Origin of the sequence: Lysinibacillus macroides (assembly GCF_001281525.1) — a bacterium.
In the GTDB taxonomy this organism is placed as follows: Bacteria; Bacillota; Bacilli; order Bacillales_A; family Planococcaceae; genus Lysinibacillus; species Lysinibacillus macroides.
The window spans coordinates 98,062-155,732 of sequence record NZ_LGCI01000003.1; the positions used below are offsets into that span (position 1 = coordinate 98,062).

The following is a 57,671-nucleotide window of genomic DNA, read 5'->3' on the forward strand; positions in this document are numbered from 1 at the left end:
TTGATGTGGGGGCTCCTACACAAGGGTATCAAAGTCGCTTAACACGAGCGGAAATCTTTAGACAGGGCATTCAGAAATTAGAGGATGAAGCTCAAAAACGTTATCAAAAAAGCTTTAATGATTTAGAGGGCTCACAAATGGATGAAATTCTCACCGCCTTTCAAAAGGGGGAGGTAGAAATGGTTGGTGTAACATCCGCATTCTTCTTTACTTTGTTACGTGCAGCCACACTAGAGGGAGCCTATTCCGACCCGATGTATGGGGGCAATCGCAATATGGATGGCTGGCGTATGAAGAATTTCCCTGGTCATCAAATGGCTTATATTGCTCAAATTGAGGACCCAAAGTTTCAAAAAATTGAGCCTAATTCATTAGGCAATCACTAAGGGGGTTAGAAGATGGCTAAAACATTGCCAAGTGTAGATGTGGTAACAGTTGGTGTAGGTTGGACAGGCGGGATTGTCGCTGCTGAATGTGCCAAAGCAGGCTTAAAGGTTGTTGGTTTAGAGCGTGGGCAAAAACGTGGTACTGAAGATTACTTAAATGTGCATGATGAATACCGTTATGCCATTCGCTATGATTTAATGCAAAATCTATCCAAGGAAACGGTCAGCTTTCGTAATGATCGCAATATGAAAGCTTTGCCAATGCGTCAGCTAGGCTCATTTTTACTTGGTGAAGGGCTAGGAGGCTCAGGAACCCACTGGAATGGGATGACCTATCGTTTTTTACCCTATGACTTTCAAATAAAAACCTTAACAGATAAACGTTATGGGCCTAATAAGCTTGGTCCTGATTATCTCCTTCAGGATTGGGCTTTAACATACGATCAGCTTGAGCCTTATTTCGATAAATTTGAAAAAACGGCTGGTATTTCAGGAGATGATAAAAATTCATTTGCTGGAAAACGGTCGAATCCCTATCCAACACCACCAATGAAAAAAACGCCGATGCTTGCACAATTTGAAACAGCTGCAAAAAACTTAAAGCTAACACCTTACATGGTGCCCTCAGCCAATGTTTCAGAGGTTTACAAAAATCCTGATGGCGAAACGATAAATGCTTGTCAATATTGCGGCTTCTGTGAGCGCTTTGGCTGTGAATATGGAGCAAAATCTTCTGCAGAAATTACGGTTGTGCCAACTGCATTAAAGACAGGTAATTTTGATTTACGTTATAATTCCAATGTTGTTGAAATTTTGAAGCAAGGCAATAAAGTCATTGGTGTTCGATATATTGATACAGTATCAGGAGAGGAATTTATTCAACCTGCGAATGCTGTTGTTCTGACGAGCTATGTCTTTAATAATGCGAAGCTGTTAATGGTCTCAGATATCGGTGAAAGATATGACCCTACTACTGGCAAAGGCACACTTGGCAGAAATTATTGCTATCAAATCTTACCTGGTGCCGCTGGATTTTTCGATGAACAATACAATACATTTATGGGCGCAGGTTCATTAGGGATGTGTATAGACGACTACAATGGTGATAATTTTGACCATAGCGATTTAGATTTTATTCATGGTGGAAATATTGCCCTGACACAAACCGGTACACGACCAATCGGCTCGAACCCAACACCTCCAGATACACCGACTTGGGGTCCCGAATTTAAAAAGCAGTCAATTTATTACTATACACGCTCATTCGGGATTGGTGCGCAAGGTGCATGTATGCCTCATAAGGAAAACTATTTGTCACTGGACCCTGTTTACAAAGACGCTTACGGGCTACCATTGATGCAGCTAACATACAATTTTACGGATCAGGATCGTGCACTTCATAAATATATTTCTGCACGAGCAGCGGAGATTATGAAGGAAATGGGTGCAAAAACAATTGTGCCAAACGCTGAAATCACGGATTACAATATTGTGCCCTATCAAACAACTCATAATACAGGAGGCACTGTGATGAGCTTAACGCCTGAGGAAGGCGTTGTAAATAATTACCTACAGCATTGGGATGTGGATAATCTTTTTGCGGTGAGTGCTGGGAATTTTCCACATAATAGCGGCTACAATCCAACAGGTACGTTAGGAGCGCTTGCTTATCGCTGTGCAGAGGGCATTATTAAATATAGTCAGTCAGGTGGTTCTTTAGTATAAAAATTGATAAGGAGGTAAGGTAAATGGGCGGTCTTGGAGCAATTGGTGTACCTGGATTAATCATAATTTTAGTAATTGTTTTAATTGTATTTGGACCAAAAAAATTACCAGAAATCGGTGGCGCAGTTGGCAAAACCTTTGCAGAATTTAAGAAGTCTACGAAAGGGCTTATCGATGATGAGGATGATGATTCAGTGAAAAAGACTAACAAAAAATCGGATGTTTCGTAGGAGGGTTTCCTATGGATCCATATGAAGATGGAAAAAGAAAATATATAAGCCCTCTCGATAAGCCTTTCACATCTATGGAAGCTTCAACAACCATTACACAGGAGGTAGAGGAGCCTCTTACCCCTGTTACCTCTTTGCTAGAACATCTTTCAGAGCTACGAAAGCAAATTATAAAAGGGCTAGCCGTTTTTATTGTATTTTTTATTGTGGTCTTTTCAACGATTAATATTTGGTTTCCGTTTATTACACGAGGCCATTCACTTATTATTTTAGGTCCGCTTGAGGTTGTGAAATTTTATATGACTATTTCAACGACCTTAGCATTTGGTTTTTCAATGCCTTTTCTCGTTCATTTTTTATGGAGCTTTGTAAAACCGGGCTTAAAGGAAGACGAGAGTCGCTTTTTAGGTCTCTATGCACCGATGATGCTAGTACTCTTTTTAGTAGGGGTCATTTTCGGCTATTTCGTTGTCAATCCACTTAGCTATTCATTTTTAGTGAGCATAGGAGCTACCAATTTTGATGTTATGGTATCAGCTAGTGAATATATGCACTTTTTAATTATGACTACTGTGCCGCTTGGTTTATTGTTCGAACTTCCAATTATCGCCTTATTTTTATCAGCAATCGGTGTACTCACTGCTGAATCCATGAAAAAAATACGAGGCTGGTCTTATATCACAATGGGTGTAGGGTCTGCCCTGATCACACCACCCGATTTTATAAGTCAACTACTTGTCTTAATACCGATGATTATTTTATATGAAATCAGTATTTATCTTGTGAAACGAACAGAACGCAAACAAATGGAAAGCACCGCGTAAAAGCTACGCAGTGCTTACTTTTTCTTTAAATCCATCACAATAATCTCTGGTAAATTAAACATGCGATAAGGCACTGAGCTATTCCCTAGCCCTCGACTAACCACCATCTTTGTTGTGTTTTCTTCATAGACACCAGCCGTATATTTTGGAAATAGCCCCTGTCCTGGCGCAATAAGCCCACCAAGACCTGGAATACGAATCTGCCCACCATGTGCATGTCCAGAAAACACTAAATCTATGCCATCCTTTACATACGTACGAAACATTTCAGGTCGATGTGCTAGCAATAGCTTGAACATATCATCTGGTAAATTGGCTGTAGCTATATCCAGCATATCCTCTGTTGATGTTCCCATTAACGGATCTTCAATGCCAACAATCGCCAAGCGCTCCCCGTCGCGCTTTAATACGGTCGATTCATTGGCCAGTATATGTACCCCTAACGATGACAGCGCCTCATAAATTTCACTCACCTTATTCGTCGCTACTTCATGGTTGCCAAGTACATAATACACATCCGTGATATCCACTAGCCCCCTCACCGCCTGTAAACTTTGCTGTAAATCATAGCGATTGCTATCTATCACATCACCTGTGATAAAAATATAATCAGGATTTGTGGCCTGGACCTTAGCAATCAGTTTCTGCTGATCGTCACCAAAGCGAGCATCATGTAGATCCGATACTTGTACAATGCGTAGCCCATCGAAGCTAGCTGGCACTTTTTCTGATTCGAATACATGCTTACTTACGACTAGCCAGTGATTGTTTACGTACAAAAAAATGACGATAAAAACAACAAAGAAAACTACATATAATAATTTTTTCAATCACAATCGCTCACTTTGTGGCTACTATTTCAGAAAAAATCTGACTCCCTTATTATAAGCATAAAAGAGAGTGATTGTAAGTATATGCACTTTAAATCCCTTAAATGCATAAAAAGACTATCTTCAAAAATGATACTCTATTGATTTCGTATTATGACCTCAGGCCCCTCTTTATTTGATATTCATACCATCTACATTATTTTTTTCATAGATAATTATACAATTTCACCTATTTATTACTTAACTTTTCACATGATATACTGGGAACATATTGGTCTTTTTAATCAGAATCGCTGTTGTATTAATAGGTATAAACGCTCAATATCTCTAAAATATAATTGAATTGAGAGAAAAAGAATGAGAAAGTTATTACTATTATTTATCGTCATTATTAGTATTTTTATTATTGGAGGAGGCTCTCGCTTACTCAAACAGCCGAGCACTGATGCCCCTAAAGCTGTCGGAGGGGTTATCGATCTTCGACAACACGATTTTCACCATAATAATCCAGTTAAATTGGATGGAGAATGGGATTTTGTACCTGATAAATTAGTGAATTATTCGGAATTCCATAGCAATGATACCTATTTAGTAAATGTTCCTTCGTTGTGGGCAAATTACGATCTTAATGGTGAAAGATACTCTGCATTTGGCAGCGGTACATATCGACTAAAAATTTTAATTAATAGTACAGAAGAGATATTAGGTATAAAAACAGGGAATATTCGTATGTCAAATGCAATTTATATAAATGAAAAACGCATTGGACACAGTGGTAAGCCTGCTGAAGATTCAACATATGTACAAGAAAATGTACCGTATGTTGCCTATTTTTTACCTGAATCACAAGAGATTGAGCTCATCATCCATGTAGCCAATTTTGATTATGCATCAGGTGGGGGAATTATTGGCTCTATTTTCATTGGCGATCAAGAAAGTATTGGAAAACTAAGGGAAAACTCTTTATTCTATGATTTAATAACTATTGCTGCATTTTTTACAATGTTTATCTATTTTGCTAGCTCTTATTTTTATGCAAAGCTTGAAATTGAACAGCTCTATTTTTCCTTATTCTGTTTCATGATTTTTTTATACAGTGTCTCTCACGGTGAGAAGCTTTTAATGTCGTTTCTTCCTATCAGCTACGAGCTGCTTATAAGAATTCAAATTATCTCAAGTATCTCCACAGGCATCTTTATGCTGTTATATTTTTATCATGCCTTACAGCAATTTGCTTCTAAAAAAATTGTGCTGGGACTTTGTATGATCGGTTTTATATTATTAGCTACGGTTCCTCTCCCAATATCCGTTAGCTCTTATTTACAGGTTGTACATTCTATTTATGTTTTTACCAATATCTTATATATCTTTTACATTCAAGTCATTGCTATATATAAACGCTCAGTAGGGACACGCTATTTATGGCTTAGCTCTATGGCTATTCTTATTTATATGATTGTAGCTACTTTAAATCTCAATATAAATTTAGAGCTCTATTCTTTACCACCCTTGTTGCCATTTATTTGTTTAACGACGATCTCTCTTTATATTTCCCATCGTTTTACAGATTCTTATTTAAAAAAGGGAAGATTAACAAATGCACTACTAAAAGTGGATAAATTGAAAGATGAGCTTCTCGCAAAAACTTCGCATGAATTTCGTACACCGTTACATGGTGTTATGGCTATTTCTCAGTCCATGTTAGAGCCAAATGAAAGTTCATCATTGACGGTAGCGCAAAAGGAAAAAATATCACTTATCTTTAACATCACAGAAAAGTTATCGCACCTTGTCCACGATATATTGGATTTTTCAAAATTAAAGGAGGGTGAACTAAAGCTTCGTATTACCAATGTTGACTTATATTCTGTCACACATGTCATCGTGGAAATTTTATCGTACATTGGAAATAAGGATGTGAAAATTTATAATTACATTGAACGGGGAAAGTTCGTTTTAGCTGATGAGGATAGACTCCGCCAAATTCTTTATAATTTAATCGAAAACGCTGTTAAATATACACCGCAGGGAAAAGTGGAAATATCGTGCCACGAAGAACAGGAATTTCTGGTTATAAAGGTAAGTGACACTGGACGAGGTATTGCTCCAGAACATTTAGAGATGATTTTTGAGCCATTTCACCAATTAGAGAAGATGAGTAGAGGTGCAGGGCTAGGTCTAAATGTTACAAAGGAGCTCGTCAAACTTCATGGGGGTGACATCACTGTTTATTCAGTTGTTGGGCGAGGAACGACCTTTCTTGTCAAATTACCTTTAAAACAATTAAAAAAGGAACAACTGGATAAACACAAGAAGAAAAATGCTATACGAGCAAAGGAATATTCACCCGTAACATTTCCCTATTTTACGGAAGAAAAAGCGGACAAAACAATTTTGATTGCAGATGATGACCATATTAATCTCAGCGTATTAATCGATATTCTAAAAAAAGAAAATTACTCTATCATTGCAGTTGACGATGGTCATCACGTTTTTGAACAATTGACATTACACCCAGATGTAGATTTATTAATTTTAGATATCATGATGCCTAACCTTTCTGGCTATGAGGTTTGTCAAAAAATTAGGAAAAACTATTCTTCTACAGAGCTACCAATCCTAATGCTTACAGCAGCTATTCGTCCGGAAGATTTGATTGCAGCCTTCCAATCAGGAGCTAATGATTTTCTGCATAAGCCATTAGATACAGCAGAGCTGAAGACAAGAGTTCGAAACCTTATTTTATTAAAGGACTCTGCAGAAACAGCTATTAAAATGGAAACTGCTTTTTTACAAGCACAAATTAAACCACACTTTATTTATAATGTTCTAAATTCTATTTTATCTCTTAGTTATTTAGACTTAGATAAAGCACGTAGCATGATAACCGATTTTGCAACTTTTTTAAGAAATAGCTTTTCATTTGAGAATACGAATAGCCTCATTCCCTTAGAAAAGGAGCTTACTCTTATACAAACATATGTAAATATTCATCAGATGAGGTATCCTGAACAGCTTGAATGGGATGTTCATATTGAGGAGCATCTGAATATTCTCATTCCACCCCTACTGCTTCAGCCTATAGTTGAAAATGCACTTTTCCATGGATTAAAAACGAAGCGAGTAAACGGTCAAGTGAAAATGATTATAAAAAAAGAACTGCAAATGATTGATATTGAGATTAAAGATAACGGCGTTGGCATGACTCAGGAATTGTTAGAGACACTTTTAATGGAAGAATCAGCTGTTGATCAAGGTGTTGGAATTCGTAATATCTCGAAACGTTTAAAAAAATATAATAATGCCACTTTCCATATCAGCAGTGTTGTAGATGAAGGAACAACTGTAAAAATAAAATTTCCACTTATTTTAGATGAAAGGAGGTAAAAAATGTTAAAGGCCATTATTGTAGACGATGAAATTTTGGCAATCGATTTATTAGAGGCTATGTTACAGGGCAATAGTGCTGTTAGTGTAGTAGGGAAATTTCTAAATCCACTAGAAGCTTTTACAAACATTCCTACACTCAAACCAGATATTCTTTTTTTAGATATCGAAATGACTGAAATGGATGGTATTGAGTTTGCCAGTAAAGTAAGAAAGCTTTCTTATTTAATAGACATTGTTTTTGTAACTGCCTATGAACAGTATGCAATAGAGGCTTTTACTGTTCAGGCTGTTGACTATATTTTAAAACCTTTTGACAGAGAACGTTTAACAAAAACAATCGAAAGAATCTCTTTGCGTAGAAAGCAATTTCAATCGAAAACTACTGTAAACTTAATAGAGGAAGATGCTTGTATTAGTATAGAGAATTTTCACTTTCATGTTCACTCAAGAAGAGTTTATATTGACCATACAGCATTTGTGTTATCTACAAAGGAATTCCAAATTTTTTTCTTTCTAGCACAACGACCAGGGCAAATTTTTCATCCCACGGACCTGTATAAGCACATTTGGGCGGAGGAAAGTATCGGACATACACAGGCATTAAAGGCCCATATTAGTAATTTACGAAAAAAGCTTGAATCTGCCCCTGGCCATAGAGCTAAAATTGTAACCGTGAGAGGTTCTGGCTATCAACTCCTCTTTGAGTCATGACAAAAAACACGACGATTCCCTAACAAATCGTCGTGTTTTTGTGCTTATTATTTTGCTGCTTCTTGAATCTCATAAAATGCCCAATGCTGTCTTGGCACATCTGGAAATAATGGTGTTTGGACTTCTGTTAGAACTTGACGTTCAAACAGTCGATTTAATATCTTCACCGCCTGTGCACGTGTTAAGAAGCCCTCTGGATTAAATGTATCTGCCTTAATCCCTGTCATAATCCCTACTGTATTGACAGTATCAATCGCTTTCCTTGCCCAATGATTGTCGCTCACATCTTTAAATTCCACACTTTGTGAGGTTGGTTGACAGAAATCTGCATCAGGACGATCTTCACATTGCTGTTCTATCCAGCGAGCAGCCACTGTTGCCATCTGGGCACGCGTAATCGAGCCGTTTGGCTGAAAACTTGTTGCAGTAATTCCCTTAAATAGCTCTGTTTCTGTTACAAATTCTATAGCATCTTTAGCATCATGCTTCACAGTATCTGTAAATGTTGCACTTGCCTCAGGGATGTCATTGTTCGTTATATGACGGGCAAACATACTTGCCATTTGTGCGCGTGTAACAGGCGCTTCTGGACGGAAGGTACCATCTGGATAGCCTTGAATATAAGGTAGATGTGTAACAGCGTCAGTAGTTGGCTCCTTCACCTCATCCTTTTCTGGTAAGTAGAGAATCGAGAAAGTGGAGAACTTATTTACCTCAAACTGTAAACCTGCTATTCCCTTTTGAAACTCTACAACTGTTCCACGTACAACCTCTTTTGTGCCATCACTATGCTCAATATAGATAGCCAAATGATCAAGTTGCTCCTGTGTAATATCTGTAGGCAATGGAAGAGTTAATGTTACAGGACGGCTTTGCATATTCGTTTCAATTGTCATTGGGCGACCAAGTAACTCCACAACTGCGCTTCCTGCTAACTGCTGCACAATGCTTTCCTTGTTCGCTTGCTCTTTAATCTCTAGTTGTTCATCCTGCCCCTTTATAGGAACCAATCGGAAATAGAGATCATCATGAAACATTTCCAATGAAGTTTTAGGCACTTCAATTCTGACGTTATCTGTGACAATTTCAAGATGGACTGCACCATTTTGTAGAAGTGTCACCACATTTTTTGGTACAGACACTTGGACTTGATTTACTTGATCCTGCTGGTCTGGAATAATGATCCGTGCTTTATCATTCCCTTGTTCCTTTAATTTCCTAATTGTCTCTGTTGCGCTTGCTGCTGTTAATGTCACTTCATCCTTCATCGTGTTATCTACATTTTTCGTTCGTTTTATCGTTGTTTTAGAAACTAAGTCACCATCACCAGACTCTACATCCACCACAATTTCCTCTACATTGGCTGAAGGTGTGGTTGAACCTGATTCAGGGTTCGAGGACGAATTAGTATTGCCCCCACCTGTATTACTATTACTGCTAATCCATTTTGCATAAATCATGGTGTTCGCTGTAATTGCATTATCAAAATTATAAGGCATTGTGTAGGCATTACTTGTATACCAGCCACCAAATGTATAACCCGCTTTTGCTGGGGCTGGCGTTGGCTGACTTGCCTTTTCCCCATGTGCTACAGTTTGGTTCGATACTGCACTCCCTCCAGCGACATCAAACGTCACTGTATATGTCACAGTTACAGGATTCCACTTTGCATATAATATGACATTTCCACTTCCCATTGGAAAAGTTGAACCTGATGCATAATCTATTCCACTACCATCTGCTTGCGTGTTCCAGCCCGCAAACATGTAACCTGCTTTCANCGGACTTGCGGCTCCTTGGTTCACAGTCGCTCCCGTTGGCTGCGTTCCGATTACTGGCGTCTCGGCATCCACCAATGCATTCACGCTTACCCCTACTACATTACTTGTAGCTGGCGCGGTTTGATTGCCACTTACTCCACTATTTGTGTTTGTCACTACTACATAGTAATACACCGTGCCTACTGTAGAGGTAGGAGCTTCATAGGTCGCATTTGTGGCTCCACTAATTGCAGTTCCTCCACTTGGGCTATTCGTCGTATTGCTGTACCATTGGTAGCTTAATATGCCTCCGTCACCTACACTTGCTCCTACACTTAATGTTGGACTGGTAGCTCCTTGGTTCACAGTCGCTCCTACTGGCTGCGTACCGATTGCTGGCGTCTCCGCATCTACTGTTCCAGCAACTGGATACCCCCATAATTCAAATTCATAAATCATAGCCGTTAAGATTTCTCCTGGCATACTCGAAAAAGTTTCTGTAACTTTCACTCGAAAATATTGATATGTTACTGAAGAAGAAAATGTTTTATCAATTGTTGTTGTATATCCACTAGAATCAATTTCTATATTATTATCAGAAAAATCGATTTGGGTAAAATTCACACCATCATTACTACCTTCTAACTTAATATTTTTTACGGTATACGATTCCATTGCTATGTCCTTGAATGCTGCACCCACCACAACCCAACGGTTTATCGTATGTGGTGTACCAAGATTCACCATCAGCCAAGCGGGATTACTCTCAGTAATTTCTCCCTCACCTGGATTAGACCCCCAATAAGTAAGTTCATCTTCATCAAAAGCCATATCGGCTGTTGCCAAATCTCCCTCTACACTTGAAGCCAAATATTGCTTCCCTAACGCAACATTCGTATCCGAACTTGCACTTACTTCTATATCTGCAAATCCACCAAAAGAAATTAAATTAAAAAGCAATAACCCAACTACAAATACGGAAATAATTTTCAACCACTTTTTATTTTCCATCCAATCCTCTCCTCAAAATAAGTTTAGTTCCTTGATTGTAAGGATTGTTTATACAAATCAAGATATAAACACTTGGAAAATTCGTATTCTCACTATATAAGAACTTTACTGTTAAAGACTCCTCTACGGATATCCAAAATGTTCTAAATATCTACCTCAAATCATTAGATACACTACACATTTCTATGAAAATATAAAATTATTAAATAATTAGCTTTATAAAACGTTTAATTTGTTTACTAATTATGGTCTATCTGGAAAAATACCCTGATAACATATAATATAATTTAAAATTAGATAAGGTTGCATATTCGCAACAGGAGTGCCAGAGCCTGTTACGCCAGTATTTACTGTTCCTGTAACCGTTCCATTTACGGTTCCTGTTACTGTTCCTGCTACCGTTCCTGTGGCCTGCACCGAATTAGGCTGAAGTGTCGTATCAGGTGTATTTGTGCTGTATATGTTTATAGGTTGATTAGCAGTCGTTCTTGCTACACCTAAACATGTATTTGAACTTGGCACAGATGTCGCGTTCCCTGCTACCGTGGTTGCATTATTTGGTAAATTCACAGTAACTTCACATGTTCCGTTACTAATACTTCCACCACTAATTCCTGCACTAAATGTATTATTTAATGTAACTGAATGATTATGTGGGGGTATCTGACTAGTTAGCAAGGTCACTTCTTCACTGCCCCCCTTTTGTCCAATTGGCCTATTCGTTAATCCTTCACCTTGCCCCATTCCTACTAGTACTCTACCTCGCAAATCAGGTAATTTAAACGTAGTTGAACCATTCCCTCCGTATTTTAATCCAACTATTGCATAAAGTGCAGCATGCTCTCTTATTTGTAATTCTTGCCCTTGGCATAAAAACCATCCTCTAGGAGCCCAATCTGTAGACCAAGGTAAAATAGTTCCTATAAAAGCATCCATTAATACCATTCTCCTCTCACTCTTATAAATTATTTTTTAAAATTATATACTATCAATTGATCTTACTAAATTCAAAAATTCTTATTCACGAATACACCCTCTTATCTATCAACCTCCCATATCATTAATAAATACGGGGGCGTTTCATCCGTAACAACAAACCCCAATCTCTCATACAACCTCTGTGCAGGATTCCCCATCAACACATTCAATTCTAAAGGCAATCTCAATTCAGCAGCTATTTGTTGCAATTCTTTCAATAGCGTTGTACAGATTCCTCTTCCTCTATATTCAGGAAGTATGAAAATATCAATCAGACGTATTGCTTTCTGTTGTACTTCGGCTATTAATCTACCAATTCCAACATCTTCATACATAATGATTTCATATTTGGCGTTAGGAAATTGTTGCTGATAAGACACCTTTTGAGCATCGTATTGCATGCGCAACAATCCTTCTATTTGTTGCTCATCCCATTCCAATATGGCAAATTCACTTTTTCTTGTAGATACATATAATGAGTAAAGAATCTCTTCCTCTTCAGGTAATGCTACTCGCAATTTCACCTTATCTTTCATCTAGCTAAGTTACTCACCTCCCAAATAAAAATGCATCATCTGTTGTTAAAAGAGCCGTGTTTCTTTACATTTATACAACTATTGTACTTAATTAGAAAATATACTAATTCTCAACTCCAAACAGAGAGCTTCCATTTCCGTAGTTTACTATCCTTACTTTCATCAAAAAGTTGAACATAAGAGCGACTTTCTGTACCGGCTGCCGTTAAAAATTTGCCACTATGCTGGTTGCGAAGTAGCAAAACACCATCTTCTTCAAACCATAAGTACCATTTTTGTGCACTATTCTGTACATTACGTACAATTTGTACTGTTGTTCCATTATCTTTACCATAGTTTAGCGCATCTAGTACCTTATCTGTTCCGTCAAGATAGATGGTATAGGTTCCATCTAAGTTCTCTCGTAACTGCCAGCACTGTGCAATCTTTTGGGTTCCGTCTTGACTAGATGACTGAAGGCAAGTACGGGTATTCTCGTCCGTTTTTCCGCCTTCTACAGCCAATACTAACTGCTCATCACGTTTTCCCTGGTTGATCAAACGATATTGTGTCCTAGGAATAAATACGGCTTGATTATCCCTTGCTCTAATAAGTCTCCATCTTTGAAGCTTTTCATCCTCACCAGATAATTTAGGGGACAACTTAACAGCCTTTCTATGGTACGTTGTAACATTATTATTCTCAACGAGCAAAGATGAAAACGCAATCATCATTCCTGTCCCTTTCAGACCTATACCACCTCGATTCACCTCTCCTCGTGAGAAAGTCTCCCTATTTTTGAATTCCCATAATTGGTTATCCATTCCTTCTTCCTTTACCCGCATAACAAGTTCATTATTAGCCAATGTAAGAACCATTTCTTTTTCATTCTCACCATACAACTTACTCACTATATAGCCGTCCTTAGTAAATCTCCAAAGCTGATAATCCACGTCACTATTTAGCATAGTAACAACCAGTTCATCATTATTGACTAGACGCGAAAAATTCCAACTCGACTTATTAATAGATAATACATGACCACCCTCACCTGCAATGACAAAGAATTCTTCTTCATTAACAGGAAATGGATCGATTTGTCCTACCAACTCATTACTGCTTTCTTCTATATTCTCCATGGATTTTAATTGTTGTGAGGCACAATCCTGTCCTGCATCCACTAACGACCATAATTGATCCTTCGCTACAGTAGTATTTTGCTGATCCAATCTAACATCCCTATCTCTTAATGTTAGCACCTGTTTAAAATCTAAACTTGTATTAATAATATGACCAGATCCTGTCATTTCCCATGTTTGATTCGGATATCGCCCCTTTTCCCCCAGAACTACCTTAGATCCCATTGCGGTCAGTACAAATTCTTTCCCATTATTAAGTGCACCACACACGATATAACCTTCTGCTGTCATATACCACACTTGACGTTTTTGAGAGTTAGCATCATATTCATAGGGTTCCGCCTTTAACTCAGCCCCATCTGTAGGAATCGATGCTGTGCATGTTAATAACTTCACCTCCCCTACTTGACAGTCCAAGCTACGAATATGACAGTAATCTTTTCGAACATACTGACTAATAATGTCATTATATTGTCCGTAAAATAGGAAATGAGAACCTTCAAGAATAAGTTCCTGCACTGTTTTTTTCTGTACATAGTTTCGCATCATTGTAATACATTCGTGATATAACGCTTCTGGAAGCATACTAATAGTAAGAATCAATTCATCGGACTTCACCATTGTCCAACCCTTATAGCTATTAAGGGATTGTGCCCATTGACCTGCATCGCGTAAAAATGATCCCTCTCCTCCCATAGCTGTAAATTGAATCGCTTGCTCTTCTGAAACTTGCTTGTCTTTATCTTGTTCACGCTTACCAAGCTGTCCCTTAATGTTTGCTTCCGCAGAAACACCTAATGTATTAATTGCCGCCTTTACTTCAGCTGCATGTCGGCTTGATTCCTCATTTGCTGCCTGCAAGCTGCTTATCTCTTTGTTTTGTGTTGAAATTAATTTACCACCTAATGTCACACTTGTTGGTATAAAATGACCATATGCTTCCAGTACCTTTACTAGCTGACGATAACTCCTTACTCCTTTATCATTATCAAGTGCTAGCGCATGATGTACTGCATTCACAAACTCATCACTAGCACACGGAATAAGACTATCAAAGGATAACTCAATCTTCGGCAAATAATAATTGCTTGTCATATACATCATTTTTTTACCTGTGCTTTACTCTCTTCTGTTTGACGATTATAACCATAACCTGCACCAACACCCGAACCAAAAAGAGTCGTTACTGCGGCTGATACACTTAAATTTTGAATACCGTTTACCTGAAGCTGATGCTCAATTTCGGAGAAGGTATATGAACTATCTAACATTCCTGTGTATTGAGATTTTCGGTACAAAACAGTAGCAGCATAAGTCTCATCGGAATTCGTACCTACCCTAGTCTCATCTTTATTGTTGTTAGCTCGTATTTTATTTAACACTTCGATACTTTCAGGAGAACGTTTCAATACATTATAGAAGCTTTGTCTTACAGTATCCTTTATAGTGCTATGGATTACTAATCCACGATAAATTCCTATACGATCATATAAATCTTCCCGTTCCGTATAATTTAAGCTATAGAAATCATCTCCTATCTTTGCATCCTTATTTATTTTCGGGAGATTTAAGAAAGCTTTTTCCTCCTCTGTAAATTCGAGCGCTGCCAACGGATTTTCTCCCATCTTAGTACCAATATTCTCCTTTAAATCTGGCAACGGTACTTGAAATTTTGCGAGAAGCTGGGCGCGATTCTGCAATTTCTTTCTTATTTCATCTACCTCAAGCTCTTCCTTCATATTTTTTTCGTTCAATCGTTCAAATTGTGCTTGTAACTTCTTTTGTTTTTCAAGTTGCCCTAACTGTTGTTCTTTTAGCTTGTTCTCATATTCAAGCTTTTTTATAGTTTTATTAAGCGCTTCAAAAATATCTTTTTCTTTTTCGTCTAAAAAGGAGTCCTTTTCCTCCTTTACTGCTTCCTTATTTTCGTTTCCTTCCTGTTTGCTATCTGCTTCCTTGCTCTCGTTTTTTTCCTGCTTGTTATCTGCTTCCTTGCTCTCTTTTTCTTCCTGCTTATTAGCTGTTTCCTCACTAGCATTAGCTTGCACTTGATTTTCCTCATCTTTTTTACACATACGTATCCTCCTTCAATAACTGATCATTCTCTCTCCCATACTATAGATAGTAACTAAAGTGAAACTTCAATCAGTGGTTTTTTCATCCCTCACTAATTGTTAGTTGAACCAGTCGGACACAATACTTGCCAGTTGAGCTCCCACTTATGCTGCTTTGTTCCTTGCATCCTTGAAACAGGAGTCTTACTGCCATTAAGACTGGGATGTTCAATTATTTGTGAAATTCCCCATAGAGGAAAAGGATTATTTGAACATGCCAAGTTAATCCTTCTTTTTGCCTTTATTCCATTAATACTCCTTTTCCATCAACGTCTACTGTAAATGTATGTTCTCTTGCAGCTTCTTCTATTTCATAGATCCACCCGTGCTACCGTTACCATCGTATACAACAGTGCGTCTGCCTGATTCCTCTTAGCTTTCACAGTATGCTCGTTAATGTAACTGCCTCCGCTCCCACCTGTACTTGCTAATGGATATTGAGAACTTTTATGAATCGGTAACCTTCCACGTAAATCCGGTAAAGCAAAATTTTTTTACCGTCTCCTCCGCATTTTATATCCATTAATAAGAAAACTAACCATTATACCCAATAGACAATAATTGCCTATTGCATAACTCCCATCCTTTAGGAGCATATTTACCGCTAAACATGCGAATTTCGCCTATATATTGATCTGACATTATGCACACTCTCCCTCAATGAATGCCAAAAAAACACATTAGGCAACGCTTGCTAACACCTCCTTATTTGCTTCTTCTATAAACTCCACTTCTTGGATTTCCATATCTAAAGCTTCTGCAATCTCTATCGGTGCATGTTTATTAAACAATAGATACATAGCCTTGACTTTTTTAGCCTGTTCTACGGATATCTTCAGCATATTAGCTACTTCTGTTAAAGTCGCTTCGTTTTCCATTAAATATGATCCTAATAAAATAGTTGTGATCTTTTGTAATTCGTTGTGATCAGCAGGATTTTTGCATAATACTTCAGCCGCAATGCTAGCCGCAGTAGCCAACTCCATTCCTCTTTCACTCATTCGTTTCATAGCATTAAATTGATCAGACCACCTACGTAATACATTGCTCTGCTCTTTCACTAAGAAAACGAGCTCTCGATGATTTGTATAAATAACCTGCAAAAGTCCTGTTGCCTGAAATGCCTTTGTAACATCTTTAAAGAAAGCATTCACTTGATTTTGTACAACATCAATTTGCTGCTTCGTCTCAGCTAAATCCTTCTTTGCTTGATTTGTTTCTGCTTGAATATTTTCAAAATATGTTTTCCGCATTTCCCCTTGAATAATTCCAGCAATAAGATAAAGTACAGCGGCTAAAGCGGCAAGCGCACTAAGTTTCCTAATTAAACTATTCAGTACTTTTATTTTTCCAAAGCATTGATTTGCAACGAATAAAATAAACGCGATACCTTTATCTATATGGACGGTTTTATAAGAAGGCATAACGATCGATAAAGAAATCAGCGGCAATGTATTTTTAAAGTACTTTCGCCAATCTTGAAACTCCATTAAAAGACTATTTAATTCATCTTGAATATCGTGCTTTAAAATATTTAAGTCAATGGTTGTTCTACTTAACTCATTTTTCAGCTCTTTTAATAGTTTAATGGCCACTGCTTTTCGCTCTGGATTATCTGTGCGAAATATCTGATCTCCTATCCAAGCCCTAATCTCTAAATCCTCGTCTATTAACTTGGCAATAATGCTATCAATTCCCTCTTTACATTTAGTCATCTTGTCTTCTAGCTCATAAATATTTTTTAGGCAAGGCTGCAACTCTTCTACATAGATTCCTAATGTTGCTTCTGTAATCGCCACATCTATCCATCCTCTCTAATTATTTTTTAACTAACCATCGCTATTAAGTCATGATTTGTCTCTTGAATTGTAGCAACATCACTGACATATATTTCCAATATTCTTATAATTTCGTTGGGGGTACGCATTTTAAATAGCATATACGTTGCTTTAATCTTTTTAATTCTTTCTAAGTACATACTGAGCCTTTCGGAAAGTACACTATTGGATTCCTCCATGGTATTTGTTCAGCAGACCATCCCTATGAGTCTAGTTCTTTCTTTCGGGTAGAAGAGTAGACTTTGTAGAGAAATAGCTTATCATCTTAAGCTCTACTCTCATCTTATCGCTCCAATCTCTCCTAAAATGCTTAGGAGAATGGCCTTTTTTCAGTAGATCTTCCCGGCTAACAATATGAAATAGATATTCAGCTCTATTTTTACTTTTTTTGTGAGACATCTAATGTTAGCTAGATTATGCTGTAGAATTTTCCCTCCAATAATGCCTCACGAAGAGCAATAGTATTTATAGCCATTTAGTCTGTAAGCCGACCTAGCCTCTACTCCTTATTATTTCACTCAATTTGGATATATTAGATTATTCTCCCTTGCCAATCAGTATTCTAATATCTCTTATGAAAAATATGGTATCACTAGCTCTAAATAATACTCTAATCAATTTTTTATCTAGTTTTAAAATTCAGAAAACTGATATCCTGTTTATGAGTTATATGTTCTTAATACCTACTAGAAAATTCAAAGGTTTCGTTTTTTTGGAGACTTTTAACTTTTTTTAATTATATTATAGGTCTATAGATTCCACCATGAAATCATTCCATTTTTTAGGTTAATTTTTCTTAACCTTTTGTTATGAAATGGAGCTAGATTAAAAAAATAGTGCTCCCTGCACTGTCATGTAATCAAAATGACTGTTAACAAATAATAAGAATCTGCTATATTTCTCGCAGATTCCTTTAACTGTTCATATTATTAATCTAATTGGAACCGCGAAAAGATCTTCCATACTAGCTCATTGCGATTCGAAACATTTACTTTTTGAAAAATCATCTTTAAATGATCCTGTACTGTATAGGTTGAAATATGAAGATTATAGGCAATCTCTTTTGTAGGAATCCCTTTAATAATTTCAAACACCACTTCCTTTTCTCTAGGCGTAAGGTTATAGGCTGTTATTAAAAAATTTAACATTTCTTTCGGTGATGCTTCATTTATAAATAGAGCAATTTGCTGTTCAAGTTGGCTTGTCAGCATAAGTGATGTATGAATAGTAATATAGCCTGTATCCTTGATAGGGACTATTAAAGAAGAACTGCTTTTGTACTTGTCAGCAAGTAGCTTTGCGCATATCGCTTGAATAGGTTTAGGCACTTGTATATCAGATAAGCTTTCATGCTTTCTTAGAATGAATAGCAATTCACTAGCCTTGGTATTACTTGAAAGAATTCTTAACTCTTTATCAAAAATAATAATACCTTGTTCACCTTCTATAGCTGGAATTCGCTCCTCAATAATATAATGATGGAACTCCTTTAACGCCTCTCCCATGACTGGCATCAGTATTTTTATCAGTGCTAGATCTTTATCTTGAAATAAGGGCTGCTCATTTTCAGCCTTTTTGAATAGGGTTAAAAAGCCATAGCATTGCCCTTGATATGTTAATGCAGCTCGTATTTCATCGCTAAAACCATGGGGGGCTAACACTTCTCTATAACGCAAACTTTGGCTTGTCGAATCACTTAGCCTTCCTAAATACTGACCACTGCATACTAAAAATTCATATTTATTTATATCCTCTGTAGCATATTCCAGTTCCATAATCTTATGATGAATAGCCTCTATAGAATGCTCCGTTACAGCACCTACTGAAAAAAGTGTATGAGCATCCGTTAATGTGCAGCAATAAGCAGCAAAATTTATTTGCTTTCGTAGAGCTTCTATCATCAATTGGCGATATTCAAACGAATTTTTGCTGTGCTTTAAGCATTGTTCAGATTTTCTTCGCCAGTATTGTGTTTCCTTCATCAAAACCTACCTCCCCCAGAAATATGGGATAGTTCTTTTTTTCCAAGCCTTTATAATTGAGAATAATTCTTAATTAAATTGTACAAGAGTTTCACAAGGAGGCATACTATTTTGAAGAAGTTTTATTACACATTTTTTATTATCCTACTAGCCGCTACCCTTATTAGCGGCTGCTCAACGCAGTCATCTCCTGCAACTACTAATGATCAGGATTCAAATGAGCCTCATACTCTCAAGGCAACCATTAGTGCTCCAAAATCGCCAGCCATTTTTCCAAGCATCTTGCTGGCACATCAACAAAAGGATATTAAGCTTATCACATGGGAAACAGCAGATACCCTTTTAGCTCAAATTCAGAAAGAACAAGCTCAATTTATGGCGATGCCTCTTAACATGGGCGCAAATTTATATGCGAAGGGTATGCCCTTACAGCTTATTCAAGTCAATACATTTGGCTCTATGTTTCTTGTTTCAACCGATGATAATGTTCACGAAATAGAAGATTTAGCACATCAAACGATTTTCGTCCCTAGTCAGGGTGGTCCGCCGGATATTTTAACAAATTACTTAATCGCTCAACATAATATTCCAGATGTGAAGCTATCCTTTGTCAATATCTCAGAAATCGGTCAACAGCTAGCATCAGGTGCTATCCAACATGTTGTTATTCCAGAGCCCTTGTTAAGTATCGTACAAGCAAATTTACAGACGGATTTACATATCGTCATCAATTTTGAAGAAGTATGGCAGAAACAATTTAATCAACAGCTACCTCAAACCGGGATTTTTGTAAATAAGGCTTGGGCAGCTAGTAACCAACACGCGATTAAACACTTTCAAGCTCTTTCTGAAACAGGCATTACTGATTTATATCAACAGCCTGATGTTTCCTTGCCTTTATTGAGCGATTTTTTCAAAAGTAATGAAAAAATTATGCAAAGCGCATTAGCAAATAGCTCCATACACTTTCAAACTGCTTCACAAGCCCGAAATGATATAGAAGCCTATTTTAAGATTTTACTAGAGATTGCACCTGACTCTATAGGTGGTGCATTACCTAATGAAGACTTCTATTACAATGAATAGTCTACTTCGTTCAGCAGGTAGCATCACCATACTAGTTCTTGCCTGGTTTATATTGGCTACTAAATATCCTGATGTCTTATTACCCAGTCCTATTGTAGTTGCTTCTGTTCTATTCAAACTATTAGGAAGCCCTGTATTTTGGTCTTCCTTCTTTATTACAGTATTGTCTTTTCTAATGGGGATACTGCTGTCTTTGTTATTGGGTAGTATTTTAGGAATCATAGCAGGTTTATCCAACATGCTACAGGATGTTATAAAGCCGCTTATTACCTTAGCTCAATCCATCCCTCCCGTTTCGTGGATGTTATTTACTGTTTTATGGTTTGGAGAACAGGGCGGTGCTCAAATCTTTATTGTTTTCGTCACCTTAGTACCTATTTTTTTCTTTAATGTTATGAAAGGGATACATCAAACACCTCAAGAACTGCTCGAGATGGCCCAATGTTTTAGCGTTTCACGAAAGAAAGTGATAAGAGATATTTATTTCTCTCAAATATTACCTTACTTACATTCGGCTCTATTAATAGCAGTTGGAATGGGGTGGAAGACAATTGTCATGTCAGAATTAATTGTAGGACATGGGGGAATTGGTCAGCAGCTTAGTCAAGCACGTGTTTTCTTTGATACGCCAACAGTATTTGCTTGGACGGTCATACTTGCATTGGTTGGTCTTGCTATGGAGATTTTCCTACAAAGATTCATAAAGTGAGATTTGAATAGAAAGGAGCCCAGCCTATTGTTAACCATAGAAAATCTATCTTTCTCAAGAAATCAAAAGCAGATTTTCCAACAGTTTCATTTACAAATAAGTCCTCATACTGTGACGTGTATTTTAGGCCCTTCAGGTATTGGGAAAACAACATTATTGAAGCTTATTGCGAATTTAATTCCACCAGATGCAGGATTAATTAGCTTTCCTATTGACTCACTAGGATATGTTTTTCAAGAGCCTCGACTTCTTCCTAGTCTTACTGTATTTGAAAATATTGCGTGGGTGGGCGAGGCGGTAGCTGAAGAAAGAATAGATCAATTACTGGAAATTGCAGGTCTTTATCATGCTAAAACACACTATCCACATCAATTAAGTGGCGGTATGAGGCAGCGTGTCTCTCTTGTTCGGGCAATGGTCAACCAGCCAGCACTTTTACTAATGGATGAACCATTCCAGTCATTAGATATTCATCTAAAACAGGAAATGCTGCAATTAGTGCATACACTTTGGTTGGACTATCAGCCCACAGTTATATTAGTTACACATGATTTAAATGAGGCTCTTTATCTTGGACAACGAATACTTATTTTAAGTAACGGCCCAATACAAATAGTAGGTGACTTCACAAGACACTCAGCAACCTTTCATAAGGATGATTGCTTAAAGATGAAGGAGTTACTCTCCTCATCTATTCCCCTCAAAATTTAGGAGGCATTTTAATGAACAAATCATTACACAACTGGGACAATCCTTCTGTCTCTACGTATCAACAATCCATTCGTCAAAAAATTATTGGCTACGACCTTATTTATGACATGATGGCAAATATAATTGATAACTTTCCTACTACGCACAAAATTTTAGTAGTAGGGGCCGGTGGTGGACAGGAATTATTAACATTAGGTAAATCATTTCCTTCTGTTCATTTCACGGCAGTTGATACATCCAAAGTAATGCTAGAGATAGCTGCTAAACAGATTGATTCCCTACCATATGCACTTACTATCGAATGGCTTGAAAGAAATTTATTGAGCTTGAACAGTAAAGAACTGTTTGATGTAGCTACCTGTCATTTAGTTTTACATTTTATGAAGGATCTTGATCAAAAAAGAGACATGCTACAAAAAATAGCTGATAGCTTGAACCACAATGGCGTGTTATTTATTTCATCGATAAATACTGATTTATCTTCTCAAACGTTCAAACAGGAGCTTTACTATTGGCGAAGTTCCATGCTCCATAACGGAATAAGCGAGGATCATTGGCAACGCTTTGAACAATCCTTTAGCACGACAACCCATCCGATTACTCTTGAGTTGCTTATTAATTTACTGAAAGAGGCTGGCTTTACAACAATCTTTCCCTATTTTAAAACACATATGATTGACGCTTTAGTCGCTATTAAGGGAGAAACTACTATATGAAAAATGGGAATATCTTAATTATCGGAGGCTATGGTGAAGTGGGAGGGAAAATTGCAAAATTATTGTTGCAAAGCTATCCCAACAGAATATGGATTGCCGGTAGAAATATAGATAAGGCTAGACAATTCTGTATCCAACAGGATCGTCTTGCAATGCCTATACAAATGGATGTATCAAAAAAAGTGCACCCAGAGCAATTAGAAAGCGTAGCACTGGTCATTATGTGCTTAGAGCAAAAAGATACTGCATTTGTACAGCTCTGCTTAAAGAAAGGGATTATGTATATTGATATTACTGCAAGCTATACCTTCCTAAAAAAATTAGAGGAGCTTCATCCACTAGCTGCACAGAATCATGCGACAGCCGTATTTAGTGTTGGCATGGCTCCAGGATTGACCAATTTAATGGCCATGCACGCTGCAAAGCAATTATCCACCTTAGAGAAGCTGCATATTTCAATCCTAATCGGGGCAGGCGCTATACATGGCACCGCAGCAATTCTTTGGATATTGCATCAGTTAAATCAACCGTTTAGTAGCTACAACAATCAGAGCGTTGCTAATTTTACTAATAAGAGAACTGTGCAATTTAAGAAGATTGGAAAGTGTAGTGTATATCAATTTAATTTCTCTGACCAGCATACATTAACAAAGCATTTTCCTTCTATTCCTATCGAAACAAGATTAGGCTTTGATGTAGAGTCGCTCAATCGATTCGTATCCTTTTTACAAAAAAGTAGAATTGCTTACTTATTAAAATTTAACCGTATCCAAACCTTGCTCGCTTCACTTATTCAAAAAGTTAAAATTGGTTCAGATGTGTGTGGCATACAAATAGAAGCTATTGGGAAAAAACATCACAAAGAAGCAAGTTATACATTAGACTTTCTTGAACGCGATGAATCTCTCGTAACAGCGAAAGTTGCAGCATTTGTTGTGAAAGAACTCCTTAGCAACAAACATCCAGCAGGAGCCTATCATATTGAGGAGCTATTTACATTAGAGAGCTTACAGGCTCAATTCGAAATGTCCATTCAATAAAAAAGACATTTAGCACTTTCCTATACGGGGTAGCTAAATGCCTTTTATTTTTTATAATACCTTTTCTAAAAAATCCTTCGCACGCTGTGTTGATGGCGCTGTAAAAAACTGCTCTGGTGAAGCATCTTCAATAAGCTTGCCGCCATCAAGGAAAAGAATACGATCAGCAACCTCACGAGCAAAGCCCATTTCATGTGTCACAATCAACATGGTCATACCAGAATCTGCGAGGTTTTTCATTACAGCCAATACCTCTTTCACCATTTCAGGGTCAAGTGCCGATGTAGGCTCATCAAATAATATAACTTTAGGGTCCATGGCAAGTGCTCGCGCAATGGCAACACGCTGCTTTTGTCCCCCCGATAAGCGATTTGGATATTCTTGACGCTTCTCAAACAGACCTACTTTCTTCAGTAACTCTTCTGCCTTATTGACAGCAGTAGCCTTATCCATACCCTTTACGTTAATTGGCGCATATGTTAAATTTTCAAGCACTGTTTTATGAGGGAAAAGATGAAAATGCTGAAATACCATCCCTACTTCTTCACGTATTTTCATAATATTTGTCCCTTTATCTGTTAGGACATCCCCTGCAATCGTTACCTTTCCACTTGTCGGAGTTTCCAATAAGTTTAAGCAACGAAGAAATGTCGATTTACCTGATCCTGAAGGTCCAATAATAGCAATTACTTCTTTTTCTTTAACCTCAGTTGAAATGCCTTTTAATACTTCATTCTGTCCATAAGATTTATGTAAATCTTCAATTTTAATCACTTTTTCTCATTCCTTTCTCGATTCGTTTACCAAGGAACGTTAAAACAAGCGTCATGATGTAATAGATTACTCCTGCAAAAAGTAATGGCTCAAGATAACGATATGTCGAACCCCCTACAATGTAGGCACGACGCATAATATCTAATGCACTGATTACTGTCACAACTGCCGTTTCTTTATTTAATGTAATAAATTCGTTTACTAAGGATGGTAAAATATTTTTTACTGCTTGTGGAATAATAATATCCTTCATCATTTTTGCATATGGAATACCCAGTGCTTGTGCCGCTTCCATTTGTCCTTTATCAACTGCATTGATACCCGCACGGATAATCTCTGAAATATATGCACCTGAGTTTAAACCAAAAGCAATAATAGCCGTTGGAATGGGTTCAATTTGAATATCTAGTAATTGTGGTACTGCATAATAAATAATTAGTAATTGTAATACAAGAGGTGTACCACGGAAAATCGACGTATAGAAATCAGCAAACCAACGTAAAAAATTCACTTTACCAATTTTACATAATGCTAAAAGTATACCTACGATAAAACCAATGATGGATGCACCGATTGCAATTTGAAGTGTAACACCTATCCCTTTTAAAATATAAGGAATAGAGGGAACGATAGCTGTAAAATCTAAATTCACAGCGCTTCCTCCTTTCTTTTAATAGAAATGAAAAGCACAAGCGATAGCCCAAAAGTAGAGCTATCGCACGCAATTATTATTCAACTTTTTCTAACCATTTTTCTTCTAGCTCTTGGATTTTGCCTTCTTCTGCTAGCTCTTTTAAAGCTTTGTTCATTTTATCTTTCAAATCGCTTCCTTTTGGAACAGCGATCGCTTTAAAATCTTCAGGCTGTTCTTCCACAGGGAAAGCTACTAGTTGATCATTTGTTTTTAAATAGCCTTTCGCAACGCCACCCTCTAAAATACCTGCATCTAAACGTTTAGACATCATATCTTGAATAATTTCCGGGATTCGCGTACGCCCTTCTACTGTGACATCAATCTTCTTCGCAATTTCATTACCTAGATTTTCTTGAATAGATGCTGTCTGTACACCAACTTTTTTACCAGCTAGATCAGCTTCTTTTTTTATGCCGCTATCCTTTTTCACAATAATTACTTGCTCTGTTTCATTGTATTTATCAGAGAAGTCAACCACTTTCTCACGCTCTGAGTTTGGCGTCATACCAGAAATAACAACATCAACTTTACCTGCCTGTAAAGCTGGTACTAGACTGTTGAAGTCCATATCTTGGACCTGCATTTCAACGCCGATTTTTTCTCCAACTAGTTTAATTAAATCAATATCAAATCCAATAATTTCTTCGCCTTTTGCTGCATCCACATATTCAAATGGTGCATAATCTGCTGAAGTACCAACTTTTAATACTGTTTTGCCCTCTATAGTATCAGTGCTCGAACCTGAATTACTTGCACTATCGTCTTTTGTGCCACATGCCGCAAGGGCCCCTATAATGACTACAAGCATCATTATGAATATCTTATTTTTCATAATTTTATTCACTCCTTTTATTTACTATTTATTGTGTATGAGTCTACAATTCTCGAATATACTTGATGGATATTTATTCATATTTAAGAATAAAAAATCTATCTGCTAATTAAGATATACTCTTTTGAAATAATAATCAAGCTAAATATTAAAATTTTTAACGAAATATTATACGCAGAATCTTCTAATAAATCAATTTTTTAAACTAAAAAATAGCATATGAAAGATATGCTACCATATCACTCATATGCCATTCAAAATGGTTATTCTTTTATAGCTGCTGCTTGAATTTCATAAAATGCCCAATGTTTATTTGTAATATCTGTAAATAGTGAAAATTCCTCACTTTGACCTTCTACTGGGTGATTAAATAAACGATTCAGTACCTTTACAGCTTGTGCACGTGTTAACGGCCTATCTGGAGCAAACTGAGCCTCTCCCATTCCAGTCATGATCCCCATCTGACTAATGCGTTCAATTTCTTCAGCAGCCCAATATTGGGGTGCTACATCCTGATAAGTGATCCTATGCTTATTGATCTCACAATAAGGATACTCTTTAGACAATACCTCACATTGTTTGTCTATCCAACGCACTGCAATTACTGCCATTTGTGCCCGTGTTATTACATCATTCGGTCCAAAAAGATGATCACTATAGCCCCGCATCATTCCCTGCGTGTGTATATACTCAATCTCATTCTTTGCCCATGATTGTGCGGTATCTGAATATGATACAACCTTCGTATTCGGTACATTATTATTACTTAAATTTCGTGCCAACATACTTGCCATTTGCGCTCTTGTGACAGAGGCGCTCGGGCGGAATGTGCCGTCTGGGTAACCTTGGATATATGGCTCAGAGGTAGGCTTTTTTACTACAACCTCTTCTTCGATCTCAGGTTCCTCTTCTTCCACTGATGTATATAAAATTGAGAACGTCGAGAACTTTGTTACTTCAAATTGAATACCTTTTGTACTTTCCTTGAAATCAACAATTTGACCACGTACTACCTCTTTTGTGCCATCACTATGCTCAATATACACCGCTAAATGATCCAACTGCTCCTGTGTGATAGTTTTTGGTAATGGCAATGTTAATGTCACAGGACGATTTTGCATATTCGTTTCAATCGTCATTGGTTGCCCAAGTAATGTTACAGTTGCACTACCAGCTAGCTGCTGTACCGCTTGCTCCGTTTTTGCACGCGCTTCTAGCTGCTGTTGCTTTTCTAATGACTTTATAGGAACAACACGGAAATAAAAATCTGCATTAAAATTCGCCAAGGAGGCTGAAGGTATATCTAGCTTTACGGTTTCCATATCAATGCCTAGACCTGTTTGACCTTCTGACAATAGCTGTGCTGCTTCTTTTGCGATACTAACTGTTGTTTCGCTAACTTGCTGCTGCTCATCTGGAATAATAATACGTGATTTTTTATTTGCTTGAAGTGCTAATTTTTCAATCGACTCTCTGGCATTGGCAGTTGTAAAGTTTACCGTATCCTTTATAACTCCACTACTACTATCACGTGAAATCACTGTTTGTACAAGCACCGAATCTGGTTGATTTGCGTCTACCACATTGACCGTGATTTGGTTTGATGTAGACGGTGCTGGTGGATTTGATGTTGGCGTAGTATCTGGAACTGATGGTTGTGGTTGTGAGCTAGTAAGCCATTTTGCATAAAGTGTGATATTTTCTGTCACCCTATCTAATGCAAAATTCCATTGTGTTTGCAATGCGCTATCTTTATACCAGCCTGCAAATACATAGTCTGCTCTCGTTGGTGCTGTAGGTGCTATTATTCCTTCTCCATGCACTACTGCTTTTGGTTCTACCGTGCTTCCACCATTTGTCTCAAATAGCACTGTATACGCAGTTGGTGCAACAGCATATATCGTCATCGCCTGTGGCACAGTTTCATTCCAGTGCTCTGTTAAGGAATAATCTGTAAACCAGCCTTTAAATTTTGGACTACTTAATTTCTGTTGTCCAAATGCCATGACCCCTATAGTATCAATAGTTCCTTCAAATACTACCTTTACCAGTTTATTAGACAGAAATGCTCCTTGACTAATGGATATTACATTTTTCGGTATCACTAAATTTGTTAAATTACTGCCATCAAAAGCAAATTCCCCAATTTGTGTCACACTTTCTGGTAGTGTAATTTCTGTCAGTTTATTATTAAAGAATGTATAGTCTTTAATTGTTATGATGCCATCGGGTATATGGACACTTGTCAATTGATTGTCACTAAATGCCCAATCCCCCATAGAGATCACACTATTTGGTAGCGTTAAATTTGTTAATTTATTTCTTTGGAATGCCTTTTCTCCTATATGCGTTACAGAGGATGGTAGCTGGATGCTTGTCAAATTATTCCTCGTAAACGCTAACTCCTTAATTTCTGTTATCCCTTCTGGCATTGTAACACTAGTCAATTTATTTCTTTCAAATGCGGAACTTTCAATAATTGTCACTTTTTCAGGTATAACAATATTGGTTAGTTTATTATCCATAAACGCACCAACCCCAATAGTTTCCACACTATTTGGTAATGAGATACCCGTCAATTGATTCTCCCCAAATGCTAAAGCACCAATATATGTAACACTATCAGGTAGTGTTACATTCCTTAACTTATTATTGTAAAAAGCAAACTCATCAATATATGTGACGCTATTTGGAATCGTTACTTCTGTTAAGTCATTTCTCGAAAAGGAAGAAAAATCAAGTTTACTCAAGCCTGAGGATAGCTGCAAGTTTGTTAAATTATTATCCTCAAAAGCAAACATACCTATCTCCCTCACATTATCCTATGCTTGCCCCACAATGAATACAATAAATGGATGTTGCTGTGAGCTCCTTTCTCCTCAAACCCACACAAAAATAGTAGAATAGAAGAAACAAAATCGTGAAGGGGGAGGAGAGGGAAATGGCATTCTCGACAGAAAAACTAGACACGAACCACTGGACCTATAACGAATTCAAAGATATGGGCATTGCTTGTGGAAGGACGATTAAACGGGTGATTCGATCCATGCAGACACTTTCTAAACAGATGGGCGCATCCATTGCGAGTGCCAGTGCAGATAAAGCCGAAGCGAAAGCAATCTACCGTCTACTGGCAAATCCAAAAGTCACGCCCTCTGTCCTCTTACAAACACATCGAAAAGCAACGATGGCACACATCAAAAAACGAGAAGAATCTGTTATTTTAGTCGTGCAAGATACAACCACACTTAATTATACAGCTCACAAAAAGACAGAAGGATTGGGTGATTTTGGCGCAAGTCCCCATCATCAAGGACTTCTCCTTCATTCGGCTATTGCGGTGACGACAGATGGTATTCCCCTCGGTTTACTTGATCAATTTGTTTGGACACGTCCTGTAGAAGAACGAGGGAAACGGACAGCCAAACGACAGAGACCGATTGAAGCGAAGGAAAGTTACAAATGGTTAAAAAGTATGGATAATAGTTGCAAGAACCAACCAAAAGGAGTTCGTTACGTTCATGTTGGTGACCGTGAAGCCGATATCTATGAATTTTTTCAACATGCCCTCGAAAAAGAACAGGACTTCCTTGTGCGTGTTGTGCAAAATCGAAGAACAACAGAAGCCTGCAAATTAGTTGATGCAGTGAAGCAAACCCCTCCAGCAGGAAAAATTTGCGTAGAAATCCCACGAGATACACGCAGAAATTTGCCCAAACGACAGGCAACTTTAGCGATTCGGTTCAAGCATGTACACATGACGGCGCCAATGAATGGCTTGAAAACACCGAAGCAAAAGGCAACCATCGCCGTGTCCATTCTGCATGTACGAGAAGAAACTCCCTTGTCCAAATCAAAACCAATCGAATGGTATTTAATCACGAACCGAGCGGTGACTACACTGGAGGAAGCGATAGAAAAAGTGAGCTGGTATATACATCGCTGGAAGATTGAGCGATTTCATTACATTTTGAAAAGCGGCTGTAAGATAGAGGAGAAGCAGAATCGTACAGCCGAACGACTAGAAAAACAGCTACACGTGTACAGTATCATCGCTGTCCGAATCCTCGGCATGACTTACTTAGCAAGACAGCAACCAACAGCCTCCTGTGCGCCATTTCTAACCGAAGAGGAATGGCAGGTGCTCTATCGTATTTCGAATAAAACATCCACTCTCCCTTCTGTCCCACCAAGCATCAAAGAAGCCGTTGATTCCTTAGCCAAGATGGGCGGCTTCCTCGGACGGAAAGCAGATGGGGACCCGGGTGTCAAAGTCCTGTGGCGAGGATTCAACCGATTCTATACCGTACTTGAGTATTACCAACATCTCCTTCCATAATTAGGATATCTTGTGGGGCAAGCATAGCACATTATCTGGGATAATAAGTGATGTTAATTGATTATTCTGAAAGGCATAGCTTCCTATAGCTTGTACGCTGTTAGAAATCGTTAAGCTTGTTAGGGCATTGCCAGCAAATGCGGCTGAACCAATATAGGTGACGCTATCAGGAATCACCACATTCGTTAGTTGATTATCATTGAAAACATAGTCGGCAATTAACTCAAGTTCGCTTGGCAATGTGACACTTTGCAGGTTATTAGCTGAGAAAGCAAATTGCCCTATATAGCTTACATCATCGGGAATCACTACATTTGTTAGTTGATTTCCACGAAAAGCCTGCTCACTAATCCATTCAAGTGTGCTTGGCAATGTAACACTTTGTAAATTTTTATTCTTAAATGCTTCGTTGCCTATTCTTTTGACAATAAATCCATCAATTTCTTCAGGAATTACTAAATTTGCTGGGGCATCGCCTTTATAATCTGTTATTGTCAGTGTATTATCATTATTTTTAACGATAATAAATGGATTAATCCACTTCGCATATAATGTAATATCTTCTGTTATCGTGTCTAAGAAGTCCAACTTATTCTTTAACTCTGGGTCCTTATACCAGCCATCAAATACTAAGCCTGGCTTCTCTGGTCTTTCCCATATTGTTAAAAAATCATTTTCAGTAAAGGTTCTTGAAGCAACGGGGCTACCCCCATTCGTATCAAAGGTTACCGTATATGTTGCGGGTCTTGCTGAATAAATTGTTAAATAACTACCTGTAGTCTGACCATCCCATACCTCATTCAACTCAGGATCTATATACCAGCCATTAAAGCCTCCGCTTATATCCTGGTTATCAAATGCTCCATTGCCAATTGTAGCAACTATCTCATCAAATACAACCATTCGTAAATGATTGTTGGCAAAGGCTCCAGCCCCAATACTCACCACTTCAAAAGGAATAAATACACTTGTTAATTGTTTATTAGCGAATGCACCATCAGCGATTCCTGTAACCGCTATACCCCCAATGCTATCAGGAATCAACAGATTAGCTGGTGGAATCCCGTTATAGCCTGTAATCGTCCCATTATCGAACACAAATAAGCTGTCATTGGCTTTTGCCGGGGATGCAGGTAATTGAGATAATATAAGCATCACCATTAATACAATCAAGGCTATTTTTTTCATCTAATTTAACCCCCATTCTATTTAAAGAGTCACTTCTGCTAATTTCTAAAAACTATGTTCAATTGTCGCCTATCTTATAGCATTTCTCTACGCCTTTTTCTGTGTGTTGTTTTATTTAGTATAAAAGAATTATGAATACTCTTGGCGTTAAGATTTCTTAACGTTCAGCTTGCGTCTATTTTAATAAAATAGGCTATCTTGTATAATCCAACTAAAACCGTGTTAAATAATTGGTAAAACTGAAAAGTAGAAGGGTTGTTAAGAATGAAAAAATTATCACTATTGTTTGCGATTATTATAGGGTCGCTGCTGCTAACGGGCGTTACCTTTTACTTAACTCAACCTAGCTCACATGGACCACAAGCGGTTAAAGGCGTGATGGATTTACGTCATTATACATTTCACGATAATGCCCCTGTGAAATTAGACGGAGAATGGGCATTTATTCCGAATCATTTAGTTGATCAGGCAAGCTTTGACACCTATCAAAGCTATCTCGTCGATGTTCCTTCAGGATGGACAAAGTATACGATTGATGGACAATCACTCCCCTCATTAGGAAGTGGAACTTATCGACTAAAGATTTTAATAAATGATCAGGAGGATGTTTTAGGGATTAAAACGAACGTTATTCGTATGTCCAATGCCATCTATATAAATGGGCAACGCATTGGACAAAGTGGAGAGCCTGCTGAGGATACGAGCTATATGCCACACAATACACCTTATACTGCTTATTTTTCACCTGATCAACATGAATTGGAATTAATTGTGCATGTCGCAAACTTTGATTATGCACCAGGCGGGGGTATTATTAGCTCCATTTTCTTAGGGGATCCATCGAGTATTACAAAGCTTCGTGAAGGGGCACTATTCTACGATTTAATTACACTAGCAGCCTTTTTAACAATGTTTATCTATTTTTTTGGCTCTTATCTTTATTCAAAATTAGGTATTGAGCAGCTTTACTTTGCGCTATTTTGTTTTGCTAGTGCGCTCTATACCCTTACACATGGTGAAAAACTGTTACTAGCCTTTGTAGATATGAGCTATGCACCATTTCAACCCATACAGATGGCTTCAAGTCAGCTTGTCGGCTTTTCGATATTGCTCTATTTTTATCGCGCTTTACCACAATATATGAATAATCGAGTGGTAAAGGTATTATCTGCTATCGGTATTTTAATGATGCTCACACTGATTCTGCCAGCATCCATCAATTCCAAATTACAAAATGTTAATTCCTTATATGTATTTATCAATATCGTGTATATTTTCTATGTACAAATTATTGCTATCTACCGACGTGCCCCCGGTGTCATGTATTTAACACTAAGCTCGTTAGCGATTCTACTTTATTTTATCGTTGCTACATTGAATACACATATTAATCTTGAATTGAATGCCCTACCGCCCTTACTGCCATTTATTTGCTTAATAATGCTTTCTTTATATATTTCTCATCGTTTTGCAGATTCCTATTTAGAGAAAGGTAAGCTCACAGAGGCACTTATGCGTGTAGATCAATTAAAGGATGAGTTTCTTGCTAAAACATCTCATGAATTTCAAACACCCTTGCATGGCATTATCGGCATTTCCCAGTCGATGTTAAATGACAATAGTATGCCTAGCTTAGCTGCGGAGCAGAAGGAAAAAGTAACACTTATTTTTAATATCGCTGAACGCCTTTCTTATTTGGTCAACGATATACTTGATTTTTCAAAGTTAAAGGAAAATGAATTAACATTGCGGATAACATCTGTGAATTTATTTGCGGTTACACATATGACTATAGAGGTGCTGTCCTATACGATTAGTAAAAATGTAAAAATCTATAATCATATTGCACGTGGGAGCTTTGTCCAAGCAGATGAAAATCGACTTCGACAAATTCTCTATAACTTAATTCATAATGCAGTGAAGTATACAAATAAAGGGCAAGTTGATATTACTTGCTATGAGGAGCAAGCATTTTTAGTAATTAATGTGCAGGATACTGGCTGTGGGATTGCACCCGAAAATTTAAAAGCTATTTTCAGCCCATTTCAGCAAGTCAAGCATTCCACTGACGGTACTGGATTAGGGTTACACATTACAAAGGAACTTGTGGAAAGACAAGGTGGTAAAATTAGTGTAGATTCTATTGTCGGACAAGGTACAACTTTCTCGGTCAAGCTGCTAAAAGCCCAGCCAATCCACGAGCAGCTAACAGCAATGCCCGTACAAACCTATCAGCAGCCTTTCCTAACTTTCCCGCATATTGTTGAAAGAATAGGGAAGAAAAAACTTCTTATCGTGGATGATGACGCTGTGAATTTAAAAGTATTAATTGATATTTTGATGCAGGAGGGCTATTCCATTATCGCTATTGATAATGGGGAGCATGTTTTTGACCAGCTCACCCAACATCCTGATATTGATTTATTAATTTTAGATATTATGATGCCTACTATTTCTGGCTACGAGATTTGTCAACAAATTAGAGAAAATTATACATCTACCGAGCTACCTATTTTAATGTTAACAGCAGCCGTACGTCCAGAGGATATGATTGTAGCCTTTCAATCGGGAGCGAATGATTTTTTACATAAGCCACTCGATATAGCAGAGCTAAAGACACGTGTACGCAATCTTATTTTATTAAAGGATTCAGCCGAAACAGCAATTGCTATGGAAACAGCCTTTTTACAAGCTCAAATTAAACCGCATTTCGTTTATAATGTATTAAATTCTATTTTATCGCTTAGCTATTTAGATTTGGAGCAGGCACGGATAATGATTACAAATTTCGCTACCTTTTTACGCAATAGCTTTGCCTTTGAAAATGCCAATAGTCTTGTTCCTTTAGAGAAAGAGCTTAGTCTTATTGAGGCATATATCAATATTCATTGCACACGCTATCCTGAACAATTAGAATGGGAAATTTGTATGGATCAGCCTGTTCACTGTCTTATTCCACCACTTCTGCTTCAGCCATTAGTGGAAAATGCTCTTCTGCATGGGCTGAAGGTAAAAAAAGAGGATGCTAGGCTGCAATTATCAATCAGACAGGAGCAGCAAATGGTAATCTTTAAACTCACAGACAATGGAATCGGCATGTCTCCCACACTTTTGCAGCAAATTCAAAATGGTGAAGTAACTGCCAGTCAAGGGATCGGTCTGCTCAATATTTCGAAACGATTAAAAAAATTTGAAAATGCAACGATCCATTTTGAAAGCATGGACAATAAAGGAACAACTGTCGAAATACGCTTTCCAATTATTTCAATAGAAGGGATGTGAACGTCTTGTTAAAAGCAATCATTGTAGACGATGAAATTTTATCAATCCGTTTATTAGAATCCATGTTACAGGCAAGTGGCTCTATTGAGGTGATCGAAACCTTTCTAAACCCAAAGGATGTCTTAACTACCATTGATACATTAAAGCCTGATATTTTATTTTTAGATATTGAAATGGCTGAAATGACGGGTCTTGAACTTGCTTCTAAAATAGAAGATGCCTCCCATCAAATGGATATCGTCTTTGTGACAGCGTATGAGCATTACGCTTTAGAGGCATTTGATGTACAGGCTACAGACTATATTTTAAAGCCGCTTGATTATAACCGATTATTAAAAACGATTGAGCGGCTATATGAACGACGATACCCTATGAATTCAATCATGTCGATTGAACATGAGTCGACTAAAGTTATTCATACATTACTGTTCCATATACATTCTGGAAAAGTTTCAATTGGTGATAGTGTACTTACTTTATCCACAAAGGAATTTCAAATTTTATTCTTTTTAGCACAGCATAACTATCAAGCCTTTCCGGCGGCTGAGCTATACCGACGTATTTGGGATGAGGATAGCATTGGACAAACACAGGCATTACGAGTGCATATTAGCAATTTAAGAAAAAAGCTAGACGCGATTCCAGGGCAGCCAGCTAAGATTGTAATGGCAAGAGGCGCCGGCTATCAATTAGTTTTTCAGCGTGAATAGATCGTAAAAAGGAAGCTGTTCGTTTTATGAACAACTTCCTTTTATGCTTGTTATTTTGAGGCTGCTTGAATTTCACCGAATGCCCAATCTATTTACACATCTAATGCGTATCAGGAGATTAGCTCGTACAGCTGAAGCAACCAGTCACTAGCTCAATACCGTCAACTGACTGTAAAGTAAGATATTTTCTTACTGTCTCAAAAATGATACTCAGTGCTCTTCTTCCTAGCCTAGATTTTTTTCTTCTGGAAATAGCTTTGACTTTAACTCATCCTCCCCAGAGCCTTTTGCTAAAGGAACACGAGAACGATAAGCAGCACGGCAGACTAGATGTCCTGCAACAGGTGCTGTGGCAAAGACGAAAAGAATCCCTAAAATTAGTCGTACACTAACATAGCCATCATGCACCCAAAAGTAAATAAAGGCACCTAATAGACATGTTAATACGGATAATGTGGAGCTTTTGGTAGCAGCATGTGAGCGTGTATAAACATCTGGCAGGCGAATCATACCAAATGCACTAATCACGCTGACAATTGAGCCGATTAAGATTAATATGACTGCCGCCCATTCAATCATTTGATTTACGTTCAACAATCACACCTCTTTCAATATATTTGCTAAAGGCAATCGTTCCAATAAACGCCAATATTCCTAAAATCAGAATGGCCTCTAAATAAGCCTTTGTTTTTAAGATAATCGAAACAATGGCAATGGCTGATAGCAGATTGACGCCAATTGTATCAAGTGCTATAGCACGGTCCGGCATGGATGGCCCACGAATAACACGATACAGTGACAACGCAATGGAAATACTAAAGAAAGCAAGAGCTAGTAATAAGATATTGTTAATCATTAACGTGTCACCTCCATAATTGCTTGTTCAAATTTCCCAATTGAGCGAATAACAGCGTCCTTTGATTCCTCAATATCCATTGCATGAATATAAAACACATCGCCCTCTTCAGATACTTCCATCACGACAGAACCAGGTGTTAATGTGAGTAACACCGCTAGTGCTGTAATCTCCCAATCACCTTTTAACGCGGTCTTATAAGTAAAAATACCAGGCGTAATATTCAGCTTTGGTGTCATAATTTGCTTTAATACACTATAGCTTGATAAAAATAGCTCCCAATTGAAAAGCCATAATAATTTTAGAATGGAGAAAACTCGTCGCAAGTAAAATTGAGTGCCATAAAAGCGATGCATCGCATATAAAATTCCTATTCCTACGATAAAGCCCATTAAAAACGTTGAAAACTGTGGTGTTACTTCATCCTGCAAAAGCAACCAAAGTGCCGCGATAAATAAATTTAATATAAACTGCATCGCCATTATTTATTCACCTCACCTTGCCATAATTCTCCGTCCAATACTGGATCGATATACATCGAAGGCGTATAAAGCGTTTCCGCTGCATCTGTTACAAAGGGTGCTAATTTTTCGGCGCCAACCCCTAAGCCAATTGTACAAACAGCCAATAATGTTAATGGGAGCATCACACGCTTTGGCAAAGGCTTTTCATCCTCTAAGCTAATAATGGTTTCTCCAAAAAAGGAGGAAAGGAAAATTCGTAACAGTGAATATAAAACAACTAAACTAGATAAAAATCCTAGACCTAATAGCACAAAATTGCCACCCTCTATTGCACCTTGTCCAATTAATACCTTCCCTAAAAAGCCGCTTAATGGTGGTATACCCGCTAACGAACACATGGCAATAAAGAATAACCAGCCAAAGAAAGGATAATTTCGAATAAGCCCGCTCATTTTATCAATCACTGTTTCCCCAGTTAAATAGATCATCATGCCGACTGCTAAAAACAGCATAGCTTTTGCAACCATATCATGCATTAAATAATAGATAACACCCTGCAAAGCTGATTCTGTACCAATGGCGAGACCTGCTACGATAAATCCAACACCAATCAGCACATTATAAGAGGCAATCGTTCTTACATCTCGTCCTGACAGAGCGCCAATGCAGCCTGCCATAATGGTTAGTCCTGCCATAATCCCAAGTACGGTGTGTGTCACTTCTGTATTATTTGGGAACAGCAATGTGAAGGAGCGTACAAGTGCATAAATCCCTACTTTTGTTAATAATGCTGCAAATAATGCTGCGACAGCTGTTGGAGGCACACTGTAGGAGCCTGGGAGCCAAAAGAAGAGCAAGAGTCCAGCTTTTAAGCTAAAGACAATTAAGAAAATGAGTGCCACCGTTGTAATTAGTGGATTCGCTCCTGCCTCCATAACACGAAGTGAAATATGTGCCATATTCAATGTTCCAATAGTTCCATATAAGAATGCTAGCGCCACTAAGAAAATCCACGATGCCACAATATTAATTAAGACATATTTTAATGCTTCACGCAGTTGAATTTTTTCGCCTCCTAAGCTAATAAGCCCATAGGAGGCAAGCAGCATTACTTCAAAGCAGACAAATAAGTTAAAAATATCACCTGTTAAAAATGAACCATTCACACCAGCTACCATCAGTAAGGTAAATGGATAAAAATACATTTTTTCATAGGCTAGCTCCATCGTAAAAATTGCATATAGCAAACAGATCACTGCGACAAGATTGGCAACTAGCACTAGTAAGGTTGCGAATGAATCTGCAACAAATGAAATACCAAACGGTGGTGCCCAACCGCTAAAATCAATGCGCATTACCCCTTGTGTTTGGATCTCTAGCAATAAAACAATGCTAATCACAGCGATAAAGCTCAGTGTTAATAAGCTAATAATGCGCTGTAAAAAGACATGCTCTTTTAAAAACACGAGTAAAATCGCTGTAATAACTGGCACGATTAATGGTAAAACAATCATATTACTCATCTGGCGTACCTCTCAATTCATCAAAATTCCCTGAACCATTTGTTTTGTACGCTCGATAGCCTAATACGAGAACAAATGCCGTGACTGCAAAGCTAATCACAATGGCTGTTAAAATTAATGCTTGCGGTAATGCATCGGTATAAGGACCCTCTGATTCTCCTAATAATGGTACATCCCCTTTTTTAAGACCACCCATTGTTAATATAAGCAAATGAGCAGCATGTGATAATACAGCCGTTCCTAAAATAACACGCAATAACTGTTTCGAGAGGATTAAGTACGTCGCAACAGCTACTAATATACCTACTAAAACCAGTATTAAAGATTCCATTGGCTACTCATCCTCACTTATACTTAAAATAATTGTTACCACAACACCCACAACCGTTAAAGCTACTCCCGCTTCAAAGATGGTTACAGTTGAAAATCCCATTTCCCCAAATATAGGGACATTTATATACGTATGTGTTTGCGTTAAAAATGGCACATCGAAAAACAAGGAGCCTACCGCAGTTCCTGTAGCAAGCAGAACCCCCAAAGCGGCCACCTTTTTAAAATCGAATGGCATCCCTTTATGCACTGTTTCAATATCATAGGCAAGATAGAGCAACACAATACCGGAAGCTAATACAAGTCCACCGATAAAGCCGCCACCTGGCGCATGGTGTCCCGCAAAGAACAAATACACACCAAGCGTTAAAATAATAAACACAACTGCCTTGGTAACTGTTCTTAATATCACATCATTAATTTTCATGATCTGCTTCCTCCTTTCGTGGCTTAAGCTTTATTAATGTATAAACCCCTAAGCCAGCAATAAGAAGAACAACAACCTCTAGCATGGTATCAAATGCACGGAAATCTCCGAGTATTGTATTCACAATATTTGAACCACCAGCTAACTCATAGGAATCATTAAAATAGATAGCTACTGATTCAAAGCGGTCATAATGTACTACTGCTAAGCCTACAATTGTCACCGTTGCCCCTGCAAAAATGGAAATAATGGCCTTTGACCATTGCACCTTTTTAGGAGGAGCCTCCGGCATTAAATCTGGCAAATATTTAAAACATAATAGGAATAAAGCAGTTGTCACGGATTCAACCACTAACTGTGTCAATGCTAAATCGGGTGCACGGAAAATCACAAAGAAAAAGGCAATGGAATAACCTAATACACCATTTAACAACATAGCTGTTACGCGCCCTTTGGCAAAAATCATCCAGATAGCTGCAAAAATCATTACAAAGACAAGAATTAATTCGTAGTATTCCACAACAGAGTCATTGTCAAAGTTAAATACCATAGCATCTGACCAAATAAAATAGCCTGCAATCAGTGCAATAAAGAATACATATATATAGATAAAATAATGTGTTAAATTACCTGTCATATATTTACGAGTGAATGTGGCTGAGCCGCTTTCACTCATTTCAAGCAGGCGATTGTAATAGGTGTTAAACGTATATTTTTGTGAAAATATGCGATAGAGCGGCTTCCAGCTTTTTAATGTTTTAAAGAGAATCGTACCGATAAGAATTACACCGATTGTCATCCATAATTCTGGACTTAAGATACCATGCCAGGCATGAATATGTGGGGTTAATTCACCCGCTGTTGGGAAAGTAGGATAAATACTTGCCATAGCAGGCTCTAAAATATAGTGACCTAATATATTTGGAAAGAAAAAGATTCCCACTACAAACAAACATAAAATAAGTGGTGATATCAACATGCCAAATGGAGCCTCGTGTAGTTTTTTATCCAATTTCTCGGGCTGTAGTTTCCCCAAAAATGTGCGGCTAATTAAAATCATGCTGTAAACAAACGTAAAGACACTAGCTACCCATGCGATGATTGGGAATAAAAGCCCCATGTCAGCAATCGTAAATGCTTCCACATCTCGAATAGCTAATACTGCTGCAAAAAACATTTCCTTGCTTAAGAAACCATTAAATGGCGGTAGTCCTGCCATTGACAAACTGCCGATAACAGCAATCGTAAATGTGACAGGCATAAAGGCCATTAAACCACCTAAGCGACGAATATCACGTGTACCTACCTCATGATCGACAATACCAACCATCATAAATAATGCACCTTTAAATGTGGAGTGATTCACAAGATGGAACAATGCTGCAAAGCTTGCCTGTGTGTAAATAATAGAGCTTTCTGCATAGCCATAATAATGTCCAACGGAGCCAAGACCAAATAGACTCATAATTAAGCCTAGCTGACTCACTGTTGAATAGGCTAATAAGGCTTTTAAATCTGTTTGACGTACAGCATTAAAGGAACCCCAGAATAGTGTGACAAGTCCAATAGTGCTAACTAGCCAGAACCAGATCGCCTCTCCGCCAAAGACTGGAGAAAAACGGGCAACTAAATAAATACCGGCCTTCACCATTGTTGCTGAGTGTAAATAGGCACTAACAGGGGTTGGTGCCTCCATCGCATCAGGCAACCAAATATGGAAAGGGAATTGGGCGGATTTGGTAAAAGCCCCTAATAAGATTAAAATTAGTGCTGGCGTAAACAAAGCATGATCGCGTATGACTTCTACATTTGCTACAATGTCACGAATGCTAAATGTATTGGATGCTACATAAAGCATGAGGAAACCAGCAAGCATGGATAGTCCACCAAAGACCGTAATGATCATTGCCTTTTTAGCACCTGCACGCGATGCTTTTCGATGATGCCAATAGGCAATTAATAGGAATGATGATACACTTGTTAATTCCCAAAATGTGTATAATACCATTAAGTTATCTGAAAAGACAACACCAAGCATGGCACCCATGAATAGTAATAGATAGCAGTAAAAATGATGAAGAGATTCTTTCGTTGATAAATAAAAAATAGAATATAAAATGACTAAACTACCTACACCTGTAATTAGCAAGCCAAAAATCATACTGAGTCCATCAAGGTAAGTTGTGAAATTTATATTAAAAGAGGGAATCCACTCATATGTATGGATAAACGTTTTACCCTTGGCAACTTGTGGAATGTAGCGTATAAGTAAAAGAAATAAAAGCAATGGAACTGATAAAACAAACCAGCCAAGATGTGTGACACGCCTTAGTCGCTTATAAAGCAATGGGATAAGCGCAGCACCAACAAATGGCAGAAGTATTGCGATAAGTATTGTAAGCAAATAAAAACCTCCTACTATCAAAATCATCTAAAAATTTGTGGTGATTGGAATATTTAGTGTTAACACTAGAGAAATTTGTTCAAGCTAAGGAACATATCAGATGGTGATCTTGAATTTTTTGCAAACTGCATGGGGTAAGAAAGTGACGATCGTTACTTTCTTAAAAGATAGCATGGTGATAGTTGAAAACACAAAATGCAAAGAGGTTACAGACTCATCACCTCTAACCCTTTATAAGCCTAAATAACTTGTGAAAAATCAAATAATTTATACAAATAAAAATCAGTCATATCAGCATTATAAATACACTTGACTATCTAATTAACAGCCTGCATAATAGTGTTTCATATGACAACATATTTACCTACAATGCGCACAATGCATAAATTAAATAACTTATAATTATTGATTTAAGCTTAATTTTTCAAGGGTTTTCCAATATATTTTCGTTAACTTTTATACATTTTTAAGTATACAATATTAGTGAACAGAATGCACTGTAACAGCATTGATTTTAGCTGTTTTAGGATAATTTTTTCAAAATTAACAGTGAGTAAAATACCAACAGATAAGAGGTGTAGATTTTTTATGAAGCATGTAAAAGGGCGTTTGGATGAAAGTATATTAGTTTGTGTTTACTATGGACGAAATGGCGAACGCTTAATACGTCGTGGTCACAAAATGGCCACAATGCTAGATTGTCCACTTTATATTCTTTCAGTCGATTCGCAGCCCCTTGATGCATTTGACGCAGAGAAATCTAATTACATTGAAGAATGGAAAGAGCTAGCAGAGGAACTTGAGGTTGAAAAATTCATTTTACAAGATAATGAAAAACGCCCAATACAAAAGGTGATTGCAGAGGTCGCAAAAAATTATGGCATATCCCAAATTATTGTAGGGCAAAGTGCACAAAGCCGCTGGGAGGAAATCACGAAGGGCTCTTTCTTAAATGTGCTGTTAAAAGAGGTGCCTTTTGTAGATTTTCATATTGTTGCTGTTCAACGTCCTACTGATGATGATGCAAATGAAACATATGAAAAGGGTGTGCGTGCTTACTTAATCAAAGAGCAGGAGAATTTTAAAGTAGCGTTTACATGTCCGAAATATGTATCCATCGAGGGTATATTTTTCAAAGAAATTGGTACGGATTTTGACAATGGTATTTTTAAGTTTACTTACAACGATAAAATGCATGAGGTTCATATTTCTGAAGGCTATGTAGTCGATCAAGAGAAGCTTCCTGGAGAATTTTTATCACCACTAAGACAATAATATGGAGACACCCTTTACGCCGAGTGTGGAGGTACAGGTACGCCATGTTTTTAAGAAATATTTAAAATAAAAGTGAGGACTGTTGGAAAAGAAAAATCCTTTTCGACAGTCCCTTTTTGCTAGGCTATAGTTGAAGCTGGTTTGTCTTTTGGTAAGAAGAAAGCTATTAGCAATAATAAAGGTAATAAAGAAACGATCATCATTGTAAAATCAATTCCTTTATGATCCATTAACATGCCGATCACCATCGCTCCTATTGCTCCCATCCCAAAGGCAAAGCCAGTGGTTAGTCCAGCCATTGTACCAATTTTTGTAGGCACTAGCTCCTGTGCATAGACAACCGTAACAGAGAAGCTAATCATAATCAATGTACCGATAATGACTAAAAATAGCACCGCTGCCCATAAAGACACATATGGTAAGGCCAAACAAAATGGCATAGGCACTACTACCGATAAAATAATAACGTTTTTTCTACCAATACGGTCTGATAAGGAGCCACCAAAAAATGTCCCCACTACACCAAAAGCCATAAAGGTGAAAATTAATATTTGTCCCAATCGAAGGCTTACATCATAATGATCCATTAAATAAAACACATAAAAGTTTGTAATATTTGTTGTATAAAATGATCGTGCAAAAATAATTGTAAATAATAATGCTAATGCAATCCCGACTTGTTTTTGTGTTAAAGGCGGCAATGTTGACACTAATACTCGCTTTTTCTTCGCAATGCGCTCTTGCTCCAATTGTTTCTTGTACCATCCTGCAATTTTACTCAATAAAATAATGCCAAACGTTGTAGCCACCAAGACAATGGCTGCGCCACGCTGACCAAAAATATCGAAAATATAGGCACTAATTAATGGCGCAAGTGCTTGTCCTGAGTTTCCCCCAACCTGATAAATTGACTGAGCTAGCCCTCGTTTAGAGCCCGCTGCCATAAATGATACTCTCGATCCCTCTGGATGAAATACTGCTGAACCAAAGCCTAAAAATAATACCGCAATAAGAATAATCCAATATTGTGTTGTCAACGCTATAACTGCTATACCAATAAAGGAACTAACCATTCCTATCGGCAATGCATATGGCATTGGCTTTTTATCACTGACAAAGCCTACTACAGGCTGTAATGCGGAGGCAAATATATTTAAGACAAACGATATAAGACCTATTTGTGTAAAGGTAAGTCCTAATTCACTTTTAAATATTGGGAACATCGCTGGAATAACAGCCTGCATTGTATCATTGATAAGGTGCGCAATGCCTATTGCAATCATAATGGGATAGACTGGATTTGTTATATTTAATTGTTTATTCATGCTGCCACCTCTTTTTTCACTTGATGTGTATCCATGATTGTCGCATACTATTGACCTTTTTGCACAAGCTATAAAATGACAAGCCGTAAAAGGAGTTGATATAGATATGGAAAGCTTTATTCATGCTCATTTTTGGGAAATGATTTTAAGAACAACACTTTCCTTCTTTGCGTTACTAATTTTAGCCCGTATTCTAGGGAAAAAACAATTGGGTCAACTAACTTTCTTCCATTATATTACAGGTATTACATTTGGATCGATTGCTTCTGAAATTGCCTCACAAGAAGAAACACCTTTTTTAGATGGCATGATTTCTCTTATCTGGTGGAGTGCTTTAACGTATTTAATGACCCTGATTACTATTAAATCTAAAAAAGCCCGTGTGCTCATTGATGATAAGCCTACAATTGTCGTACAAAATGGTCTTATTTTAGAATCTGCCTTAAAGAAAAATCGTTTGCATTTAGATGAGCTAACGATGATGCTTCGTGAACAGGCAATTTTCTCTGTTCAGGATGTCCAGTACGCACTACTTGAAACAAATGGGAAACTAAGTGTACTACAAAAAACCTCTGAGCAAGTTGCTACAAAGCAGGACGTAAAAGCAGACGTATCACCGCCTACTTATCTGCCTACTGAGGTTATTTCTGATGGACAGCTTATTAAAGAAAACCTTGTGGAGCTTGAATTAACAGAAGACTGGGTAATGAAAAAACTGAAAAAACAAAATGTGCAGGCTGTTGAGGATGTCTATTTTGCACAAATTCAAACAAATGGTTCTTTATATATCAGCTTAAAAGATAAAGCGAGACATTCAAGCCCATAATTGCTTGTTGTCTCGACTTTTGTCAGTTTACCTTTACAATATCTAATGGTGTAATAATACCGATTAATTTTTGATGCGGTTTGCCATGCTCGGTTATCAATAATGCCTCAAATCGCTTGCCTCTTTCGACCCCTTGCTTAAAAATCTCCTCCGCCTCATAAATCGTAATATGCTTACTGACAAATTTATAATTTACCCTATTTTTCTCATGTGTTAAAATATCATGCAATGTCGGAATTCTATTTGGCACTTGACTGTGATGATCTCCCATTGTTGAGGCAAGCCAATTAGTAATACCTACTGTTGTGATAAGTCCTCTAAATTGCTTATTATGATAAACAGGGAATTGTGTATATTTTCGTTGTCGTATAATTTTTAATACCTGCCTAAGGGAATCATTTTCTTGAAAAACAAGCACACGCTTACGAAACATTTGTCCCACGAGTGTTGGCTTAGCTAGGGTAGCATCTATGTATTCAATTCTCTCTACTACGTCTGGATGTGGCTCTGCAATTACATAATTTAAAGAAATACGATGATGCACAATTGCATTGCGTAAATCTGCATAAGATCGCAAATCATCCTCATATTTCTTCACCAGTACATCTTTTCTCTTAGCTTGCTCAATAAGACGAGAAAATGGTATAAAATCCTTTGCGCCAATAATATCTCTTAATCGATGGTCTATCCGATTAAACGCTGTTAGGAAACGATCGGAATTTTCAGTCCCCACTTTTTATGTACCTTCTTTCTATAGTAATCTATATATTTTCCGAGTTATTTGACAAATTTCGAGCTATAGCTACATTATATGCCTATATATTGGATATTCCAAGGTAGTTTCAACTAGAAAAAGCGAGGAAAATCCTATTGAACGGATTTTCCTCGCTTTATCTTATTAAATTTTCACCATCGAGGCATTCCTTTTCATCATCACAATGCCAATACTAATGCAGATAATTGTGCATATCGCTGTAGTTGAAAGGCTCCACCAATAATCAGACATATCCATTGTCCCTCGAATTAGTAATGTTCCATAGCTTGCTAGCTTCCATGGAGATACTGTCCAGAAAATACCTACAATCATATCTACTATTTGCCCTAGAAAAATAAGTGTGAATGCACATGTAGTGGCGATAACAGTTTTAAAGCTAGCACTCATCATCAATGCTACAGCTATCACAAATAATAGCCAAATATAATACGTAAAAAAGCTTGCGAGTAATGAGCCAATATCTAATGTTCCATATAAAATACTTGTGTAGTATACGCTTGCTGTAAAACCAGCGAGAATGCTGATAAAGCTGACTGTGCTCATTACAATAAATTTGCTCAAAAAATAAGCGCTAAATGAAATGGGGCGTATATAAAATAATGTCGCCATACCACTAGCACGTTCTTTACTAATTGAGCCTACAAAAGTAGCCATCATTATTAACAAGCCTATTGTTTGAAACTGTCCGATAGAGGCTTGCAGTAGATCAACTGGCATTAATTCTGGTATTAGCATTTCAAAGCCCTCAGGTACATTTCCAACAGCCTTTAAAATATCCATCATATAATAATTCGTTAGTGGATCATTCATTCCAAGCAAAGCAAACACAAGAGGGATCCATAAAAATTTCCAACCCCGCCATGCCTCTCTAAACTCTTTTTGCAGAAGTACACTGAATCCTCTCATGCTTTTTTCGCCACCTTCATAAAAATTTCTTCTAAAGATGCTGTTTGTCTTTCCACTTTTCGTATTGTATACGGACATTCACTTAAACGCTGGAGCAGTTCTTTCATCGTTGGCTCCTCATTGATAAGTGCCACAAATACATAACAGCCTTTTACACGGTCAGATGAGCTTGCAAAAAGCTTTGCCTCTTCTTCGGTATCAAATTCAATAACATAATTTTGCTCATCAAAACGTTGTCGTACCTCACGTAATGTTCCTTGCTCCACCAGCCTGCCATTTTGCAAAAATAACAGCTGATCTGTCATTTCTTCTGCATCATTTAAAATATGTGTTGAATATAAAATGGTTGTCTCTTGCTGCAATCCTTTTAATAAATCAAGCACCTCTCTACGTCCAACTGGGTCTAATGCTGATACGGGCTCATCTAATAACAATAATTTAGGCTTATGCACAATTGCTTGGGCAATACCAAGACGTTGCTTCATACCACCAGAAAATGTTGCGATTTTTTTATGCTCAGCATTTCCTAATCCTACAAATTCTAGTGTTTTCTGTGCCTCCATTTTCGCCTGCTTTGCTGCTACACCATTCAGCCTTGCAGCCATTTCCGTAAACTCCACTGCACTTAACCAAGGATGAAACTGAGGATATTGAGGTAAAAACCCTATATTTGCCCGCAAATCACCTGCTCGCATCTTGACACTGCCCAGAGTCGGCTTTAAAAGTCCCGTTAGCATGGAGAGAGTTGTCGTCTTACCAGCACCATTAGGTCCTATTAATGCCGTTGACGTTTTTTCCTCTAACAAAAAACTCACATCATCTACAACTCTATGCTCTGCAAATTGCTTTGTTAAACCTGTTACTTGAAGTAATGTTGTCATGACTGCCTTCTCCCTACTATAAAATACGCAATAGAGCCTATAAGATTGGCAAAGATAATAATAAACACCCATAAAATTTTAGGTCCGTTTGTTGCATGAATTTTGCGCAAATCGACCAGTGCTACAATCATTAAAATAAGTTGAACAACGATTAATGGTGCTATTACTGCCCATGGAACCTTTGCTAACTCCTCCATCATACAAATCACCCCATAATAATTTGTTATATATTCAGTATAACAAAACTGTTCTAATATGTATATAACAAATGTATTAAATCCATTAATTTGGTGGTGCTATCTATTTATTTTGTAGTCCTATCCGTCATTTTGAGCAGTCTATCCATACAAAAAAGATGCACCATGGACCGGTACATCTTTTTCACTATTTATATAATTTTTGCAAAGCCTTCTCCATTTTTGAGCGAATTGTTACTTGCGGGCGTGCTTTCTTGACTGTGGCTTCGGCTTCCTCTAATGACTGTGCCATTCCTAGCTCTATTAACGTAGCTGTTGCTGCTACGCCTGCACGTCCTTCACCACTTCCACAATGAATATATACCTTCTGCCCTTCCTTATAGGCTGCAGCAATTTCCTTCGCTACTTTTTCAATTGAAGAGGCCACAGCGATATCCTCATCCGCAATAGGTAGATGCTTGTAGGGGTAAGAAACTGCCCCTTGCTCCTGTGAGGATAGCCCATTAACACGTACATCTATTACAATATCAACGGCTTCTTGTTCAAAGGCTGCTTCTGCCTCTTTGGCACCGCCAAAAAATACTTTATCTTTTATTAAAGTATCGTAGTTTTTCTCCATTTTCTACACACTCCATACGATTATTTCAGCAAATGCTTAATATCTTGATAATACGGTAGAGCTGTTAATGCGCCTGCTTTTGTCGCGGCTAAAGCACCTAATTTATTGCCAAAGCTTGTACAACGCACAAGCTCTTCTTTTGTTGTAGGTAAACCGTTATAGTGAATATCGCGTAATACTCCTGCCATAAATGCATCTCCAGCCCCTGTTGTATCTACAGGCACTACTTTTTCCGTTGGCACATGGATAGCCTCACCATTTAACACAGCATATGTGCCATTTTCTCCTACTGTTACTAAAATAATAGGCACTAAATAGCTGTTTAATTGTTCAATCCCTTCTTCTAAGCTAGTGGTCTCTGTCAGGAAGAATAATTCATCGTCCGTGACCTTTAAAATATCGACATCCTCAAAAAATGATGTGATCGTATCTCGGCAAATTTCCTCGCTGCTCCAGCGTAACGGGCGAATATTGGCATCCATTGCAATAATCGCTCCCTTGTCCTTCGCCATTGCTACAGCAGCTCGTGTTGTAGCCAGTGCTGTTGGATGGAACATTGTACCTGAGCACACGGTTAAAGCAGAGGCATGCTTAAAAGCTTCTTCATTTAGTTGTGCTGGTTCAACTTGTAAATTAGGGGTTTCATCCACATAATCCTTAAAAATACGCTCACATGCCTCTGTTAAATGCACGTAAACCCCGCTAACACGCTTAGCTGGATGAAATACGGCATAATCTAGCTTTACACCCTCTTCTGCAAGTCCATCACGTACAAATTGAGAGCCCTCGTCCTCCCCAGTAATCGTAATTAATGCGGAAGGTGCACCAATGCGGCTAATTCCTGCTGCAACATTTACGGTTGCGCCCCCCATATATTTCGTAAAAGATGTGTTTGTCACATCATCTGCAATATAGTCAATAAAAGCATCTCCATAGACTACTATAAATTCCTTATCTTGCTTTGTCATGATTGGCCTCCTGAAAATCTAGTCAATATAGATTACCACGAAAATTATCATTCCATAAAGGTTTTTACTTTTGACACTTCTTTATGATAGGCTAGAAAACTTGAGTCATCCCCTATCTTTGTTATACTTGCCTATAGAAAGGTAGGGATTTTCAAGATGACTATTACAATTCGACAAGCGCAGCCCCAAGATGCCCATGCCGTTGTCCCCTTAATTATCGATGCCATTGGTGATATTGCTAATCGCTTAACAGGCGAGCAATCAGCGGAAGCTGTTATGCGGGAACTAACAATTCTTTTTCAACGTGACGACAATCGACACTCATACTTAAATACCTTTGTCGCTACGGAAGATGAACAAATATTAGGGATTCTTGTTTATTATTATGGTGCACATGCCATGGAAATGGACGCCCATCTCATGCAATGGCTAGCAGCAAAAAATGCTCCTTCCGTTGTAATTGAACGTGAAGCTTATGAGGATGAAGCTTATATTGATACGGTTTGTGTAGCACCAGCAGCGCGCGGGAAAGGTATTGGTACATTATTACTGCAATTTGCAGAGGAGCTAACACAGCAACGGGGCTATACAAAGCTCTCTTTAAATGTGGAAACTGAAAAAGAGGATGCTCGCCGTCTTTATGAACGATTAGGCTTTGTGATTACAGAGCCATGGTCCATTATTGATGAGCCTTTTCATCATATGGTGAAACAGTTTTAGGAAGTGACAACATACATCTATGAAAACAAACTTTATTTACCCTCTATTGATTGTGATTGCTTCTAGTAGCTATGGTATTTTATCAACAATTGTTAAAGTAGCTATGCAGCATGGCTTTACAACAGCAGAGGCTGTATCCAGTCAGTATATTATTGGCTTTATACTGATTGCAGTTATTTTTATTGTGACACAAAGACAATTACCGAAGCCCTCTAAAAACGGCTTATTTATTTTAATTTGGTCAGGTATTTTTACTGGAACAACAGGTATTGTATATGGTGAATCATTGAAGTATTTACCAGCATCCCTTGCAGTGGTAATGCTTTTTCAATTTACATGGATTGGTTTGTTAATTGATTGTGCGCTACGTAGAAGATGGCCAAGTCGAGCTGAGGTCATTTCTCTTATTATTTTATTTGCAGGAACCATTTTGGCTGCTGGTGTATTAAATGTGGATTTAAGTGGTATCCCTGTTCAAGGTTGGTTATTTGGCTTTGCAGCAGCCGTAACCTTTGCCTGCTTTATTCAATTTAACTCTCGACCTGTAGAGGGTGTTACAACAACATCGAGGGTATTAATCGTATCCTTTGTGGCCCTTATTATCATTAGCATTTTCCTTAGCCCTGAAATTATTTGGAATGGTCAATTATTTATGCAAGGCTTATGGAAATTTGGACTAGCACTCGGACTTTTTGGTATTATTTTACCAATTTATTTATTCTCTATCGCTATCCCTAAAATTGGTGGCGCTCTTGCCTCTATTCTAAGTGCTATCGAACTACCTGTGGCGGTTACGGTCTCTGTGATTGTTCTCCATGAGCCTTTAACGGGGCTGCAAATCATCGGCATACTTTTTGTGCTTATAGGGATGATGTTACCGACAATCGTTGCTCATCATCGACAAAAAAATACTCTGCCCAGTATGAACGGGCAGTAATATAGTTGTGTCGAAAGCTATTTCAAAATCTAGGCGGAGGATGAACTGCCTTATAAACATCTGATTGATAAAAAGATGTCTCTTTCTTAATCATTAAAACTCCTTAAAAAAGGAAATATTCCTTTTTAAGGAGTTTTTTTACTTTTGCTGAAATGTCGTTGTTATCGATGATAGGCTTCACTATGATGTAGGGGAATGCAATTTTTTCAATAATTCTAACATTAATATTCCTCCTGCGTATTATACTGCAATATGCAAGTACCTTACTTTGAGAAAGGGGAATATAATGAAAAAAACACGCATTCTTAGTTTTTTACTTGTGTTGATACTTGTGTTGATGGCTGCCTGTAGTTCTAATGACAGTAAAAATTCTACAAATAATGACAAAAAAGAGGTAACGGCTACAACATCTTCAGGCAAGCTTGTGATCTACACAGGGCGTGACGAGGCAATGGTGCAACAGGTAATTGATCAGTTTAATAAAAAGTATCCAAACATTGAAGTAGAGTTTTTAACGATGGGCGCTCAGCAAATTTTAGAGCGTTTACGGGGTGAAAAGGCGAATCCACAGGCTGATTTTTGGTGGGGTGGCACACAATCAGCCCTTATCGTTGGTGCGAATGAGAATTTACTACACAGCTGGCAGCCTAGCTTTATCGATGCTATTGAGCCGGATCATAAAGATGCTGCTGGTCGCTGGTTTGGCGAAATGCTACTTCCTGAGGTTATTATGATTAATAGCGATGTACTTACAAAGGAAACAGGGCCGCAGGATTGGGATGAGCTACTAGATCCAAAATGGAAGGATCAAATTTTAATTCGGGGTGTGCTTGCATCGGGTACCATGCGGACAATTTATTCCTCTATGATTGTGCGACAGGATGCTGTTTCACCTGAAAAAGGTTATGATTGGCTATTACAATTAGATGCTAATACAAAAGAGTATACACAAGATCCTAATGCATTGTATTTAAAGCTTACACGTCAAGAAGGCAGTGTTTCATTGTGGAACTTGCAAGATATTTTATTAAAGAAATATACAACAGATTATCCTTTTGACTATATTTATCCAAACAGTGGTGCACCTATTTTAGTTGATGGTGTAGCAGTTGTAAACAATGCGAAAAACCTTGAAAATGCGAAGCTATTTGTAGAGTTTTTGTTCGAAAAAGAGATGGTGACACAATTAGCAAATGATTATTATCAAATTCCGACACGTTCTGACATTGATAAGTCCTCTATGCCAGAATGGTATCAGGAATTAAATTTAACAACATTTGATATTGATTGGCAGCAAATGTCCGACAAAGAGACTGAGTGGATGGAGTACTGGGATAACAATATTAAAGGACGCGGGAAATAAGCATCAGGGTAAAAATTCGGCTTAGGTAGCGGATTTTTACCTTCCTGTATCATCCCCTAATTCTTTGTTGGAGAGGAGCTTGTGTTTGAAAAGTGTCAAAATCGAAAATGTCTCTAAGCAATTTGGTCAAGTATATGGTGTAAAAAATTTGAACCTCGATATAAAAGCAGGCGAATTTTTTACTTTTCTAGGACCTAGTGGCTGTGGGAAAACAACGACCTTACGAATGATTGCTGGCTTTTATTATCCCACAAATGGTCATATTCTTTTTGATGAGCAAGATGTTACCCGACTTCCGCCAAATAAGCGCAATATCGGTATGGTATTTCAAAATTATGCCCTTTTCCCACATATGACCGTTGATGAAAATATTGCATTCGGCTTACAAGTACGCAAATTTTCAAAGGCTGAGATTCAGCACAAGGTTGATCGTATTAGAGGACAAGTACATCTAGCCACCTATGGCAAGCGAAAGATCAATGAGCTATCTGGTGGTCAACAGCAGAGGGTAGCCTTGGCAAGAGCACTAGTCATTGAACCTGATATTTTATTACTTGATGAGCCTTTATCTAATTTGGATGCAAAATTACGTGAGGAGACCCGTGTGGAAATAAAACGTATCCAATCCGAACTAGGTATTACTACTATTTATGTAACCCATGACCAAATGGAGGCCATGGCGATGTCAGACCGAATTATGGTCATGGAGAATGGTGATATTAAGCAAATTGGTACACCTCAGGAAATTTATCATCGGCCTATTAATCGCTTTGTCGCCAATTTCATTGGTGAAACAAATTTAATTGAAGGGACAATTGAAGCTATTGATGGTGAGGATATACAAGTCATCACAACAAATGGACTTATTTTCATTGGGCGAAAACAACAAAGCTCTCCAACTTTCACGCATATGATTGGAGACAAAGTATTTATTTCGATTCGTCCAGAGTCTATTCATTTAGGGGCTGGGGATAACACTTTAACAGGGAAAATTACATTTGTAGAATTTACAGGTATTAGTGTCAATTACATTGTAGATTTTACGGCATTTTCACTTAAAGTAATGATTATTCACTCTTATGACCAAATAAAGAGCATCGGTGAAGATATTACCATTAATGTTGCCTATGATTCACTGTACTTTTTAGGAGAATAGGAGGGAGCCAATATGGAAAAACAGCCTGTCAATGCATGGACACGAATGACGCATTCCAATTGGTTTGTCTATCTATTAATAGCACCGTTATTTTTAGTGTTGCTCGCCTATGTGGTGTATCCCTTCTATCAAACCTTTAGTCAAAGCTTTGCTGGTGATGAGGCTTTCGTTCATTATAAAAAGTTTTTTGATATGGCGAGTCCTGCAAATTTAGAGGCTTTGTGGACCAGTGTTTATATCTCTATTATTAGTGTTCTAAGTTGTGCCATTGTTGGCATAACGATGGCTTTTTTACTTGAACGCTATAATTTTCCCGGGAGGCGCATACTTTCTATCTTAGTCTTAGTCCCTATGGCACTTCCTCCCCTTGTGGGCGTACTATCCTTTTCATTTTTATATGGAGATAGTGGTATTTTCCCACGATTCTTTCAGCAGCTATTTGGGCTAGAGCAGGTACCGTTTTCATTAAAGGGAATTTGGGGCGTTATTGTTGTTCACACCTTTACGATGTATACCTATTTTTATTTAACCGCCTCTGCTGCAATTAAGGGACTTGACCCTGCTTTAGAAGAGGCCGCAATAAGTCTAGGGGCGGGTCGTATTCGCATATGGACAAAGGTCATTTTACCAATGCTGACACCATCTATTGTAGCCTCTTCTTTATTGGTATTTATGATTTCAATGGCTTCTTATACCGCACCATTAATGTTTGGTGTTGAGCGTACAATGACTATGCAAATCTATTTATCTCGAACCAATGGCAACCTTGAGATGGCAGCAACACAGTCGATGATTTTATCCTTTGTCTCTATTACGTTTTTAATCGTTATGCGATGGTATCAAAATCGGCGTAATTATCAAAACCTGAGTAAAGGAATTAGTGTCCATCGTTCTGAAGTATCTTCCAAAGGAATGAAAATTTTTGCAACAATTGCCTCCTTTGTTGGTACATTCATGTTAATATTACCAATATTAGTGTTAATATTAATATCCTTTTCTGTCGATGGCACTTGGAAGACGCAAATTCTCCCTACTGATTATACATTTGATCATTATATTGCACTCTTTACGGATGAACGCACATGGCGTCCTATTTGGAACTCTATTCAAATGGGCGTTATCGCTACAGCTGGCAATATTATTTTTGGTGTCGCTGCTGCCTACGCTATGGTGCGCTTAAACTTTAAAGGGAAAACATTGCTTGATATTTTAATTATGGTGCCTTGGGCATTACCGGGAACAGTTGTCGCTGTTAATTTAATTGCTGCCTTTAGCACAGAAAATATTTTTGCTTTTAATCAGGTGTTAATCGGAACTTTTTGGATTTTGCCATTAGCCTATTTTATTAGACATTTACCACTAGTTTTTCGTTCAACCTCAGCTTCCCTTGTACAGCTAGACCAATCAATTGAGGAAGCATCTCGTGGTTTAGGTGCTACTTGGTGGTATTCATTTAGACGTATTGTTGTGCCCTTAACATTTACTGGGATATTAGCAGGTACATTATTAGCACTAGTTCAAAGCTTTGGCGAATTTGTTGCATCCATACTTATCTATAGCACATCCACTATTCCATTGTCTGTCGCAATATTTCAAAAATTATATGCATTTAAATTTGGCACCGCCTGTGCTTATGGTGTTTTACAAATTTGCTTAATATTAGTTGTCCTTATTATTTCTGAAAAATTATCGAAAGGCAGCGCTGGCTCAGCCATCTAGCTGCTAATCTGTTAGGAGGCCATTACAATGTTTGAAGATTTTCGCAACAAAACACAGCAAGAGGATGGGATGATATTCCCGTCTAACATCTACCGTCAAATTGTTTTACAGCCAGCTTATGACGAAGCCAAAAAAAATTTTTTAACAATCATGTTACAAATTAATATTGCTCATTTAAAAATGCTAGAAGAACAAGGACTTGTTACAACAGATGAAGCAAAGCAAATTGGGGTTGCTCTAAAAAAGATAGACTTAAATTATTATCGTTTAGAGGATTACAATCCCCAATATGAGGATTTATTTTTCCGCATTGAAAATAAATTAATAGCGTTTGCTGGAGATGTTGCTGGAAATCTTCACATTGGAAGAAGCCGTAATGATATGGGCATCGCCATCTATCGAATGACACTCCGAAAGAAATTATTATTATTAATGCATGAATTACTTAAATTACGTGATGATCTGATTGCTGCTGCCGAAGAGCATATCGATACTATTATGATTGGCTATACGCACACTCAACAGGCCCAGCCTACAACCTTTGCACATTATTTAAAGGCTGTTATTGACCAGCTTGAGCGCGATTTTGAACGGATGCAGCATGCCTATAAAACAGTCAATCGTAGTAGTATGGGTGCTGCTGCATTAACAACAACAGGCTTTAATATCAATCGTGAGCGTATGCGTGATTTGCTAGCGTTTGATGATATTATCGAAAATGCATGGGATGCTGTGGCAGGTGCAGATTATATTGCTGAAACAGCCAGCATTGTACAGCTCGCTGCATTAAACCTTGGGCGTACATCTCAAGATTTCTTACTATGGGCTACTCAGGAATTTAATGCGTTTACGCTAGCAAGTCCCTATGTACAAATAAGCTCAATTATGCCTCAAAAGCGTAATCCAGTATCAATAGAGCATACACGTTCACTGCTTTCCGCCGTTGTTGGCGATGCAAGCACTGTATTACAAATGGTGCATAATACACCTTTTGGCGATATTGTTGATACAGAGGATGATATGCAGCCTTATTTATGGCGTGCTATTGACCGACTAATCGGAATTTATAACCTATTTGGCTCTCTTGTTGTCACAATGGATGTGAATAAGAAAAAATTAAGAGATCGTGCAGAAAATAGCTTTGCCAATGTTACGGAGCTTGCTGATACATTAGTGCGCTCAGAGGGGATATCATTCCGTCAAGCACATAGTATCGTGAGTAAATGTATTAAAGTTTTACTTGCTCATGGTGAGGAATCGCTTGCAAGCCTTACATGGGGTCTTGCCAATACACAGTCCAAATTGATTACGGGTAAGGAATTAAATATTTCTCAAGAGGACTTTTATGAGACATTAAAGCCAGAATCTTTTGTTGGTGTTCGAACATTACTTGGTGGTCCTGCCCCAGCTACGATGAAGGCAGCTTTGGAGCGCTCAAAATTAAATACACATCACCTTTATGAATGGGTTCGTTTAAAGGAAAGCGCTATTCTCGAAGCAGAGAAGCAATTAACAATATTTATAGAGGAATGGAACTAATGACAAAATGGCTATTGATTATTGATGGCGGAGCAACCAAAACAGCATGTGCCGTTGTACATGCAGATTCTGGCGATATTCAATATACAACATCAACAAGGGGCTCTAATTATCAAGCGATTGGTGTTGAAGCAGCTACAGCAGTATTACAAGAGCTTTTAGCAAATATCGACACCTTTTTGCAAAAGCATTCCCCTGCTCACATTGCTGTAGCTACCTTTGCATTAGCGGGTATTGATTCTCCAAAGGATCATCAAATGGTCACAGCAATTGTTCAAAAGGCCCTATCTGCGACACAGCTACATATTGAGACGCTAATTATTGAAAATGACGCTCAGGCTACACTCTTAGGTGTCACAGCTGGACAGGCTGGGGCTTTACTGATTGCTGGAACAGGGGCCATTGCCTATGCCTACGATGGCAAGCAAATTGTCCGTGCAGGCGGCTGGGGGCATCGAGCAGGCGATGAGGGCAGCGGGTTTTGGTTAGGACAAGAGGTGATACGAGCTATTTTTAAAATGGAGGATGGTCGTGGCGAGCCCACTATTTTAAAGGATGCTGTCTATCATTCGCTTGGTATAGAAGATGTCACAGAGCTTGCTGCATGGTTGTTCCACCCTTCCTATACCAATGCACAGCTCGCAAAGATAGGAGCTTTTGTCGCAGAAGCAGCAGCACGAAATGATACATGTGCCATTCAAATATCACAGCAAGCAGCTCACGAATTGACACTCCTTGCAAGTGCCGTATTAAAAAAGATTGGCTATCAAAGCAGACCATTTTCACTTTATTGTAATGGCGGTGCTATTAAGCATAATCCGTTGATTCTCAAAACATTTACAGCGCAAATAATATCTCTGTTTCCACATATTGATATTTCTTTATGCCAACATCAACCTATTACTTATCTCATTGAACGTACAAAAAGGGCGTATGACTGTTAATCA

At 37.9% G+C, this 57,671-nt stretch carries 51 protein-coding genes and 2 pseudogenes (1 of these 53 running past the window's edge); 23 read left to right on the forward strand and 30 right to left on the reverse strand.

Annotated elements, in window-relative coordinates; translation table 11 throughout:
- From ADM90_RS02510 to tatC, 4 genes are all read left to right on the forward strand, one after another.
- On the forward strand, positions 1-386 hold the 3' portion of the coding sequence (locus ADM90_RS02510; protein WP_053993494.1) for a gluconate 2-dehydrogenase subunit 3 family protein. 364 nt of this gene lie to the left of the window's left edge; only the last 386 of its 750 coding nucleotides appear in the window; its start codon lies off the left edge, out of view; its stop codon occupies positions 384-386.
- Positions 387-398: 12 nt separating this feature from the next.
- On the forward strand, positions 399-2,111 hold the full coding sequence (locus ADM90_RS02515; RefSeq protein ID WP_053993495.1) for a GMC family oxidoreductase: 1,713 nt from the start codon (positions 399-401) through the stop codon (positions 2,109-2,111).
- Between the two features lie 23 nt (positions 2,112-2,134).
- A complete protein-coding gene (gene tatA / locus ADM90_RS02520) occupies positions 2,135-2,341 on the forward strand; it encodes a twin-arginine translocase TatA/TatE family subunit (protein ID WP_053993496.1) in 207 nt (68 codons plus the stop codon).
- A gap of 74 nt (positions 2,342-2,415) precedes the next feature.
- Entirely contained in the window at positions 2,416-3,165 is a 750-nt protein-coding gene (gene tatC, locus ADM90_RS02525; RefSeq protein ID WP_412176971.1) for a twin-arginine translocase subunit TatC, read from the forward strand.
- 14 nt (positions 3,166-3,179) lie between these two features.
- Here tatC and ADM90_RS02530 read toward each other — a convergent pair whose 3' ends face one another.
- The gene (locus ADM90_RS02530; protein ID WP_053993498.1) at positions 3,180-3,995 is read right to left on the reverse strand and encodes a metallophosphoesterase; all 816 of its coding nucleotides are present in this window, start codon (positions 3,993-3,995) and stop codon (positions 3,180-3,182) included.
- A gap of 357 nt (positions 3,996-4,352) precedes the next feature.
- Here ADM90_RS02530 and ADM90_RS02535 point away from each other — a divergent pair, with 357 nt between their 5' ends.
- On the forward strand, positions 4,353-7,382 hold the full coding sequence (locus ADM90_RS02535) for a hybrid sensor histidine kinase/response regulator (protein ID WP_053993499.1): 3,030 nt from the start codon (positions 4,353-4,355) through the stop codon (positions 7,380-7,382).
- A gap of 3 nt (positions 7,383-7,385) precedes the next feature.
- Positions 7,386-8,096 carry a response regulator transcription factor gene (locus ADM90_RS02540; RefSeq protein WP_053993500.1) on the forward strand — a complete coding sequence of 237 codons (711 nt, stop codon included), beginning with the start codon at positions 7,386-7,388 and terminating at the stop codon, positions 8,094-8,096.
- A 47-nt stretch (positions 8,097-8,143) separates the two neighbouring features.
- On the opposite strand, the gene ADM90_RS24950 is transcribed toward ADM90_RS02540, so the two are convergent.
- The 9 genes and pseudogenes from ADM90_RS24950 to ADM90_RS02580 all read right to left on the reverse strand — a co-directional run.
- Positions 8,144-9,876 (reverse strand): S-layer homology domain-containing protein (locus tag ADM90_RS24950; protein WP_268766600.1); only part of this gene is annotated, 1,733 nt, incomplete at its 5' end.
- A 1-nt stretch (position 9,877) separates the two neighbouring features.
- Positions 9,878-10,867 (reverse strand): annotated as a pseudogene (locus ADM90_RS25295) (discoidin domain-containing protein); the annotation flags it as partial.
- Positions 10,868-11,110: 243 nt separating this feature from the next.
- On the reverse strand, positions 11,111-11,803 hold the full coding sequence (locus ADM90_RS02550) for a phage tail protein (protein WP_053993501.1): 693 nt from the start codon (positions 11,801-11,803) through the stop codon (positions 11,111-11,113).
- A 101-nt stretch (positions 11,804-11,904) separates the two neighbouring features.
- Entirely contained in the window at positions 11,905-12,381 is a 477-nt protein-coding gene (locus tag ADM90_RS02555) for a GNAT family N-acetyltransferase (RefSeq protein WP_053993502.1), read from the reverse strand.
- 110 nt (positions 12,382-12,491) lie between these two features.
- Positions 12,492-14,594: an RICIN domain-containing protein gene (locus ADM90_RS02560; RefSeq protein WP_161804051.1), complete on the reverse strand. Its 2,103-nt coding sequence runs from the start codon at positions 14,592-14,594 to the stop codon at positions 12,492-12,494.
- 5 nt (positions 14,595-14,599) lie between these two features.
- Positions 14,600-15,574, reverse strand: coding sequence for a hypothetical protein (locus tag ADM90_RS02565; protein WP_053993504.1), 975 nt, complete (start codon positions 15,572-15,574; stop codon positions 14,600-14,602).
- A gap of 573 nt (positions 15,575-16,147) precedes the next feature.
- Complete coding sequence (locus ADM90_RS25495) at positions 16,148-16,255, reverse strand: tail fiber protein (RefSeq protein WP_083448433.1); 108 nt, start codon at positions 16,253-16,255, stop codon at positions 16,148-16,150.
- 38 nt (positions 16,256-16,293) lie between these two features.
- The gene (locus tag ADM90_RS02570) at positions 16,294-17,412 is read right to left on the reverse strand and encodes a hypothetical protein (RefSeq protein WP_053993505.1); all 1,119 of its coding nucleotides are present in this window, start codon (positions 17,410-17,412) and stop codon (positions 16,294-16,296) included.
- A gap of 968 nt (positions 17,413-18,380) precedes the next feature.
- Positions 18,381-19,433 carry a helix-turn-helix transcriptional regulator gene (locus ADM90_RS02580; RefSeq protein ID WP_053993507.1) on the reverse strand — a complete coding sequence of 351 codons (1,053 nt, stop codon included), beginning with the start codon at positions 19,431-19,433 and terminating at the stop codon, positions 18,381-18,383.
- Between the two features lie 111 nt (positions 19,434-19,544).
- Here ADM90_RS02580 and ADM90_RS02585 point away from each other — a divergent pair, with 111 nt between their 5' ends.
- From ADM90_RS02585 to ADM90_RS02605, 5 genes are read left to right on the forward strand one after another with little or no spacing between them, the layout of a single operon-like run.
- Positions 19,545-20,519: an ABC transporter substrate-binding protein gene (locus tag ADM90_RS02585; protein ID WP_053993508.1), complete on the forward strand. Its 975-nt coding sequence runs from the start codon at positions 19,545-19,547 to the stop codon at positions 20,517-20,519.
- Complete coding sequence (locus ADM90_RS02590) at positions 20,494-21,228, forward strand: ABC transporter permease (RefSeq protein ID WP_053993509.1); 735 nt, start codon at positions 20,494-20,496, stop codon at positions 21,226-21,228. Before ADM90_RS02585 ends, ADM90_RS02590 begins: the two co-directional genes overlap by 26 nt.
- Before the next feature lie 27 nt (positions 21,229-21,255).
- Complete coding sequence (locus tag ADM90_RS02595; protein WP_053993510.1) at positions 21,256-21,939, forward strand: ABC transporter ATP-binding protein; 684 nt, start codon at positions 21,256-21,258, stop codon at positions 21,937-21,939.
- A gap of 11 nt (positions 21,940-21,950) precedes the next feature.
- A complete protein-coding gene (locus ADM90_RS02600; protein WP_053993511.1) occupies positions 21,951-22,655 on the forward strand; it encodes a class I SAM-dependent methyltransferase in 705 nt (234 codons plus the stop codon).
- Positions 22,652-23,695 carry a saccharopine dehydrogenase family protein gene (locus tag ADM90_RS02605; protein ID WP_053993512.1) on the forward strand — a complete coding sequence of 348 codons (1,044 nt, stop codon included), beginning with the start codon at positions 22,652-22,654 and terminating at the stop codon, positions 23,693-23,695. Before ADM90_RS02600 ends, ADM90_RS02605 begins: the two co-directional genes overlap by 4 nt.
- A gap of 51 nt (positions 23,696-23,746) precedes the next feature.
- On the opposite strand, the gene ADM90_RS02610 is transcribed toward ADM90_RS02605, so the two are convergent.
- The 4 genes from ADM90_RS02610 to ADM90_RS02625 all read right to left on the reverse strand — a co-directional run bounded on the left by ADM90_RS02610 (position 23,747) and on the right by ADM90_RS02625 (position 28,811).
- On the reverse strand, positions 23,747-24,469 hold the full coding sequence (locus tag ADM90_RS02610) for an amino acid ABC transporter ATP-binding protein (protein ID WP_053993513.1): 723 nt from the start codon (positions 24,467-24,469) through the stop codon (positions 23,747-23,749).
- Positions 24,462-25,121: an amino acid ABC transporter permease gene (locus tag ADM90_RS02615; RefSeq protein ID WP_036075291.1), complete on the reverse strand. Its 660-nt coding sequence runs from the start codon at positions 25,119-25,121 to the stop codon at positions 24,462-24,464. Before ADM90_RS02615 ends, ADM90_RS02610 begins: the two co-directional genes overlap by 8 nt.
- Before the next feature lie 76 nt (positions 25,122-25,197).
- On the reverse strand, positions 25,198-25,995 hold the full coding sequence (locus ADM90_RS02620; protein ID WP_053993514.1) for a transporter substrate-binding domain-containing protein: 798 nt from the start codon (positions 25,993-25,995) through the stop codon (positions 25,198-25,200).
- Positions 25,996-26,258: 263 nt separating this feature from the next.
- Positions 26,259-28,811: a leucine-rich repeat protein gene (locus ADM90_RS02625; protein ID WP_327037008.1), complete on the reverse strand. Its 2,553-nt coding sequence runs from the start codon at positions 28,809-28,811 to the stop codon at positions 26,259-26,261.
- A 125-nt stretch (positions 28,812-28,936) separates the two neighbouring features.
- On the opposite strand from ADM90_RS02625, the gene ADM90_RS02630 reads away from it, so the two are divergent.
- Positions 28,937-30,334, forward strand: a complete 1,398-nt coding sequence (locus ADM90_RS02630) for an IS4 family transposase (protein ID WP_053993516.1) — start codon at positions 28,937-28,939, stop codon at positions 30,332-30,334.
- Here the strand turns inward: ADM90_RS02630 and ADM90_RS02635 are convergent, their stop codons facing one another.
- Positions 30,335-31,522 carry a leucine-rich repeat protein gene (locus ADM90_RS02635; protein WP_053993517.1) on the reverse strand — a complete coding sequence of 396 codons (1,188 nt, stop codon included), beginning with the start codon at positions 31,520-31,522 and terminating at the stop codon, positions 30,335-30,337.
- 264 nt (positions 31,523-31,786) lie between these two features.
- On the opposite strand from ADM90_RS02635, the gene ADM90_RS02640 reads away from it, so the two are divergent.
- Entirely contained in the window at positions 31,787-34,804 is a 3,018-nt protein-coding gene (locus tag ADM90_RS02640) for a hybrid sensor histidine kinase/response regulator (RefSeq protein ID WP_053993518.1), read from the forward strand.
- A 5-nt stretch (positions 34,805-34,809) separates the two neighbouring features.
- Positions 34,810-35,514: a DNA-binding response regulator gene (locus ADM90_RS02645; RefSeq protein WP_053993519.1), complete on the forward strand. Its 705-nt coding sequence runs from the start codon at positions 34,810-34,812 to the stop codon at positions 35,512-35,514.
- 225 nt (positions 35,515-35,739) lie between these two features.
- Here ADM90_RS02645 and ADM90_RS02650 read toward each other — a convergent pair whose 3' ends face one another.
- The 7 genes from ADM90_RS02650 to ADM90_RS02680 are packed head-to-tail and all read right to left on the reverse strand — an operon-like array spanning position 35,740 to position 41,518.
- Entirely contained in the window at positions 35,740-36,108 is a 369-nt protein-coding gene (locus ADM90_RS02650; protein WP_053993520.1) for a Na+/H+ antiporter subunit G, read from the reverse strand.
- Positions 36,086-36,370, reverse strand: a complete 285-nt coding sequence (locus ADM90_RS02655) for a Na(+)/H(+) antiporter subunit F1 (protein WP_053993521.1) — start codon at positions 36,368-36,370, stop codon at positions 36,086-36,088. The genes ADM90_RS02650 and ADM90_RS02655 overlap by 23 nt, the downstream gene beginning before the upstream one ends.
- Positions 36,370-36,852 (reverse strand): Na+/H+ antiporter subunit E, encoded by a 483-nt coding sequence (locus ADM90_RS02660; protein ID WP_053993522.1) that lies wholly within the window; start codon positions 36,850-36,852, stop codon positions 36,370-36,372. Before ADM90_RS02660 ends, ADM90_RS02655 begins: the two co-directional genes overlap by 1 nt.
- Positions 36,852-38,357: a Na+/H+ antiporter subunit D gene (locus ADM90_RS02665; RefSeq protein WP_053993523.1), complete on the reverse strand. Its 1,506-nt coding sequence runs from the start codon at positions 38,355-38,357 to the stop codon at positions 36,852-36,854. Before ADM90_RS02665 ends, ADM90_RS02660 begins: the two co-directional genes overlap by 1 nt.
- Positions 38,350-38,688: a Na(+)/H(+) antiporter subunit C gene (locus tag ADM90_RS02670; RefSeq protein WP_004233143.1), complete on the reverse strand. Its 339-nt coding sequence runs from the start codon at positions 38,686-38,688 to the stop codon at positions 38,350-38,352. The genes ADM90_RS02665 and ADM90_RS02670 overlap by 8 nt, the downstream gene beginning before the upstream one ends.
- 3 nt (positions 38,689-38,691) lie before the next feature.
- Positions 38,692-39,114 carry a Na(+)/H(+) antiporter subunit B gene (locus ADM90_RS02675; RefSeq protein ID WP_053993524.1) on the reverse strand — a complete coding sequence of 141 codons (423 nt, stop codon included), beginning with the start codon at positions 39,112-39,114 and terminating at the stop codon, positions 38,692-38,694.
- Entirely contained in the window at positions 39,104-41,518 is a 2,415-nt protein-coding gene (locus ADM90_RS02680; protein ID WP_200908509.1) for a Na+/H+ antiporter subunit A, read from the reverse strand. The genes ADM90_RS02675 and ADM90_RS02680 overlap by 11 nt, the downstream gene beginning before the upstream one ends.
- Before the next feature lie 588 nt (positions 41,519-42,106).
- Between ADM90_RS02680 and ADM90_RS02685 the strand changes: the two genes are divergently transcribed.
- Positions 42,107-42,793: a universal stress protein gene (locus ADM90_RS02685; protein ID WP_053993526.1), complete on the forward strand. Its 687-nt coding sequence runs from the start codon at positions 42,107-42,109 to the stop codon at positions 42,791-42,793.
- A 119-nt stretch (positions 42,794-42,912) separates the two neighbouring features.
- Here the strand turns inward: ADM90_RS02685 and ADM90_RS02690 are convergent, their stop codons facing one another.
- Positions 42,913-44,118 (reverse strand): MFS transporter, encoded by a 1,206-nt coding sequence (locus ADM90_RS02690; RefSeq protein ID WP_053993527.1) that lies wholly within the window; start codon positions 44,116-44,118, stop codon positions 42,913-42,915.
- Between the two features lie 106 nt (positions 44,119-44,224).
- On the opposite strand from ADM90_RS02690, the gene ADM90_RS02695 reads away from it, so the two are divergent.
- The gene (locus ADM90_RS02695) at positions 44,225-44,944 is read left to right on the forward strand and encodes a DUF421 domain-containing protein (protein ID WP_083448435.1); all 720 of its coding nucleotides are present in this window, start codon (positions 44,225-44,227) and stop codon (positions 44,942-44,944) included.
- Between the two features lie 22 nt (positions 44,945-44,966).
- Here the strand turns inward: ADM90_RS02695 and ADM90_RS02700 are convergent, their stop codons facing one another.
- The 7 genes and pseudogenes from ADM90_RS02700 to ADM90_RS02725 form a co-directional block, all read right to left on the reverse strand.
- Entirely contained in the window at positions 44,967-45,677 is a 711-nt protein-coding gene (locus ADM90_RS02700; protein ID WP_053993528.1) for a CBS domain-containing protein, read from the reverse strand.
- 165 nt (positions 45,678-45,842) lie between these two features.
- The gene (locus tag ADM90_RS02705) at positions 45,843-46,625 is read right to left on the reverse strand and encodes an ABC transporter permease (protein WP_053993529.1); all 783 of its coding nucleotides are present in this window, start codon (positions 46,623-46,625) and stop codon (positions 45,843-45,845) included.
- Positions 46,622-46,930: a DUF4162 domain-containing protein gene (locus tag ADM90_RS25500; protein WP_412176972.1), complete on the reverse strand. Its 309-nt coding sequence runs from the start codon at positions 46,928-46,930 to the stop codon at positions 46,622-46,624. Before ADM90_RS25500 ends, ADM90_RS02705 begins: the two co-directional genes overlap by 4 nt.
- Before the next feature lie 120 nt (positions 46,931-47,050).
- Positions 47,051-47,578, reverse strand: a pseudogene (locus ADM90_RS25505) (ABC transporter ATP-binding protein); the annotation flags it as partial.
- Positions 47,503-47,706, reverse strand: a complete 204-nt coding sequence (locus ADM90_RS02715; protein ID WP_083448436.1) for a PLDc N-terminal domain-containing protein — start codon at positions 47,704-47,706, stop codon at positions 47,503-47,505. The gene ADM90_RS02715 and the pseudogene ADM90_RS25505, both read right to left, overlap by 76 nt.
- Before the next feature lie 184 nt (positions 47,707-47,890).
- Positions 47,891-48,322: a protein-tyrosine phosphatase family protein gene (locus ADM90_RS02720; protein WP_053993531.1), complete on the reverse strand. Its 432-nt coding sequence runs from the start codon at positions 48,320-48,322 to the stop codon at positions 47,891-47,893.
- 20 nt (positions 48,323-48,342) lie between these two features.
- The gene (locus tag ADM90_RS02725; RefSeq protein WP_053993532.1) at positions 48,343-49,290 is read right to left on the reverse strand and encodes a carbohydrate kinase family protein; all 948 of its coding nucleotides are present in this window, start codon (positions 49,288-49,290) and stop codon (positions 48,343-48,345) included.
- Positions 49,291-49,446: 156 nt separating this feature from the next.
- On the opposite strand from ADM90_RS02725, the gene ADM90_RS02730 reads away from it, so the two are divergent.
- The 7 genes from ADM90_RS02730 (at position 49,447) to ADM90_RS02760 (ending at position 57,668) form a co-directional block, all read left to right on the forward strand.
- Positions 49,447-50,010, forward strand: a complete 564-nt coding sequence (locus ADM90_RS02730; RefSeq protein ID WP_053993533.1) for a GNAT family N-acetyltransferase — start codon at positions 49,447-49,449, stop codon at positions 50,008-50,010.
- A 19-nt stretch (positions 50,011-50,029) separates the two neighbouring features.
- Positions 50,030-50,947: an EamA family transporter gene (locus tag ADM90_RS02735; RefSeq protein ID WP_053993534.1), complete on the forward strand. Its 918-nt coding sequence runs from the start codon at positions 50,030-50,032 to the stop codon at positions 50,945-50,947.
- A 286-nt stretch (positions 50,948-51,233) separates the two neighbouring features.
- Positions 51,234-52,310 (forward strand): extracellular solute-binding protein, encoded by a 1,077-nt coding sequence (locus tag ADM90_RS02740; RefSeq protein ID WP_053993535.1) that lies wholly within the window; start codon positions 51,234-51,236, stop codon positions 52,308-52,310.
- A gap of 85 nt (positions 52,311-52,395) precedes the next feature.
- Positions 52,396-53,466 carry an ABC transporter ATP-binding protein gene (locus ADM90_RS02745; protein WP_053993536.1) on the forward strand — a complete coding sequence of 357 codons (1,071 nt, stop codon included), beginning with the start codon at positions 52,396-52,398 and terminating at the stop codon, positions 53,464-53,466.
- Positions 53,467-53,478: 12 nt separating this feature from the next.
- Positions 53,479-55,185, forward strand: a complete 1,707-nt coding sequence (locus ADM90_RS02750; RefSeq protein ID WP_053993537.1) for an ABC transporter permease — start codon at positions 53,479-53,481, stop codon at positions 55,183-55,185.
- A gap of 27 nt (positions 55,186-55,212) precedes the next feature.
- On the forward strand, positions 55,213-56,724 hold the full coding sequence (argH, locus tag ADM90_RS02755; protein WP_053993538.1) for an argininosuccinate lyase: 1,512 nt from the start codon (positions 55,213-55,215) through the stop codon (positions 56,722-56,724).
- Positions 56,724-57,668, forward strand: coding sequence for an N-acetylglucosamine kinase (locus tag ADM90_RS02760; protein ID WP_053993539.1), 945 nt, complete (start codon positions 56,724-56,726; stop codon positions 57,666-57,668). The genes argH and ADM90_RS02760 overlap by 1 nt, the downstream gene beginning before the upstream one ends.
- The last annotated feature ends 3 nt before the right edge of the window (positions 57,669-57,671 follow it).

Excerpts from the sequence above, each read along its gene's own strand:
- ADM90_RS02720 (WP_053993531.1), bottom strand. The coding sequence starts at position 48,322 with ATGGAGAAAAACTACGATACTTTAATAAAAGATAAAGTATTTTTTGGC.
- ADM90_RS02560 (WP_161804051.1), bottom strand. The coding sequence starts at position 14,594 with ATGACAAGCAATTATTATTTGCCGAAGATTGAGTTATCCTTTGATAGT.
- ADM90_RS02550 (WP_053993501.1), bottom strand. The coding sequence starts at position 11,803 with ATGGATGCTTTTATAGGAACTATTTTACCTTGGTCTACAGATTGGGCT.
- ADM90_RS02620 (WP_053993514.1), bottom strand. The coding sequence starts at position 25,995 with ATGAAAAATAAGATATTCATAATGATGCTTGTAGTCATTATAGGGGCC.
- ADM90_RS02665 (WP_053993523.1), bottom strand. The coding sequence starts at position 38,357 with ATGAGTAATATGATTGTTTTACCATTAATCGTGCCAGTTATTACAGCG.
- ADM90_RS02695 (WP_083448435.1), top strand. The coding sequence starts at position 44,225 with ATGGAAAGCTTTATTCATGCTCATTTTTGGGAAATGATTTTAAGAACA.
- ADM90_RS02690 (WP_053993527.1), bottom strand. The coding sequence starts at position 44,118 with ATGAATAAACAATTAAATATAACAAATCCAGTCTATCCCATTATGATT.
- ADM90_RS02630 (WP_053993516.1), top strand. The coding sequence starts at position 28,937 with ATGGCATTCTCGACAGAAAAACTAGACACGAACCACTGGACCTATAAC.
- ADM90_RS02735 (WP_053993534.1), top strand. The coding sequence starts at position 50,030 with ATGAAAACAAACTTTATTTACCCTCTATTGATTGTGATTGCTTCTAGT.
- ADM90_RS02725 (WP_053993532.1), bottom strand. The coding sequence starts at position 49,290 with ATGACAAAGCAAGATAAGGAATTTATAGTAGTCTATGGAGATGCTTTT.
- ADM90_RS02635 (WP_053993517.1), bottom strand. The coding sequence starts at position 31,522 with ATGAAAAAAATAGCCTTGATTGTATTAATGGTGATGCTTATATTATCT.
- ADM90_RS02535 (WP_053993499.1), top strand. The coding sequence starts at position 4,353 with ATGAGAAAGTTATTACTATTATTTATCGTCATTATTAGTATTTTTATT.
- ADM90_RS25495 (WP_083448433.1), bottom strand. The coding sequence starts at position 16,255 with ATGTCAGATCAATATATAGGCGAAATTCGCATGTTTAGCGGTAAATAT.
- ADM90_RS02715 (WP_083448436.1), bottom strand. The coding sequence starts at position 47,706 with ATGATGGAGGAGTTAGCAAAGGTTCCATGGGCAGTAATAGCACCATTA.
- tatC (WP_412176971.1), top strand. The coding sequence starts at position 2,416 with ATGGAAGCTTCAACAACCATTACACAGGAGGTAGAGGAGCCTCTTACC.
- tatA (WP_053993496.1), top strand. The coding sequence starts at position 2,135 with ATGGGCGGTCTTGGAGCAATTGGTGTACCTGGATTAATCATAATTTTA.
- ADM90_RS02750 (WP_053993537.1), top strand. The coding sequence starts at position 53,479 with ATGGAAAAACAGCCTGTCAATGCATGGACACGAATGACGCATTCCAAT.
- ADM90_RS02655 (WP_053993521.1), bottom strand. The coding sequence starts at position 36,370 with ATGATTAACAATATCTTATTACTAGCTCTTGCTTTCTTTAGTATTTCC.
- ADM90_RS02760 (WP_053993539.1), top strand. The coding sequence starts at position 56,724 with ATGACAAAATGGCTATTGATTATTGATGGCGGAGCAACCAAAACAGCA.
- ADM90_RS02640 (WP_053993518.1), top strand. The coding sequence starts at position 31,787 with ATGAAAAAATTATCACTATTGTTTGCGATTATTATAGGGTCGCTGCTG.
- ADM90_RS02705 (WP_053993529.1), bottom strand. The coding sequence starts at position 46,625 with ATGAGAGGATTCAGTGTACTTCTGCAAAAAGAGTTTAGAGAGGCATGG.
- ADM90_RS25500 (WP_412176972.1), bottom strand. The coding sequence starts at position 46,930 with ATGACAGATCAGCTGTTATTTTTGCAAAATGGCAGGCTGGTGGAGCAA.
- ADM90_RS02540 (WP_053993500.1), top strand. The coding sequence starts at position 7,386 with ATGTTAAAGGCCATTATTGTAGACGATGAAATTTTGGCAATCGATTTA.
- ADM90_RS02580 (WP_053993507.1), bottom strand. The coding sequence starts at position 19,433 with ATGAAGGAAACACAATACTGGCGAAGAAAATCTGAACAATGCTTAAAG.
- argH (WP_053993538.1), top strand. The coding sequence starts at position 55,213 with ATGTTTGAAGATTTTCGCAACAAAACACAGCAAGAGGATGGGATGATA.
- ADM90_RS02670 (WP_004233143.1), bottom strand. The coding sequence starts at position 38,688 with ATGGAATCTTTAATACTGGTTTTAGTAGGTATATTAGTAGCTGTTGCG.
- ADM90_RS02605 (WP_053993512.1), top strand. The coding sequence starts at position 22,652 with ATGAAAAATGGGAATATCTTAATTATCGGAGGCTATGGTGAAGTGGGA.
- ADM90_RS02730 (WP_053993533.1), top strand. The coding sequence starts at position 49,447 with ATGACTATTACAATTCGACAAGCGCAGCCCCAAGATGCCCATGCCGTT.
- ADM90_RS02555 (WP_053993502.1), bottom strand. The coding sequence starts at position 12,381 with ATGAAAGATAAGGTGAAATTGCGAGTAGCATTACCTGAAGAGGAAGAG.
- ADM90_RS02740 (WP_053993535.1), top strand. The coding sequence starts at position 51,234 with ATGAAAAAAACACGCATTCTTAGTTTTTTACTTGTGTTGATACTTGTG.
- ADM90_RS02600 (WP_053993511.1), top strand. The coding sequence starts at position 21,951 with ATGAACAAATCATTACACAACTGGGACAATCCTTCTGTCTCTACGTAT.
- ADM90_RS02565 (WP_053993504.1), bottom strand. The coding sequence starts at position 15,574 with ATGTGTAAAAAAGATGAGGAAAATCAAGTGCAAGCTAATGCTAGTGAG.
- ADM90_RS02675 (WP_053993524.1), bottom strand. The coding sequence starts at position 39,114 with ATGAAAATTAATGATGTGATATTAAGAACAGTTACCAAGGCAGTTGTG.
- ADM90_RS02515 (WP_053993495.1), top strand. The coding sequence starts at position 399 with ATGGCTAAAACATTGCCAAGTGTAGATGTGGTAACAGTTGGTGTAGGT.
- ADM90_RS02660 (WP_053993522.1), bottom strand. The coding sequence starts at position 36,852 with ATGGCGATGCAGTTTATATTAAATTTATTTATCGCGGCACTTTGGTTG.
- ADM90_RS02590 (WP_053993509.1), top strand. The coding sequence starts at position 20,494 with ATGAAGACTTCTATTACAATGAATAGTCTACTTCGTTCAGCAGGTAGC.
- ADM90_RS02685 (WP_053993526.1), top strand. The coding sequence starts at position 42,107 with ATGAAGCATGTAAAAGGGCGTTTGGATGAAAGTATATTAGTTTGTGTT.